Here is a 56,363-nt window from a genome sequence, read left to right on the forward strand (position 1 = left end):
CGACGACTGGGGCGGCAGCAATCAGCAGTGGCAGCTCGTCAAGGCCGGCGTCGGCAACCCCGGCCCGTGCGCTCTTCCGTCGGCATACCGCTGGACCTCGACGGGCGCGCTGGCGCAGCCCAAGGCCGGGTGGGCCTCGCTCAAGGACTTCACCGTCGCCCCGTACGGCGGGAAGCAGCTCGTCTACGCGACGACTCACGGCGCGGGAACGGGAACGGGCTGGGGTTCGATGAACTTCGGTCTGTTCACCAACTGGCCGGAGATGGCCTCGGCAGACCAGAACACGATGTCGGACTCCGCTGTCGCGCCCACCCTCTTCTACTTCGCGCCGAAGAGCATCTGGGTGCTCACCTACCAGTGGGGAGGGAGCGCCTTCTCCTACCGGACGTCGAGCGACCCGGCCAATCCCAACGGCTGGTCGCCACAGCAGACGCTCTTCTCCGGAAGCATCGAAGGTTCCGGAACGGGACCCATCGACCAGACGATCATCGGTGACGGCACGAACATGTACCTGTTCTTCGCCGGCGACAACGGCAAGATCTACCGGGCCACGATGCCGATCGGGAACTTCCCGGGCAGTTTCGGCTCGGCGTACACCACGGTCATGAGCGATACGACGAACAACCTGTTCGAAGCCCCGCAGGTCTACAAGCTCCAGGGCCAGGACCGCTATCTCATGATCGTCGAGGCGATCGGTTCGCAGGGCCGGTACTTCCGCTCGTTCACGGCCACCCGCCTGGACGGCTCGTGGACACCCCAGGCCGCGAGCGAGAGCAATCCCTTCGCCGGCAAGGCCAACAGCGGCGCCACCTGGACCAACGACATCAGCCACGGTGAACTGATCCGCACCAACGCCGATCAGACCTTTACGGTCGATCCCTGCAACCTGCAGTTCCTCTATCAGGGACGCGACCCCAATTCCGGCGGCGACTACGGCCAATGGCCCTACCGGCCGGGTCTCCTGACGCTGCAGCACTGACGACAGGGGCCCGGCTCCGGCACGGAGCCGCCCCGGGTCGGGCTCGGCGACGGGCCGAGCCCGCCCCGGGTGCATCCCGGACGGCCCTTGCCGCGGGTCAGGACCTGGAACGGGCAGGGTGGGCGCCTTCTGGCGTGGCCAGGGCTCTCTCCCGTTTCATGAGCCGCGATCACCGCTCGCCGTGCTCGGCGGGCAACGCCTCGTCTGGACGGGGCGGGGCCAGGCGTCGGCCCCAGCAGGTCCTGCCGCCGGCGCCTCCTCGGGAGCTCTGCGCTTCTCGCGTACAGGGAGTGACGGATACGGCGTTCTCGTCGTCATCGTGGGGGTGTCGTTCTGGGTTCCGGGTCGAGAAGGAGGGGCCCGCTTCGGATCCCGTGCTGGTTTGGTGCTGGTCCAGGCGCCCTGTGTGACCAGAATCCGCAGGTGACAGCCCTGATCGGATGAGTTGTCGTACCACTCGATGGTCGTGCCGATGAGACTGGCGGCGACGATCCGTCTGAGGCCGGATGGAGCCTTCGAGGCGGTTCCAGGGGGAGACCACGGGTCGTGAAGCCCAGCCGCAATCGCAGAGGCAGGCCTGCTTTGGGGAGTTCACCTCGCCCCGCAGGTCTGTCTCGTGCTCGGCGACGCCGCCACCATGGGCCAGTTGCGCGCCACGGCCCGCGCCCTGGGCCGCCTGGGCCTGGACCCGGCCACCGTCCCCGCCGCGCTTGCGTGGTGAGGGGCACATAGCCCTCCGGCCCGTCGGCTGTCACTCGGTGTCCTGCGGCCAGGTGGTGCGGTCGCGGCGGTGGTCGAACTCCGGCAGCGCGGAGGCGAGGACGTCGAAGTGGGGGAGCGGGGCCCACAAGCTGCGTTCGCCGATCACGTAGAGGCGGCGTTTGGCTCGGCTCGCGGCGACGTTGAGGAGATGCGGGGTGCGGGCCGCCCACTCGCGGGCGCCGGGTCGGCCGCCGCCGAGTACGAGGACGACGACGTCGGCTTCCTTGCCCTGGGCTCGGTGGACGGTGGCGCAGCGCTCCTCGATCAGTTCGGACGTCCAGCCTTCCCGGCCGCGGCAGACCTTCTGGCATTCGGCGACCAGGGCCCGGAAGGGGGCGACGATACGCACGCGCTCGACGTCGACACCGTGCCGGTGCAAGTGTCCGAGGACGAACTCGAAGGCTCGGCGGTCGCGTTCGCCCCACGGGGCGTCGGATGGGCGCGTCGGGTCATCGGTGTTGAGCCAGCGGCTGGGCAGCAGGCCGTCCCGTTCCGCGTCGGGGAACGCCTTGGGCTCGGTGCCGTGGACCATCAGGCCGCCGTAGGCGACCTCGTTGCTGACCGTGAACATCGGCTCCTCGCAGCGACGGTGCACGCGTAGCGGCGAGCCCACCCAGACGTGTGCGTCGTCGGTGTCCGGGGCCGGGAGGTAGGTGCCGTAGCAGTTGGTCCGGTCGGCGACGGCCTGGGCGGAGGTGGCCGAGGGCAGCCAGTGCTCGTCGACTCCGTAGGCGCGCAGCAGCCGGAGTTGCAGGGCCGTGGGCATGGTGACGACGGGTTCGAGCTGGAGTGGATCGCCGACCAGGACGGCACGGCGGGCGCGCCACAGCGCGCCGACGGCGGCCTGCGGGGTGGCCTGTCCGGCCTCGTCGACGAGCACCCAGCCGATCGACTCCCGGCCGAGGCGGGCGAACATGCTGCCCACGGAGGAGAAGGTGGTCGAGACGACGGGCACCAGGAGGAAGAGGGTCTGCCAGGCACGCTCGACCTCCTCGTCGGGGACGGGCCCGTTGGTGCCGGCCATCAGCTCCATGAGGAGCTGGAGGTTGCCGCGGACCTTCTTCGCGGCCCCGGCGACGAAGGCGCGGTGCAGGTCGAGGGCGCGCAGGAACAGATCGCTGCGCGCCGTGGACCACGCCTCGTCAGACCAGGGCGAGCCGAGTTCCTGATCGGCTTCGTCGATGTGCGACCAGCCGAGCGGCAGGGAGGGGAGGGTGCGCGCCGCCTCCCGTAGTTCGAGGGCGCGGGCGTCGAGTTCCGCCACGGCGGACCGCAGGTCGCGGCGGGCGGTGACGGCAGCCTGCTGGGCGCGCCGGACGGTGTCGGCCGCCGCGCGCTCCCGGATACTCGCGACCCGCTCGCGTTCGAGCGCGTCGGCGAGCCCGGCGGCGGCCTCGCCGACGGCCGTGTCGGACCGGACGTACAGGTCAGCGGCCAGGAACTCTGCCTGAACGGCTTCGGCGAGCCGCTCCATGGCGTCGTCGAGGGCAGCACGTTGACGTACGAGCAGATGGGCGATCTCCGCCTGGGTGCGCTCGCGCTGCCGCTCGGCGGCCTGCCGTTCCGCCGAGCTCTGCAGCAACCGGCGGAGCCCGCCGCGCACGCCCCCTTCGACGGGCAGGGGCGTGTTGTGGCGGGCGGTGAGTTCGGTCGCGTACTCGCGCTGGCGCGCGACCAGTTCACGGGCGGCCGACAGCTCCGCGCGGGCGCCGGCCAGCTCCTCGCGGGTCTGCGGTAGGCGCTGGGAAGCCGTCCGGTGTCCGGCCTCGGCCGCCGCCGTGGCGGTCCGGGCGGCGGCGGTGGCGGCGGCGTCCCGGTCCAGGACCGCGGTAGCCGAAGTGACGAGACGGTCGGCCAGCGACACGGCGGCCTCCAGGCCCGCGATCCGCTGCCCGGCAGACGGGGACTCGACGGCCGCCAGGGCGCCGGCCAGCCGGGCGCGCCCGGCGCGCAGCCGCTCGACCTCGGCTTGGGCGGTACGGAACGCCGCGACGGCGCAGGTCCACGACGGTACGGGTTGGGCGGGGCCGGCCGCTGCGGTCTGGTTCGCGGGGGTCACGGGGCGCCGGCCGCCGGGCGTGGGCTTGGGTGGAATCCAGTCCCTCAGGACCTCCTGCATGCCACGCAGCGGCGGCAGGCCGGCGGCGGCGCGGGCGTCGGTCTCCTTCTCGGGCAGTTGGCCCCACCAGAAGCGGTTCCCGAACTCCTTGCGGTTGGTCTTGTTGCCGAGCACCGCGGCGACCAGCCCCCAGGCCGGCCCGCCGAGGAGTGCGGAGGCGAGGTCGGAGAAGTGGTCGGGTCCGTCTTGCCAGTGCTCGCCGAGCGCGCTGATGCCGGGCAGCTCGGCGGTGACGTTCTCCACGGCGCCGTTGTTGGAGGAGGTGACCACGATCTCGAACCCGGTCAGCCGCGGGTCGAGCCGCGATACGAAGCGGGGGCGCTGACCCTGGCGGTCCCGGCCCCGCCACGTCGGACCGGTGAACGCCTGGACGGGCCGGTCGAACGTGGCCAGCACTGCTGCCCGCTCGACGACCAGCGCGGCGACCAGGTCACGCAGCATCGTGGTCTTGCCCGTCCCAGGCGGGCCGTTCACGGAGAACATCCCACCCTCTGTTCCCCTTCGGTCGTCGAGCATGCGGTCGACCGCGAACTGCTGACTCAGAGCGAGCGGGAACCGCGCCGGCGCGGGCCAGCGGCCAGCCGGAACCAGGTCCGGACTCACCCCGGCAAGCACGGCCCCGCGCTCTTGGCGCACATCCGTCCGCGCCCCTACGTCGACGGAGTCGAGTTCGGTCAGGTACGCCTCCAGCGCCGGGCCGATGCCCTCGCCGACGGCCGCGGACACCCGGGCCAGATCGGGCGGGAGCAGGCTGTTCAGGAACGGCGCTGCGGCGGCGACCTTCGTCTGAGGGTCCCGGGGACGGCGGACCAGCCTGCTGCGGACCCGGACCACCTCGGGCCGCAGGTGTTCGCGTACCCCGCACAGGTCGGCGATCTGCGCGGTCAGGGCCACCAGATCGGCGAAGGCAAGCGGACGGGGGCCGGCGTCGGCGGCTGCCGACTCCGCCGACGTGCCAGGACCATCGGCCGACGCACCCTGAGGATCGCCCTCGGTGTCCTGCGGCCGGGTGGACGCAACCTGCTCATCGGCGGGGCGGCGCGCCGCGACCCAGTCAGCGGCGCGGCGAACCAGGGGCTCAGCTGCACCCTGCAGCACGGTGGCGGCGACCTCGCCGAACAGGGCCCCGACCGCGCCGACAGCAGCGCCGCCCAGGATCTCGGCGAGCAGGCGCTGCCAGCCCCCGCTGGCCGGCGTGCCCGTCCCACCGCCTGCGCCAGGCCACGCTCCGTATGCCGTGTCGGCAGCCTGGATGGTGGGGCCGTACGGGACGGCGGCGGCCGTGAGATCGTCGATCGCCGAGCCGAACGCGTCGTTGAGCTCCTCGAAGCCGTCCAGCCACCCCACGGCGGACGGCCCCGGATCGAACAGACGGCCCGTCGCCCAGCCGCATGCTGAGATCACGGAGGTGTCCTCGATCGGCCGGCCCTCGTCGTCCAGGACCAGCGCGAACATCGCGCTCTGACCCGACAACACCAGTTCGCTCTGCGGCACGCCGGCGTCGGGATCGGTCCCCGGCGGCAGTACCGCGATCATCGCCTGGCGGAGTAACTCCAGGTCGAAGACCCCGCAGTAGACATCATGGCGCCACATCCAACGGTGCGGTGCCCGCCGCGCCCCCGTCTGCGGGTGGTCCGCAGCCCACGGCATGACCGGCGGTACCCGGCCCGGCTCCGGCGTGAGGTCGACGACATACTCGTCCCTCGCCCCAGAGCGTGCGGTGGGGCGCCGACGGGGCAGCGCCGGGATCGTCGGAGGACTGAACAACTCGATCGCGCGCCAGCACTCCAGCAGGGCCTCCCGCCGACGGTCCCGCGCGTGTCCGCTCCGCACCCACTGCCCCCGTGTCGAACGCGCGGCATCGTGCCGCTCCCCTGAAGATCAGCTGCGCCGCCGAATCTACCGGACCGTCAGTAGGCACGAGTCCCGGTCGGCGGAGCCTTGTCGAGCCTCATCTGCGGTCGGCCGGGAGGAGGAGGCTCACCCCCAGGCCCGCAACGGCCCAGATCAGCAGCCCACCGAGCACCGGTACCAGGACCCCGAGGTCCGTGCGGGCAAGCAGTAGTGAGCCCGTCGTCACTCCTGCGGCCATGCCCGATCCGTTGGCCACGAACGCGGCTTCCTTCGCCCGTGCCACCGCCGTGAACACCCGCGCCAAGCACATGGATACCCAAACGAACACGGGCGTCGTCAGCATGAGGGCGACGATCCCCACCCACCACGGGACACCAGGAGCCCAGAGCAGCACGATCGTCGCCGCTACGGCCACGAGCACGGCAAGCAGGAACCCCACCAGCGACAGGCCGTCCTGGTCACGCTCATCCGAGATTGAGCGATCCAACCAGAAGACGCTGCCGACGACGACGCCCAGGATCACCGACCACGTCCCGGACAGGATCTGGAACGCGAACAGCTGGCCCCCGACCGTCACCGCGGGCGCCGAGAAGGCGATCCAGGCGGCCCCCGTAGACCGTGTGGGTTTCTGCGGCTTCCTGGGATCCTGCGCGGCGGAGGCCCGTTGGGGCACGCGCGCCGACGCCGGTTCGGCGGGTGCCGCCACGGGCTGCGCGGCGGGCGGCCGAGCGGTTGCGGTCTGCGTCGGGCGTGCGGCGAGGTCCCGCGCCGCCATGGGCCCTCCCGACGGCTCCCACAACTCGGTCGTCCGGTAACCCTGCTGTTTTCCGGCCAGCTTCAGCAGTTCTGCGGTGGTGGCAGCGCTCGGCGGCCGATCTGCCGGGTCTTTGCTCAGCAGCCGAAGGACCAGCCGGTCGAGCGCGCCCGCAACTTCGGGCCGATGCGTCCGTACCGGTACCGGCAGCTGGTTCGCGTGCTGGGCGAGCACATCCCACCCTGTGCCCGTGAACGGCGTTTCCCCGGTGAGCAGTTCGTAGAGAACACATCCCAGGGCGTAGAGGTCGGTACGCGGGTCGTGCCTTCCTTGGGCCTGTTCGGGCGCCATGTACGCGGGCGTCCCGATCACGGACCCAGCCGTCGTCAGTCCCCGTACTCCGCTCTGCCGGGCGATCCCGAAGTCGCAGATCTTGATCTGGCCCCGCGCGGTCAGCAGGATGTTGCCCGGCTTGATGTCCCGGTGGACGATCCCCGCCGCGTGCGCCGCCTGGAGCCCCGCGCAGATCTGCATACCCCACCGCACCACGTCTTCGACGGCCGACGGACCGCTCTGTGCCCCCAGCGGGCGCCCGTCGACGAACTCCATCACCAGAAAGACGACCGACTGTCCGTCGACCGGACCTTCTCCGACATCGTGCACGGCCACCAAGTGCGGGTCGGACAGCCTCGCGGCCGCGCGTGCCTCCGCCCGCAACCGCAGCGCGAGCTTGTCCTCCCCCGGCCGGGGGAGGATCTTGACCGCCACATCCCGGTCCAACGAGAGGTCCCGGCCCCGCCACACCTCCCCCATGCCACCCACGCCTACCAGCTCGGCCAGCTCGTACCGGCCTGCCAACACCATGCCTTCCATCGGCACCCCCATGAAGTGCACTGTAGATCGTTGGCCCCGTGCACGGCTGCGGCCTCCTGGGCGCTGCCGTACATGCCCCGGCCGTGGTCTGGTCGCCGGTCCAGGATGCTGCGGACGGTCAACGCCGAGCTCCCCGGCCCGCTGGCTTCGAGCAGGTGTCGCAACACACAGGATCGTGAGCGTTGCGCACCCGTCAGCTGAGCTTCTTCAGCTGAGCTGCCACGATCGCCGTGGGCTTGTCCGTCGCTTCCGACGGGCTGATCGCCGTGAAGCCGGCGGTCGTGGTGTTTTTGCGTACAAGGACGACTTCGATCGTGGACTTCTCGCCGTCCAGTTCCTGTTCGGCGGTGTAGGCCACGCTTTCGTCGCCGCTGGCGGACGGAGTGTTGACGACCTTCGTGATCTTCACTTTCTCCGTGCCCCTGACGGCGTTGAAGCCGCCGCCACAGGCCTGGCCGCCGGCGAGGACATCGGTGATGACGGTGTGGGCCTTCGTGGCGGGCCAGGAGTGGAGGGAAACCTTCGTTTCGGTCGTTCCCTTGGTCGCCTTGGTGTGGACCTGACCAAGCGTGTTGGTCATCACGCCGCCCAGGAGCAGGGTGGCGAGGTCTCGGCATTCGGGCCTGTCCGCGGAGATGACCGCTCCTTGCAGTGCTTCCTCGACCTTGTGGTCAGGAAGATCCTGGGGCGTCAGCGAGCGGGATGCGAGTTCCGCCTCGCTGAGCGGCGCGGCCTGCGGTGCCTGGGATCCGGCCGCCCGCGCGGTCGCGGGCCCGTCTTGGGCAGCTCTTTCATCACCGCCACCACACGAGGTGGTGAGCATGAGCACGGACAGGGCGAGAACAATGCGGCGGACGTAGGGGAGGTGCATGAGGTGCCTTTCTGGCGGCGACGAACGGACTGGCCGTGAAGGGTTCACGGCCAGGCGCTCGCTGTTCGGTGCGGTGGAGCGGTCACCTGACATTGAACCGGCATGTCCCCCGACGACTCGACCCCGCTCAAGGGCAGTCGCGCCATGGAGACCTGGACCGACTCCCTCAACCGCACGACCGAAGTACGCAGCTTCACGGCTACCGACCTCACCGCGTGCTCGCGGGGCGGGGCGGCCGCGAGTCGGCGGGGTAATCCAACAGATTCCGACAGGTTGGTGTGGCGGTGCGGAGTCCTTGCGTTCTGGCCGCGGACGCCGGGCAGTAGGGGCGACGGAGCCGGAGGTGGCGAAGTGCGTCGATCGGAAACCTTGGGTTCACCCTGTTGACTAATGGCGGAAACAGCGCTTTTCTCTGTTGCATCAAGTTTGAAACGGGTCGACTGTGGGGGGTGCCAGTCGTCGAGTGGCCGGCGGCCCCCTCCACCCCCTCGCACGTGCCCCACTGGTCGCTCCTGCGCGACCCGTCCAAGCAAAGGGAACGACATGCCCACTCATCACCACCGCCGTCCCGTCGGCGTCGCGGCTCTGAGCCTGGCCACGATGGTCGTCCTGGCGTCCTGTTCCAGCGGCCAGGAGACGACCGGCGGGAACGCGGACGTGGCGAAGGTCGACGGGAAGATCTCCCTGACCTACCTGCAGAAGCAGGGAGACCAGGAGTACTTCACCGGGGAGGCCGCCGGGGCCAAGGCCAAGGCGGCCGAGCTCGGCATCGACCTGAAGGTGGTCAACCTGGGCAACGACGCCAACAAGACGGTGAGCGAGGCCCAGGCGGCCATCTCGCAGAAGAGCAACGGGCTGATCGTCGTCGTTCCCGACCCCGCCGTCGGGCCGCAGGTCGTGCAACTGGCCAGAACCGGCAAGGTGGCGCTCCTGACCTCGGACGACCAGATCTGCGCCACCGGCCCCGCACCGTCCGCCTGCGGCGCCGACGCCCTGGTGCCCCGTATCGGCTTCAGCGGTCAGCAGATGGGCGGCGAGGTCGGCAAGCGGGCCGCCGAAGAGTTCAAGAAGGCGGGCTGGAATCCCGCCGAGACACGGACGATATCCGCCTGGAAGCAGGACGTCACCGTGTGCACCGACCGCGTCAACGCCTCGAAGAAGACCTTCGCGGACTCCGCGGGCGGCCCCGTCCAGAACATCGACGTGCCGACGGACAACACCCCGACGGGCGCGCAGGACAAGATCGCCGCGACGATCACCTCCAACCCCTCCGTGAAGCACTGGGTGGTCTGGGGCTGCAACGACGAGAACGTCCAGGGCGGAGTCACCGCGCTGGAGAACGCGGGCTTCAAGGCCGACAACGTTATCGGGGTCGGCCTCGGCGCCTACCTCGCGTGCAAGAACTGGAGCTCCGGCAAGCCGTCCGGCATGAAGGCCGCGCTCTTCATAAACGGCAGGGACGTCGGCGCACTCGCGGTGCAGACGATGTACGACAAGCTCAAGAACGGCAAGGACTTCCCCAAGGAAGCCTTCGCGCCGACCAAGATGGTCGACGCCTCCACCTGGAAGGACGCGGGCGTCACCTGCGGCTGAGCGGACGGGTGCGGCCCCGCGCACTGGCGGCGCCGTGCCCGCGCCCCGCGCCCCGTACCCGCGCCCGCGCCCCGTACCCACCCCGCGCCCGTAACCGCGCCCCGCACCCGTCCCCGTTCCGATCACCGCCGGCCGGCGGCGTCGCCGGCCGGCCCGCGTCACCCCGCTTGTGAGGCCCCATGACGACCGCCGGCACAGAGCCACCCGCCCCCGCCCGGGACACCGGCGAAGAGATCTCCGTCGAGAACATCACCAAACGCTTCGGCGCGGTGCAGGCGCTCAGCGGCGTCACGCTCTCCTTCCCCCGGGGCCGGGTGACCGCCCTCATGGGGGAGAACGGCGCGGGCAAGTCGACCCTCCTGAAGATCCTGACGGGTGACCACCAGCCCACCGAGGGGAGCATCCTCCGGGACGGGCGCCCGCGGGTCCTGTCCTCACCGCACGACGCCCACCGGGCCGGGATCCGCGTCATCCCGCAGGAACCCGAGATCATCCCGCACGTGTCGGTCGCCGAGAACGTCTACGCGGGCGCCCTGCCGCGCGGCGCCGGGCGCCGCCTCGACCGGGCCGGTCTGCGCCGCCGCATCACCGCGGACCTGGCCCGCCTCGGCTTCGAGAAGGTCATTCACCCCGATCAGCTGGGCTCCGAACTCAGCCCTGCCCAGCGCCAGTTGGTGGAGATCCTGCGGGCGCTGACCGGCGAGGCCAAGACCATCGCCTTCGACGAGCCCACCTCCTCCCTCTCCGAGAACGAGGCCGAGGCGCTCTTCGCCCTGATCGACCGGCTCCGGGACCAGGGCATCGCCGTCATCTACGTCTCGCACCGGATGAAGGAGATCTTCCGCCTCGCCGACCGCATCGCCGTCCTGCGCGACGGCGCCGTCGCCGGTGTGCTGGACGCCCGCACCACCAACGAGGGGGAAGTCGTCCGCCTGATGGTGGGCCGCGACCTGTCCTCCCTGTTCGTACGGCAGGACGTGGCCCGCGAGGAGGTGGTCCTGCGGCTGGAGGACGTCACCACGGACGACGTCAGCGGCATCGACCTCCACATCCGTGCCGGGGAAGTGGTCGCCCTGGCCGGGCTCATGGGAGCCGGCCGCTCCGAGCTGGCCCTCGCCCTCGCCGGTGACCGGCCGATCCGGTCGGGTCGCGTCACCGTGAACGGCCGGGCCCTGCGCCTGCGCAGCCCCCGGGACGCGATCCGCGCGAGCATCGGGCTCGCGCCCGAGGAACGCAAGGCCCAGGCGCTGTTCCTCCATCGCTCGATCCGGGACAACACCTCCCTGGTGAGCCTGGACCGGCTGCGCCGCTGGCGCTTCGTCCGCAGGCGTCAGGAGAAGGCGGTGGCGCAGGACTTCTCGGACAGGCTGCGGGTCCGCGCCCCCTCGATCGAGCACGAAGTGCGCAAGCTGTCGGGCGGCAACCAGCAGAAGGTCGTGCTCGCCCGCTGGCTGTTGCGCAAGCCCAAGGTGCTGATCCTGGACGAGCCGACGCGCGGCATCGACATCGGTGCCAAGGCGGAGATCTACCGGATCATCGCCGACCTCGCCCGGGAGGGGGTCGCCCTGCTGGTGATCTCCTCCGAACTCCCCGAGGTACTCGGCCTCGCCGACCGGGTCGTCGTGATGCAGAACGGCCGCATCACCGGCGAACTCGACCGGGCACGGGCCACCGAGGAAGCCATCCTCAACCTCGCCATGGCCGACGACCTCGCCCCCGTCGTATCCGACCGACCGCACACGCACTCCGCCGATGGAGACGCTCGATGACCACCACCCAGACGCCGGCCGCCACCGAGAACGTTCCCGCCGCGCCACGCCGGAGCGGCAGGGCGCTGCTCTCCTCGCTCGGCGGCCAGAACCTCAGCCTGATCGGCGCCCTCGTCGCCGTCCTGGCCCTGTTCGGATTCCTGAACGACAACTACCTCAGCCTCTCCAACATCCAGGTCATCGGCGAGGCGGTGACGATCACCGGCCTGCTCGCCGTCGTCCAGACGGTCGTGATCATCTGCGGCGGCCTCGACATATCCGTCGGCTCGCAGGCCGGCCTGGCCTCCGTGGTGAGCGCCATGGTCTTCACCTCCGCCGGATCCAACCCGTACCTCGGCATGGCCGCCGCGCTCGGCACCGGCATCCTCGTCGGCGTGGTCAACGGCGCGGCCATCGTCTACGGGCGGGTCAACCCCACCATCGCGACGCTGGCGGGCCTGGCCGCCTACAAGGGCGTGGCCCAGCTCGTCTCCGACGGCCGTGCCCAGGGCTACGTCCTGGGCGACCCCGTCTTCGTGTTCCTCGGCCGCGGGAAGATCGCCGGGGTGCCGGTGATGATCTGGATCCTGGTGATCGTGGCGCTGGCGGTGCACGTGATGCTGAAGTACACCGACATCGGCCGCAACGTTTACGCGATCGGCGGCAACGACACCGCGGCGCGCCTGGCGGGCATCAACATCAACAAGTACCTGGTCGCCGTCTATGCGCTCATCGGCGTGGTCGCGGCGGTCGCGGGCATCCTGCTGACCGCGCGGACCGGCTCGGGGCAGCCCGTCTCGGGCAGCGAGGGCCTCGAACTCAAGGCCATCACGGCGGCGGCCCTGGGCGGGTGCGCGCTCAAGGGCGGCAAGGGCGGGATAGGCGGCACGCTCCTGGCCGTGGCCCTGCTGGGCGCGCTGGAGAACGGCCTGACCGTGCAGGGCATCAACACCTTCTGGCAGAACGTGGCCCAGGGAGCCCTCCTGGTCGCCGCCGTCGTCATCCAGCAGCGCCGGAGCGGGGAACGCGCCGTCGGACTGCCCCACTGACGGCCGCCGGCACGTCACGTGTCGGGCACTTTCGTTGCTTTCTGTTTATTCTTGTCGATGTACGGCTTCTAGAGACGGGCATGCTCCGTGAAGAGAACCACGACGAAGCTCGCGGACGGCCGCGAGCTCATCTACTACGACCTCGACGAGGGAGCCGAGCGCGATGCGGCCGACCGGCGTCCGCTGGAGCCCGTCGACAGCCGCCCGGAGCTGCGCCTGGACCCCGCCACCGGCGACTGGGTCACGATCGCCGCGCACCGGCAGGGACGCGTCCACCTCCCGCCGACCGACGCCTGCCCGCTGTGCCCCTCCCGGGACGGCCACCTCGGCGAGATCCCGGCGGCCGACTACGAGGTGGCGGTGTTCGAGAACCGGTTCCCCTCCCTGGCGGGCCGCGACGGACGCTGCGAGGTCGTCTGCTTCACGCCCGAACACGGGGCGAGCTTCGCCGATCTGAGCGAGGAGCGGGCCCGCCTCGTCCTCGACGCCTGGACGGACCGCACCCGGCAGCTGTCGGCGCTGCCCGGGGTCGAGCAGGTGTACTGCTTCGAGAACCGGGGCGCCGAGATCGGCGTCACCCTCGCCCATCCGCACGGGCAGGTCTACGCCTTCCCCTTCGTGCCGCCGCGCACCGCCAAGATGGCCGCCGCGGCGGCCACGCACCGCGCCGTCACCGGCGGGAACCTCTTCGAGGACCTGCTGGCCCAGGCCCGCGCCGCCACGGCGCGGGTGGTCCTGGCGGGGGAGCACTGGACGGCGTTCGTGCCCTACGCCGCCCGCTGGCCCTACGAGGTGCACCTCTACCCCCACCGCCGGGTGCCCGACCTCACCCGCCTGACGGAGACCGAACGGGCCGAGCTGCCCGGCATGTACCTGGAGCTGCTGCGCCGGTTCGACCGGCTGTTCCGGCGGGAGGGGGAGGCCGCGCCGCCGGCCCCCACCCCGTACATCGCCGCCTGGCATCAGGCACCGAAGACCGGCGGCCGGGAGCTGGCGCTCCACCTGGAGCTGTTCACGGTGCGGCGCTCGGCGGAGAAGCTCAAGTACCTCGCCGGCGTCGAGTCCGGCATGGAGTCCTTCGTCAACGACATCGCTCCGGAAGCGGCGGCCCGCCGGCTGCGGGAGGTCGCGTGAACGAGGCGTTCCACCGGATCTACGGAGCCCACCCCGAGGGGGTCTGGGCGGCGCCCGGCCGGGTCAACCTGATCGGGGAGCACACCGACTACAACGACGGCTTCGCCCTGCCCATCGCCATCCCCCAGACCACCCTGGTCGCGGCGCGGCGGCGGCAGGACGGACGGCTGCGGCTGCACAGTGCCCAGGACGACGGCCCGGTCATCGACCTCCGGCCGGCCGACCTGGTCCCCGGGGTCACCACCACCTGGGGCGCCTACCCGGCAGGGGTCCTTTGGGCGCTGCGCGAAGCCGGACACCGCGTCGGGGGCGCCGACCTGCACATCGACAGCACCGTCCCCACCGGGGCGGGCCTGTCGTCGTCCGCCGCGCTCGAATGCGCCGTCGCCTTCGCCCTCGCGGACCTGTACGGGCTGGAGCTGAGCGCGCCCGCCCTCGCGCTGCTCGCCCAGCGGGCGGAGAACGGCTTCGCCGGCGTGCCGTGCGGGGTGATGGACCAGATGGCCTCCGCCTGCTGCACCGCAGGCGCGGCCCTTCACCTGGACGTCCGCGCCGGGGTCCACGAGCAGGTCCCGTTCGCCCCCGAGAGGAGCGGATTGAGCCTGCTGGTCGTGGACACCCGCGTGAAGCACGACCTCGGGGACGGCGCGTACGCGGCCCTGCGGGCCGGGTGCGAACGCGCCGCCGGCCTGCTCGGCCTGACCGCGCTGCGCGATCTGACGCCCGGGGAACTGCCCCGCGCCGTAAGGGCGCTGCCCGCACGACTGGTCCCCCTCGTACGGCACGTGGTGACGGAGAACGCACGGGTCACCGAGGCCGTCTCCCACCTCCGGGCCGGGCGTCTGGCGGCGCTCGGGCCGGTCCTCTCACAGGGCCACGCCTCCCTGCGCGACGACTTCCTCGTCTCCTGCGCGGAGAGCGACCTCGTGGTGGACACGGCCCTGGCGCACGGAGCGCTCGGAGCGCGGATGACGGGCGGCGGTTTCGGCGGCTCCGTCATCGTGCTCGTGGAGGAGGCGGCGACGCAGTCGCTCGGCGCGGCCGTCACCGCCGCCTTCCGCGGCGCCGGGTACCAGGCTCCGCACCTGTTCCCCGTCTCCCCGGCCGCCGGCGCCCGGCGCATCGCCTGAGGCGCCGACGGGGCCGGTGAGCCCGCACGCGGGAGGGCCGTGGCAGGCTCACCGCCGCCCGGAAGCCCGGCCGGTGGCCCCAGCCGGTGGCCCCGCCCGGCGGTCCCGCCCGGCGGTCCCCGTCAGTGGGCGGTCGCGGCCCTGGCCGGGGTCCGGGCGAGGAATGCCAGCTGGGTGGCCACCGGCAGGAAGTCCCGGCAGAAGTCCGCCATCTGCACGACCCCCTTCGAGAGCACCGAGGGCGTGGCCGCCAGCGCGGACAGCCCGACCCGGCCCGCGGCGGCCAGCCCCGCGATCACCCCCGCCTCGACGGCCACCCAGACGAAGATGGCCAGCAGGGCCGCCGCGCCGATGCCGAAGACGAACAGCTCGCCGTCCTCCGTGAAGAGCCGCCGGTCGGCCTGCATCACCGTGACCAGTTCCGGCACGAGCGTCGGGCCCGGCGCGCGCTGCTTGCGCTCCCACTCCCGTACCGCCCGGTTGATCCGCTCCTTCACGCTCTTCGGGATCAGCGAGCTGTCGAACTCCGCCCGGTGCACGTGGTAGAGGACCAGCCCGTCATAGCCCGGGCGGCCGGTCTCCGGCCGCGGATGCTCCTGGAACCTGGCCCGGTTGGTGGGCCAGAAGCAGATCCAGTCGGACACCACTCCCTTGCCGGTCGCGCTGTCGATGTGCAGGGGGAGCGGCAGCAGCATCAGCGCGGGATGCAGCCGCCACGTGCTGGCCCGGGCGCTGACCTGCAAGGAGCGCTGCATGCGCGCCAGTTCCAGGCGCATCCGGACGGCGCAGGGGTCCTCCAGGATGGACACCTTGCTCTGGAGCTCCTTGTACGTTTCGAGGCCGCCCTGCCGGGTGCCGACCTCCACCTCCTCCATCGTGAGCTCCCCGCTGTAGGACTGGAGCCCGAGCATGTCCGGTTTGAGCAGACCGCCGGGGGTGAGCCTGCGCACGGCCTCGATCAGTACGCCCGCCGGAGTCTTCGCGGCGGGATCCAGCAGCTTCTTGAGCTCCAGGACCTTGGACGGCGAGATGGGGTTGCGGAAGTCCTCGCCCAGCACCCGCAGGGCCATCTGGAGCACCGGATCGCTGGGCTGGAAGCTGAGCCTCTTGTACGACGCGGCTTCCCCGCCGGACATCGGGGGCCGGCCGCCCTGGCCCTTCTCCTGACCGGCGATGAGGTCGAAGACCTCCTGGAGCCGGTCCAGCTGGTGCGTCACATGGGTGGAGCCCGGCAGCTCCGCCACGTACCGCTCGAAGTGGTAGCGGACCCAGACCTCGGCGGCGATCCACTCCCACCCGGTGAGCAGTTTGGGATCCCGCTCGCCCAGCAGCTCGCAGCGGGTCTCCTCGCTCAGTTCGTCGACGGGCACGGCCCCCCCCTACGCGATCGAGCCGAGGTTGGAGGTGACGGCGATGTCCGTCCCGGACGACGGGGTGTACTCGTTCCACTCCGCGATGAGCGCCCCCTTGGTTCCCGGCTGGAGGACCGGGATCGCGCTGGGCGACGGCGAATGGGGTTGGCTCAGCATGCCCACGACGATCTGGCCGCGGTCCGCGTTGACCGCCACGATGCTCTGGGACTCCTGGAGCCCCCGCTCGTCGGCCACGTCGATGACCACCGTCGCACCGACGAGGAACCCGGCGGCCGACTCGACCTTGATGGTCACGGGACCGCGCGGGTCGCTGGGGTTCGGTACCAGCGGTGTCGCGCAGGTGGTGTAGACGGCGTCCTCCAGCCGCACGGCGGAGCGCCCCGGGTTGGCGGGCGGGATGCCCGGATAGTTGCGGTCGTCGTACGCCGCCACTTCCCTGGCGATGCTCAGGTAGTACGGCGGGGGCTGGCTCGGCGGCGGATCCTGGTGGTGGAAGCCGCCCTCCACGAACTTCACCCACTCCTGCTCCCAGCCCTTGCGCACCGTCAGGACCACCCGCGCGCAGCCGGACCGCAGGAAGGCCTGCCGGTTGGCGTCGGCATGCTGGATCTGCCGGACGAAGTCCCAGCTCGGGGGCACGTCCCAGAAGTACGAGTACAGGAACGTGACGACGTTCTCCCACTCGATCGCCTGGTTGAGGAACCGGACGTCGGACTCGTGCCGGCGGAAGACGGCCCAGTCGGCCGCGCTCCAGCCGAGGGAGTTCCCGTCGAACCCGATGCCGTGCTCCAGATCGACGCCCGCGGAGACGAAGAGGTCGATGACCTCCTGGGGCATGAAGTCGAAACCCGGGCCGAGCAGGGCCCGCAGGACGCCCTTCATGACCTCGTCGCTCTCCTCACGGCGCAGCGTGAGGGTGTCGACGTTGTTGATCCGTTCCTCCAGGGCGGAGATCCGCGCGGCCACGTCCTGCTGCTGCGAGTAGTACTGGTTCTGCGCGGCGTCCCGCAGGGCGTTCCAGACGGCCGCCTGCCACCTCTCCCTGACGCGGGTGTTCGCCGGCGCCGTGCCCGGGGCCGGCTCCCCGCCGACGGGGATCTCCTCGACCTGCGCGACCACCTTGAGGGAGGTGTGGCGGTTGTACCCCAGGCGGAAGGAGATGGGCACCTTGCCGGTCGCGTGCAGCTGGAAGCCGCCCCACTGCGGCAGGGTCAGGTCGATGGGCCCGTGGTCGCCGTACGCCTCGGTCATCGAATACGAGCTGCCCAGCACCTCCAGGCGGTACTTGTACTCGTTCCCGGACCGGCTCGCCGAGCTGAACCAGAGGTACAGGGACTTGATCCGGTAACCGTCGGGAATCTCCAGCGGTTCGGGGGTGAAGATGCGGGCCTCGTCGGAGTCCGGGGCGTCCACGCTGAACTGGGGCGGCGACGGCGGCTGGGGCGGATCGGGCACCACCGCCCCGTACCGCTCGGCCAGGACCAGGTGGTGGGGCTGCGTCTCGTGCTGCGCGGTGAGGATCGCGTCGGTGATCTCCGCGTGCGGGACGTCGAACTGGAAGGGGCCGATCTGCCTCCTGAGGGCTTCGAGCTCCTTGTAGGACTTGCGCAGCGCGGCCCCCGGCTCCGCCACCACGAGGTCATAGGTCAGCCGCAAGCCGTAGCGGTACAGCCGGACGCGCCATTTCCGCATCAGACTGAAGTAGTCGATCCGGACCGCATCGGTCTGGCTGGCGTTGCGCAGCGTGCGCGTGGAGGCCTCGGAGCTGCCGGTGACGGTGGTGGTGGAGATCGTGACCTTGTGTTCCTGCTTCGCGCGCGACGAGGCCTTCTTGGTGAGTTCGGTGGCGTGCTTGGTGCTCTCCGTCGCCGACTGGGACGTGGAGTCCTGAGCGGTGAAACTGGAGCTGGCCGAACCGGAGATGACGGGGATGCCGCCGCGCACGGTGCCGGTGACGTTGAACTGGTTGGAGTGCTGCGCCTGGGAGGAGGTGGACTGGGCGAGCTCCGTGTTGTCCGTGACACCGGTCTCACTGGTGTTCTCCAGCGAGTCGGTCACGATGGAGCTGAACTCCTTGGTCTGCACCGACCATTCTTTGTGCGTGACGGCGGTCTCCTCCAGCGGCGCGAGGGGGATGGTCGCGATGAGCTCGCCCCGCTCCAGGCCGGCGGGAGCCATCTCCATGCGCTCCAGGTTGATCCAGCCGATGTTCGGCGCGACCGCGTTGGCCTCCAGGGACCTGGTCGCCACCACCGCCGTGCGCAGGGCCAGTTCGGACTCCGCCCGGTCCGCGCCGGGCGTCGCGGCGGCGGCCCGGCGGACCTCGATCAGGGCGTTTCCGACCGCCGTGAGGGCTGCCATCGGCACCGCCGTGAAGGCGCTCGCCGGGGGAGGGGGGAGGGGAGCGGCAGCCGGACCGCCGAGGGCCGCGGGGGCCGGGGTAGCGGCGCCGAGCAGGTCGAAGACCTCATCGGGCACCGGCTCCGCCTGACCGTCGCCCGTACGGGCACCGGCCCGCTCCGCACCGCTCAACCGGGCCCGGACCGCCTCCAGCTCCGCTCCGGAAAGGGCGAGCCGACGGGCGAACGCGGACTTCAGCAGGGCCTGTCCGGTGGACGGCGGCGGGGCTTCCAGCTGGACCAGGGTCGCCTTGAGCATTTCCCTCGTCGCGCTGGTCAGCACGGGGGGCGGCGCGGTCGGCGGAAAGGGAGGGAAAGCCGCTGCGGCGGACCGTTCGGTGATGCCGGACGTTCCGCTCGTCGCGGACATGTCCATTGGCGCAGTGCCGTCCATCGATCCCCACCCTTTTAGGAACGTCTACGGCTCCTCAAGCTACTGCAAAGGAAAGGGGGATAACCAGGGTGTTTTTTGCCGCCGGAAAAGAAGTGATTGTCTTATGGTCGAATTTCCCGACGGAATTCGAGGAGGCCCATGGCGATTTTCACTCCGGTGGAAATCGTCAGGGCTTCGAGGAATGGCATACCCATCAGCCACAGGGCCACCATCATGGCCGTGAGCACCAGGAAGGCCGGCAGCAGATTGGTCCGTCTGATCACGGTCCGCAGCCGGCCGGCACGGCTGCGGCGCTCATCCACCGTATCGATGGGGCGCGCGGCGACGCCCTCCTCGTTGGCATGCGGCATGGGCTGCGGCCCCTTCCTCGTGCACGACGTCCCGGGGAAGGAGCCTCGGACGGGCCCCGGCGCACTGCCACCGCTGTCGCCCGCCCCGCCGCCATCCGGCGGACAGGTTCACCTCACCGGCTCAGGCGCGACGCCGCGAGGGCGTCCTTGACCTCCCGTACGACCCGGGCGGCGTCCTCGGGGTCGTGCACCACGTCGGTCCGGTTCATGTCGATGACGAGGACCTCGCTCGCCGAGTAGTGCTCGTGGACCCATGCGTCATAGCCGGACCACAGCGTCCGGTAGTACGCGATGAGGCTCTCGTCCTGTTCGAAATCGCGGCCCCGGAGTCCGATGCGGTGCAGCACCGTCTCGAAGTCCGCCTTGAGGTAGACCATGAGATCGGGTGCCTTGCGGTACGGCAGGCCGTCGATCTCGCGCATCATCTCGCTCAGCAGTCCCTCGTACACCCGCATTTCGAGGGAGCTGATCCGGCCCAGGTCGTGGTTGACCTTGGCGAAGTACCAGTCCTCGTAGATGGACCGGTCGAGGACGTTGTCGCCCTGCTTGTACGCCTCCTTGATCGCGGCGAACCGCGTCTGGAGGAAGTAGAGCTGGAGCAGGAAGGGGTAGCGCTTCGCCTGGATCTCTTCGGGGCTCGCCGTGTAGAAGAGCGGAAGGATCGGGTTGTCGTCCACGCTCTCGTAGAAGACCTCGCTGCCGAGCTCCTTGGCGAGCAGTTCGGCGACGCTCGTCTTGCCGATCCCGATCATGCCTCCGACGCAGATCACTGGCATTCCTCACTTCTCCCTGGGGGTCTTCTGTGCGTGGGTGGGTGGCCTGGGCGTCCCACACCACTGAGACACGCGCCGGTGGTGGCGCGATTCCCGGGGATCTTCATGCTCGACGTCATGTGCCCCCGTCCGGACCGAGGTCCTGACGCGGGCCGCTCGCGCCGGCCGGCGGGCCTGACCGCTCCGCGGCCGTCGCACACGTCGACGGCCCACGGCCCCACGGCCGCCTTGAATCTTAAATGACGATCCGCCCCCCGTCGGCCGGCGCGCCCCGGCCCCGACGGGCGGCGGCGGGCGGCGCCGGGCGGCGGCGGGCGGCGGCGGGGTGCGTCACGTGCGCCAGTACGTGCCCGCGCGGGTGTCGACGTGCACGACGTGCCGGCCCACCCGGACCACGCGGTAGCCCGGACCGGCCCAGCAGCCGGTGTCGCCGTCCGCGTCCGGCAGCGGGGTCCAGACCTCCAGGAACGTGCTGCCGTCGGTGTTGGTGCCCCGTTCGACGAGGTGCGCGCCTTCCCACCGCAGGGCGCCGGTGTCCTCACCGGGCTCGCCCTCCAGGTGGTGGAAGCGTACGAGAGAGCCGTCGAAGGACGTGATGCCCGCGAAGCCCCGGCTGTCGGCGTAGTACGGGCCCGCCTGCAGCCACACCACCTCGCGGTCCTCCACCAGGGGCCCGCCGTCGCGGCTGATGCCGCGCCGCAGCCAGGCGCCGCGTCCGGGCGCCGGGATCCCCGGCCCGTCGGCGGCGGGACCGGGCATCGGTGGCAGGTTCATGTGGTCAGCCCATCCGTGCGACGAGGGGAGCCGCCCGCGCCGGGCCGCCGCACAACCTAACACCGCCGTCAGCCGCGGCCCGTCAGGTAGCCGAACCGCTCCGGCAGCTCCGCCAGCCAGTGGGCGCGCTCGACGGCGATCTCCTTGAGGCGGGCGTCGCCACTGCGGGCGACGAGGTGGCCCATGTACCGCTCGTTGAACCCCGAGTACTCCCGGTGCAGGGTCCGCAGTGCGTGCGCGACCCGTCGCTCGTCGGCGCGGGCGAGGTCCGCGAGCGGTGCGACGTACGCCTTCCAGCGGCCCTCGACCGCCTGCTGGAGGAGGTCGGAGAACTCACCGGCCCGGTCGATCACCTCCAGCAGTTCCTCCGGGCGCAGGCCGAGCGCGTCGGCCAGCAGCAGGGTCTGGTGGTCGGTGCCGGACCAGTCGTGCCCCGTCTCGGCCCGGGCGTACGTGTACGGGTCCACGCCGGCGCGCTCGGCGAGCCGCTCGGCGGTGAACTGCCTCGCCAGCCGGTGCTCGTACAGGGTGCCCGGCGGCCGGCCCATCAGCACCGGCACCGGGCACCACAACGCGTCGGCCAGGGCGAAGAGTTCGGTCTCGGTCGGAGCCACGCCCCCGGACTCCCAGGCGTGGACCGCTTCGGGCGGGCGGTGCATGCCCAACTGGGCCATGGAGGCCACGACCTGGGAGGGTGTCATACCGGCGCGGAGGCGGGCGGCCTTCGCCTCGGAGGGGGAGAAGGGGAGTCTGGACACGGCGCATCACCTCAGGGGGGTGGCCGCGCGGGGACCGTGGCCTCCGCGCGGCGAGGGGGCGGATCAGCGGGCGGGCTCGGCCGTCCAGCTGGTGCCTCCTTCCGGCCCCTCCCAGCCCGCCCAGTCGTCCTGGCCGCCGGCCCGGTCCGGCCTGCTCCGGCCGCCGCCCGTCCCGGCCTCCGGCCCGGTCGCCGCCCCGGCCTCCGGCCCGGTCGCCCACGGGTTCCAGCCCTCCGAGCCGTCCGGGCCGCTCCGGGGACCCGCCGCCGCGGCGTCCGCGTCGGCGAGGCCGTCCCAGTCGATGTCCTCCCGGTCCCGGCGGTCGGCGAAGGCGTGGAAGAACAGGTTCAGCAGGACCGCCGTGAGGCTGCCGAGCGTGATGCCGCTGCCCAGCACCGCCCGCACCTCGGTCGGCATCCGCTCGAACAGCGGCTGCACCGTGGTCGGCAGCATGGCCGCGCCCAGACTCAGCGCCAGGATCAGCGCGTTGCGCTCCTCCTTCAGGTCGACCTTGGCGAGGATCTGCACGCCGACCGTGGCGACCATGCCGAACATCGCGACGGCCGCGCCGCCCAGCACCGGGTGCGGGACCGAAGCCACCACCGCCCCGGCCTTGGGGACCAGCCCCAGCAGGACCATGAAGACGCCCGCCGCGACGACCACGAACCGGCTGGTCACCCGGGAGATCCGGACGAGGCCGATGTTCTCCGCGAAGGCGACGTAGGGGAAGGAGTTGAACACCCCGCCGAGCACGGTCGCGACGCCGTCGGCGCGCAGGGCCCGGCCGACCGTCTCGCCGTCCACGTCGCGCCCGGTGATCTCGCCCATGGCGTACACGTCCCCGGTGGTCTCCACCATCGTGATCATCATGACGACGACCATCGCCAGCATGGGGAAGACGGAGAACTCCGGCACCCCGTAGTGGAACGGGGTGCTGACGCCGATCCAGTCCGCCTGCGCGACCCCGTCGAGACCGGCGTCGCCCAGCAGCCAGGCGGCCACCGTACCGCCGACCAGCCCGAGCAGTACCGCGATGCTGCGCAGGAAGGGACCGCCGAACCGGGTCACCAGCAGGATCACCGCCAGGGTCCCGGCGGCGTAGCCGAGGTGGGCGGGGTCCCCGTAGCCGGGCCGGCCCACGAGGTCGGAGCCGCCGCCGACGTCCTGGAGGGCCACCGGGATGAGCGTGATGCCGATGACGGTCAGGAGCGTGCCGGTGACGATCGGCGGGAAGTACGCGGAGAGCCGTCCGACGAAGGGGGCGAACAGGAAGGTGGCCACGCCGCCGGTGATGACCGCTCCGTAGACCACCAGCAGCCCGGCGGTGCCGCCGCCCGCGCCCTGGCCTATGGCGATCATGGGGGAGACGGCGGTGAACGTCGCGCCCTGGACGAGCGGGAGCCGGGCGCCGATCCGCCAGAAGCCCCAGGCCTGGATGATCGTGGCGATGCCGGCCGTGAACAGGTCGGCGTTGATCAGGTAGACGAGCTCCCGGGGCGAGAGGCCGAGGCTGTTGCCCAGGATGATCGGTACGAGGACCGCGCCGGCGTAGAACGCCAGGACGTGCTGGAAGCCGTAGAGCGAGAGCTGGGAGAGGGGGAGGACCTCGTCCACGGGGTGCTTGGCGAGGGGACTTCTTCGGCGCGGGGACTGCGGTGCCATCTCTGCCTTGCCTTCGAGGTAGGTGAATGAGAAGAGCGCGCGCCCCACCACAGGGGGGCGGCGCGGGGGAAAGGCCTCGGGAAGGCGCAAACGGTCGGCCGCGAGGATCAGGCGGCACACACCGGGGTGAGACGGCACGGGATTACCGGTACGCGTCCGGGCGACGAGGCGGAACGCGGCCGATACTGTCGAAGGAACCCTGGGTTCCGCAAGTGGTGACCGCTATTTATATTGGCGCAACCCGCAAGTAACTTAAGAATCGATGGCCGAACGGGCCGTCAGGTGCGGATTTCGTTGCCCATAGGGTGGGCGGCTACGCACAGTTCCAGCCAGTCCGCTCGGGTGCGTTCTCGCCGCCCCCGCCATGGCGCGTGTCGCGGGGGCGGGGGGTATCCGGGTGCGGCATGTTCTCCTCAGCGAAAGATGTCCGATGAGCCTGCTGTGTATGGAGGTGTCCCGGTGGGTGCGCCCGAGGGTGGGAACACGCCGCGTCCGGTCGAGCGGGTACGCGGTCTGCTGCGTTCCGCCGCGGCGACCGGCCCGCCGCCGGGGCCGGCGCGCCCGGAATTCTGGCGCAGCCCGCTGCGCGGGCCGTGGCTGACGGCCGTACTGGGGCTCGTCCTGCTGGCCGGCGTCACGCTGCTGTTCCTCACGGGCCTGCTCTCGTACGCGGCGTACAACCCGGATCTGGCGCCGGTCAACGACCAGACGCCCGGCAAGGGATGGCTCGGCTTCTACCTCTTCTCCTGGCCCACCTCGCCGCACTGGCTCTACCGGCTGACGCAGGGCGTGCACGTGATCCTTGGCGTCGTCCTCGTCCCCGTGCTGCTGGCCAAGCTCTGGTCGGTCATCCCCAAGCTCTTCGAGTGGCCGCCCGTGCGGTCCGACAGCCACGGCATCGAGCGCCTGTCGCTGCTCCTGCTGGTGGGCGGCGCCGGCTTCGAGTTCGCCACCGGCATCCTCAACGTCCAGCTGCACTACGTCTTCCCGGGCTCGTTCTACGTCCTGCACTTCTACGGGGCCTGGGTGTTCATCGGCGCCTTCGTCGTGCACGTGGCCTCGCGGCTGCCCCGGGCGCTGCGGGCTGTCCGGGCCGGAGCCGCGCAGCCGGCGGCGGGTACGGCGGAGGCGGCCGGACTGGTCTCGCCGCGGCCGGCCGCCCCGACCATCTCCCGCCGGGGCGCCCTCGGCATGGTCGGGCTCGGTTCCCTGGCGCTGTTCGTGGTGACGGCGGGGCAGAGCGTGGGCGGCTGGTGGCGCCGGACCGCGCTGCTCGCCCCGCACGGCCGGGACCCCGGTTCCGGGCCCAACGGCTTCCAGATCAACAAGACCGCGGCGTCCGTCGGGATCCGGCCGAGCGACATCGGGGCGGACTGGCGGCTGACCGTACGCGCGGCGGGCCGTCAGGTCGTCCTGACCCGCGCGGAACTGCTGGCCATGGAGCAGCACGAAGCCGCCCTGCCCATCGCCTGCGTGGAGGGCTGGTCGACGCCGGACCAGCTGTGGAGCGGCGTACGGCTCACCGCCCTGGCGGCCCTGGTCGGACAGGGCACGGACACCCCGCGGGCCCTGGTGGAATCGGTGCAGCGGGGCGGATCGTTCAGTTCCGTCGTCCTGAGGGACAACCAGGTGCGTGACCACCGCTCACTGCTGGCCGTGCGCGTCAACGGGGCCGTCCTCTCGCCCGACCACGGCTACCCGGCCCGCGTCATCGTCCCCGGCGCCCCCGGCGTGCACAACACCAAATGGGTCACCCGCCTCACCTTCGGGGAACCGGCATGAGCGGCACGGGCGGCACGGGCGGCACGGGCGGCACCGGCGGCACCGGCGGCACGGGCGCCTTCCGGCGCCGCTACGGAGCCTCCCCGCTCCACCTGCTCCTCGTCCTCGCCTCCTTCGCCCTCGCCGCCTACGCGGGCGTGCGCCTGCTCGAAGGGGACACCCTGGGCGTGGCCCTGTGGTTCGTCGGTGCCGCGCTCCTCCACGACCTCGTGCTCCTGCCCTCGTACTCGCTGACCGACCGGGCGGTGCAGCGCCTGTTCCGGGGGAGCTCCGGGGCCGACTCGGACGCGGACGCGGGACCGCCGAGGCCCGGCGTCAACTACGTACGGGTTCCGGCGTTCGTCTCGGGGCTCCTGCTGCTGGTCTGGTGGCCGCTCGTGCTGCGCCAGGTCGGCGGCTACACCGCCGCCACGGCGCTCCCGGCCGACGGGTTCCTGCCGCGCTGGCTGCTGATCACGGCTGCGCTCTTCGCGGCCTCCGCGGCGGCCTTCCTCGTCCGCACGTGGCACGCGTCGGGCCCCCGGCGGCGAGCGGCCCGCCGTGAGCGGAGGCGGGCCCGCGCCGCCGCGAAATGACAGCCGGGCGCGCGGGGGCGGGGCCGCGCGCGGGGCCGGGCTCAGAGGGGCCGGCGGCCCTGGCCCACGGCGAACGCGGCGAGGACCGCGGCGAGCACCGCCCATACGACGCCCTCGCCGCCCGCCTGCCACCACCCCAGCGGACCGAGTACGAGGGCGGTGACCGCCCCGGCCGAGACGGCGCGGGGGTCGGTGGGGAACAGCCACTGGCGCCGGCCGGAGCCGGGCTCCCGGAATTCGTCGAGGGCCGTCTTGACGACCAGGGCCGCGACCACGATCGCCGCGGCGAGGAGGGTCGCTCCCATCGCGCGCTCCCCCCTCTCCCCGATGCCAGCCCTGTTGCCGTCCGTCCATTACGCCGGACGTCCGCGATTTCCGCACCCCCCGCACGTTTCCGTCGCTCCGTACGGACATGACCGGCGCGAGGCTGGAAAGCCGCAGGGTATGACACTCCCACCGAAGCAAAACCGTGGAAGCGACCGTGACCGAGCCGACGACGGGCCGGCGGCCGGGGTGGGGCCGGACGCGCAGGTCGAGGACCGGGCCCCCGACCAGCTCAAGGAGTTGCCCGCGCGCTCCTGGCGGGCCGTGCTGCGGGGGACGGTCAAGGAGTTCAGCGCCGACGAGCTCGGCGACCGCGCCGCCGCCCTGACGTACTACGGCGTGCTCGCGGTCTTTCCCGCCCTGCTGGTGCTCGTCTCCCTGCTGGGCATCGCCGGCGAGTCGGCGACCGCACAGGTGCTGGACACCGTACGGAAGCTGGCCCCGGGCTCCGCCAGGGACGTGATCAGCGACGCCGTGCAGCAGGTCCAGGGCCGCAGCGGCGTCGGATCGCTGCTGGCGGTCGTCGGCCTCGTCGTGGCCCTGTGGTCCGCCTCCGGCTACATCGCCGCGTTCATCCGCGCCGCGAACGCCGTCTACGACGTCCCCGAGGGCCGGCCCGTGTGGAAGGTGCTGCCGCTGCGCCTGGCGCTCACCGTGACCCTGATGGTCCTCGCGTGTGCCAGCGCGCTGATCGTCGTGTTCACCGGAGGCCTGGCCCGGGAGGCGGGCCAGGCCCTGGGGATCGGGGACAGCGCCCTCACCGTGTGGTCGTTCGCGAAGTGGCCGGTCCTGGTGCTCCTCGTCACGGTCATGATCGCGCTGCTGTACTGGGCGGCGCCGAACGCCAAGGGCCGCGGGTTCGCGTGGGTGACGCCGGGCTGTTTCCTGGCCGTGGTGATCTGGCTGGTCGCCTCCGCCGGATTCGCCTTCTACGTGGCCAACTTCGCCTCCTACAACAAGACGTACGGCACGGTCGCCGGTGTGATCGTCTTCCTGGTCTGGCTGTGGATCACCAACCTGGCGATCCTCCTCGGGCTGGAGTTCGACGCCGAGATGGCCCGGCAGCGCGCGATCGCCGGCGGGATGCCCGAGTACGAGGAGCCGTACGTCCGGCCCCGCGACACCCGCGCGTGGAGTGACGAGGACCGCCACCGCATGGAGCGGTGACGGCCGCCGCAGGCAGCGGCGAAGCGCCGGGGCGCCCGGCGGGTGTCCGCCCGAATGCTGGGTAGCCGCGGTACAGGTGACCGCAGCGGGCAGGACACGTAGAAGCGGACGAGGACGAGGTCGAGGACGAAGGAAGGGTGACACGTCATGAGCACGGCAGGACAAGAGACCCGCGGCACCGATGAGTCTGTGAGCGTGCTGGTCTCGCGCGCTTCCCAGCAGATCTCGGAACTGGTGCGCGAGGAGATGCAGCTGGCCCGGGCCGAGATGACCGAGAAGGGGAAGCGCTTCGGGAAGGGGGGCGGACTGGTCGGCACGGCGGGCCTGATCGCGATCCTGGCGGCGCAGGCCCTGGTCGCGACCTGCATCGCCGCTCTCGCACTGGTGCTGCCGGTGTGGGCTTCGGCCCTCATCGTCACGGCGGTGCTGGCCGTCGCCGCCGCGGTCGCGGGGGCGGCGGGAAAGAAACAGTTCGCGGAGGCGGGCAGTCCCGCCCCCGAGCAGACCATCGACAGCGTGAAGGCCGATCTGGCCGAGATCAAGGAGAAGGCACACCGATGACGGACGACGCGCACACCCATATCGGCACCCCCACCCCCGAAGAGCTGCGCGAGCAGGTCGAGCGCACCCGTGACGAGCTCGGCGAGACCGTCGAGGCGCTGGCGGGCAAGGCCGACGTGAAGGCACGGGCGAAGGAGAAGACGGCCGCGGTGAAGGAACAGGCCGCGCAGAAGACCGCTCTGGTCGCCGATCAGATCCGTACGAAGGCCCAGCAGGCCGCGCAGCTGGTCAAGGACAAGACCCCGGACCCGGTGCTGGACCCCGTACTCGACACGGCGGGCCGGGGCGCGGCGGTGGCCCGCTCCCAGCGGGGGCCGCTGCTCGCCGCCGGCGCGGCTCTCGTCGTGATCCTGCTGATCCGGCGCAGCCGCAGGCGCCGATGAACGCCGCGAAGATCGCCTACAAGCCGGTCGGGCTGGCCCTGGGCGCGGTCAGCGGCATGATCGCGGGTGCCGCCTTCAAGCAGGTCTGGAAGATCGTGGAGGGCGAGGGCGACGCCCCCAACGCGACGGACGAGGAACGCTCGTGGCAGGAGGTGCTGATCGCCGCCGCTCTCCAGGGCGCGATCTTCGCCGTGGTCAAGGCGGCGGTCGACCGCTCGGGCGCCGTCGCCACCCGCCGCGTGACGGGCACCTGGCCCGGCTGAGCCGCCGAGCCGCCGATTAGCCGAGCCGCCGTGGTCCGGAGCAGCGCCAGAACCTGCTCCGGACCACGGCGTCGGCATGGGCGGGCGGGGCGGAGCGCCGCGTCCCGCCCGGGACGGTATCCGGCCCTCGCGTAGGGGGCCGGATCGCCGCGCCCGCGCCGCCATCCGGCTGACCGGGCCCGCCCCCCCAGGGCGGCGGACCGGGCCCGGCGGCTCGCGGTGGGTACGGTGGCCCGGCCACCGCCGTCCGCGAACCGCCCCCAGGAGACCCCGCGTGCCCGTACCCCTCGGCGAGGACGTGCTGGCGTTGCTGCGCCGCCCCAGCACCTGCTACCTCGCGACCACGATGCCGGACGGCTCGCCCCAGCTCACGCAGACGTGGGTCGACACCGACGGCGTGCACGTCCTGATCAACAGCGTCGAATCGCATCAGAAGACCCGGAACGTCGCGCGCGATCCACGCGTGGCCGTCGCGGTCGCGGACCCCGCCGAACCGGCCTCGTACGTCCAGATCCGCGGCCGTGTGGTGCGCGTGACCACGCAGGGGGCGGTCGCCCACATCGAGGCGCTCGCGCAGAAGTACCTCGGCGGCCCCTACCCCTGGTACGGCGGACGCGACCAGGTCCGCGTGCTGTTCGTGATCGAGCCCGATCGCGTCAGCTCCCCGCAGGCCTGACGCAACCTCAGCGGGGGGCCCGGGCCGCCCCGGTGCCGGCCGGCACGTGCGGGCAGAGGGCGCCGGGTGTGCCCGGGGCGGACGTCGGGATGCGCATCCGGCGCAGGAGGTCGCGGGTCGTGCGCCGGGTCAGGGTGCTGTGCCAGGAAACCCCGGGGTGGCGGGCGCGCAGGTGCGACAGGGCGCGGGTGTCGAGGCCGGTCGAGCGGAAGGACGCGTCGATCTCGACGCCGGTGATCACACCCTCCGCGCACGCGGCGCACAGGTGGTACCGGACCCGGCCGACGACGCTGCCGTCGTGCACCAGCAGCAGGCGCTCCTCGCCGGTGCCGGTGCCGGTGCCGGTGTTGGCACCCTCCGAGGAGTCGGGGGTCAGGAACTCGATGCCGCTGTAGGCGAGGATCCGGCGCCGCAGCCGCCTCCTGAGGGTGTGGCGGCGTTTCGCAGCATGGGCCGCCGTGGCGGTCTCGTGCTCCGGGGCGGAGTGGAACAGCGTGCTGGTCGGGCGTGCGTGTTCTCCGGACATGGGACCCGTCTGCCCGGGTCCGGCAAGAGGATGCTCACTCGTCCGGGTGGCGGCGGCCGGGACAACCTCCGGTCCGCTCGCGGTGCGTACGGACGCGCCGCGCGGGAAGGCGCGTCGTGGTCCCGTACGGCCGCCTCGTCCACGACGCGGCCCAAACGGTCCGCCGCCTACACCGTCGGCCGCCGCGCGGGTCTGCGCCGCCGCGGGCCGCTCTCCCGGCTCACCGGCGGCCGCATCCGACCCCTCCGGGGAAGGGCGTGGGGCCCTCCCGCCCGACGGGTGTCCTGGCATGATGACGGCATGGAACGTGTGCTGGGAATCGGCGGGTACTTCCTGCGGGCGGCCGACCCCGCCGCCCTGGGCGCGTGGTACCGCGACTGCCTGGGCCTGGACGCCGATGACAACGGGCTGTGGCGGCAGGAGGCGGGGCCGACGGTGTTCGCGGCCTTCGAGTCCGGCACCGACTACTTCGGGTCCCGCGCCCAGCAGTCCATGCTCAACTTCCGCGTACGCGACCTGGACGCGATGCTCGCCCAACTGCGCGCCAGGGGCGCGGACGTGGCGGGAGAGCCGCAGGAGATGGAAGGCGTCGGCCGCTTCGGCTGGGTCACGGATCCCGAGGGGAACCGGATCGAGCTGTGGCAGCCCGCCTGACCCCCGCCCCGCACGGGCCGGGCGCCTTCGGCGAGGCGAAGGCGCCCGGAGCCCGGGACCGGACCCGGACCGGGTCGGCCGGCAGGTGCGCGCGCCGGGTGCCGGGCGTCAGTGATCAGGCGTCAGTGGTCGGGCGTCAGTGATCAGGTATCGCGTTCCGCGGCGGCGATGGACGAGAGGGGCGAGCCCGGATCGCGCTCGACCTCCAGGTCGCCCAGGCTGACGATGCCGACGAGCTCGCCGTCCTCGCTCTCCACGGGCAGCCGCCGCAGTGCGTGCCGCCGCATGAGGTCCACCGCCTGATCGACGTCGTCGTCGCGGCGGACCGTGACCGGTTCGGTGGTGCACACCGAGAGCACCGTCGTATCCGAGGGGTCCCGGTCCTGCGCCAGCGCGCGCACGACGATGTCCCGGTCGGTGAGGATCCCGCGGAGTTTCCCCTGGTCGACGACCAGAACGTCCCCGATGTCGGCGTCCCGCATCACCCGCGCGGCCTCCGCCAGCGTGGTCAGCTGCTCCACGCTCACCGGATTCCCGGTCATCACCTCGTGGACGCGTCGGGTCATGGATCCTCCCGCTGCCGGTACGGCCCCACACCGGGGCGCTTACCCGTCCTCGTGCGGGGTAAGCGCACGAGGACGTACGTACGGGCACTCCGGGAGGCGGTTCCATGATCAAGGTCACCATTCCGCTGATCCCGGCGGGCCAGGACGGCCCGCTGATCCCTGCCGCCCAGGTCACCGCCCTGCTGCGCACCATCGCCGTGGACTGGGTGCGGGCGGCGGAGGACGCCCCCGATCCGGGGGTCGACCGTCAGACGGTGGACAATCTCGCCGGAGTCCTCGACGAGCTCGCCGACAGCATCGAGGTGGAGTGCATCGCCCTCGCCTCCGCTGCGGGGGGCGGGGATCCGGACGCCGCCCCCTGATGCAGGACCAGCGCAGGACTAGTGCAGGATGCTCACCGCGCGGGCGATGACCAGGAGCGAGGTCGTCAGGGCCGCGATGCTCTGCACGCTCATCATCGCCTTGGCGCGGGTGGACAGGGGCATCGTGTCGGTCGGACTGAAGGCCGTCGAGTTGGTGACGGACACGTACAGGTAGTCCACCAGGGTCGGCACCCAGTCGGAGGTGACGCTGGAGCCGTCCGCGACCTCCTGGACCGCGTCGTGGTTCTCGTCCTGGGAGAAGCGGAAGTCCGCCAGTGGAAGGGCGTCGCGGGGCGTCTGGGTCCGGCTGACCGGACCGCCCCGGTCGAGCTCCCAGTACGCCAGGCCGAAGACGATGATGTTGGTCAGCCACACCTGGAACGCGGCCGTGAGCAGGGATCCCCCGTCCTTCACCCCGACGGAGAGCATGTCGTGGATGAGGATGCCCAGGGCGACCAGGTTGCTCGCCGCGATGATCAGGACGAGCGCCAGCGAAAGGGTGCGGGAGAGCCTGGTCTGGCGCGTGAGCCGTTTCGGGTTCATCGCGATCAACGGGACGAGGAGCAGCAGCTCCAGCCCGAGCAGGACGTAGTGCGGGCCGACCAGGAGCTGGTGCGGCAGCACCTGGTAGAGCCCGATCGCCACCAGTGTCGCGATCACCGCGGGCATCCGGGCTTCGCCCCGGCGCTCGTGCCGGGGGTGCCTCGTGCGGGCATCGGCGCGACTGCGCGACATGGCCTGGATCCTCCTCCGCGTCCGCCGGACGACGGGTGCCGCCCCGCACGCAAGCTGTACCCGCCGCTTCGCGGCCCCCGCGCGCGGCCGGTCGTGGCGCGGAGGGTGTTTCAGCCGTTCGGCCGCCGTACGCGTACCGCCCCGGCCGCCCCTGCCGGGGCTCAGCCGCCGGCGGCTTCGGTGATGGTGCGGGCGAAGGCCTGGACGCGGGCCGTGTGGGCGTTGCGGGGCCAGATGAGCCCGTAGTCGATGTGCGGGAAGTGCGGGAAGGGCAGCCAGGCGGTGTCCTGGCGGGCGTAGTACGCCTCGGCGCGTGCGCAGGCGAAGGTGACGCCCCGCCCCGCGCCGACCATGGCGAGCGCCTCCTGCCAGAACGAGGCCTCCCTGCGCGGGATCGGCAGGCCGGCCGGAGTGGAGCGGGGGTAGTGGTAGTCCTGCATGTAGGAGGGCATGCCCGCGAAGGAGATGAGGGTGGTGGAGGCGAGGTCCTCCAGGGTCAGCTCTCCGCGCCGGGCGAGCGGATCGTCCCGGTTGACCAGGATCCGGCGCTCCTCGGAGAACAGGATCCGGTCGACGACGAGGTCGCTCTCCTCGACGGGCAGTTCGGTGACCTGGACGTTGACCTGCTCGCTGCGGATCGGGCCGAACGGGTCCGCGAGCTGGACCTCCTGGATCTGCACCTCCAGGCCGGGGTGGCGGGCGCCGAGGCGGTCGGCGGCGTCGAGGATCAGCGCGGCCGCCATGGGGCTGGAGTAGCCCACCCGCAGGACGCCGTTCACCTCGCTCGCCGATGCCGAGGCCTCGGCCAGCGCCCGCTGCATCTGCTGGAACGCGGGCAGCAGCTCGTCACGGAGCCGCGCCCCCACCGCCGTCAGCGTGACCTTGCGGCTCGTCCGCTCGAACAGCGGTACACCGATGCGGCGTTCCAGTTTCCGGATCGTCTGGCTCACCCGGCCCTGCGCCAGCCCCAGCCGCTCGGAGGTGCGCCGGAAGTGCAGTTCCTCGGCCAGCGTCAGGAACGCCTCCATCTCGTGCCGCTCCACCACGGTCCCCCTCGGCTCTGCGATCGGTGAGTTTCGCGCACCGCATCGTAGGTCAGTTCGGTCTTGTTCGAGGCTTCGGGTCCGGCGAGAGTGGTTCTTGCCGCAAGGCCCGGACCTCGGCAAACGTCCCTGCAGTTCCCCGCAGGGCGCTGCCGTGTCCGGTGAGTCCAACGGGGGAGATGGGCCGGCACCACGTGCCGGCCCATCCGGCATGCCGCGACGGACGGAGCCCGCGCGGGCGCCTCAGCCGCGCATGGTCCGCGTCAGCCGGCCGCGCAGCCGGGCGAACTCGGGGGAGGCCCGCAGCGCGGAGACGTCCGTGTCCGGGGACCGGTCCAGGCCGACCGGCAGCTCCGCCACCACCCTGCCGGGGCCGGCTGCCATGACCAGCACCCGGGAGCCCAGCAGTACGGCCTCCTCCGCCGAGTGGGTCACGAACAGCACCGTCGTGCCGAGCCGCCCGGCCAGGGCCCGTACCTCCTCCTGGAGCCGTTCCCGCGTGAGCGCGTCGAGCGCGGCGAACGGCTCGTCCATCAGCAGCAGTCCGGGCTCCGCCGCCAGCGCCCTCGCCAGTGCCACCCGCTGCTGCTGACCGCCCGACAGCTCCCACGTCCGCCGGCCCTCCGTGCCGGGCAGCCCCACCCGGTCCAGGAGCTCCGCGATCCGGCCCGCCCGCTCCGCGCGCGGCACCCCGAGCCGGGCCAGCGCGAACCCGAGGTTCCCGCCGACCGTGCGCCAGGGGAACAGCCGGGGCTGCTGGAACACCACGCCGGCTCCCGCGCCCGGCCGCGGGGCCTCGCCCCGGACCAGGGCGAGGCCCTCGGCGGGCCGCTCGAAGCCCGCCACCACGCGCAGCAGGCTCGTCTTGCCGCAGCCGGACGGCCCGACCAGGACGACGAACTCGCCCGCGCGGATCCGCAGGTCCACGCCTTCGAGGGCCGTCACCGGCTGCTTGGCCGAGCCGTAGCGGACCGACACCCCCGCCAGGTCGACGAGGGCGACGTCCATACCGGGCAGGTCAGTTCGCGGCACGGCCGAGCTCCTCCACCGCGAGCGCCCGCCCGAACACGGCCTCGTCCGGGACCGCGTCGACCGCCTTCTGCCCCTTCAGGAAGACGGCCGCGTCGTGCAGGTTCGCCGCCAGGGCGCCGGGCGCGCCCGGCGTCCCCAGGTACTGGGGGGCGGTCTGTTCCTTCGCGCTCAGCAGCACCAGCTGCGACAGCTGCCGCTTCGCCTCCTCGGGCGGCAGCCCGAGCTCCGCGCCGATGGACCGCGCGGCCTGGTCCGGCGCGGTGCGCGCCTGCGCGACGGCCCGGTCCTGGGCCTTGATCCAAGCGGTGACCACCTCCGGGTGCTTGGCCGCGAACGCGTTGGTGACCACCCCGAGATCGGCCGTCGGCTTGCCCTGACCGGCCAGTTCGCGGCTGCTGACGAGCACCTTGCCGTCCTTCGCCAGTTCGCCCAGCGTCGGTGTCCACACGTACGCGGCGTCGATGTCCCCGCGCTTCCAGGCGGCGAGCGCGTCCTGCGGCTGGAGGTCGATGATCCGTACGGCGGACGGGTCCACCCCGGCGGCGCTCAGCGCGGCGAGCAGCGAGTAGTGGGCGGTCGAACCGAAGGGCGTGGCCACCTTCCTGCCCGCCAGGTCCTTCACCGAGCCGATCCCGGACTTGGCGACGAGCGCCTCGTTGTCCCCGATCAGGTCATGGATCCACACCACCTTGTACGGGATGTCCAGCGGCGCGGACAGCCCCTTGGTGACCGGGCTCGACCCGGCCAGGCCGAAGTCCACGGCCCCCGCGATGACGGCGGTGTTGACGTCGCCCCCGGACTCGAACTTCACCCACTTCACGTCGGCGTCGGGCAGGGACTCCTCCAGCAGCCGCTGGTTCTTCACCACCAGGTCGGCATTGGGTATCGCCTGGTAGGCGATCCGTACGGTGGTCCGTCCGGCGGAGCCGCCGGACGTGTCCCCGCCACCTCCGCAGGCGGCCGTCGCGGCGGCCGTCAGGGTGAGGGCCGCGCTGAGGAGCAGGGTGCGGCGGGACAGGGGTGCGGGCATGGCTGTTCTCCGGTCTGAAGGGGGACGACGAACGCGGGGGAAGGAAGGGGGAAGGAAGGGGGAAGGGGCTCAGGCCCGGCCGCGCCACGGCACGGCGACCCGCTCGACCAGGCGCAGCAGTGCGTCCAGCACGATGCCGGACAGTCCGATGGCGAGGATGCCCGCGATCACCAGGGCGGTCTGGTTGTAGCGCTGGGCGTCGCGGATCATGCCGCCGATGCCGGGCACCCCGTTGACGGTCTCGGCCGCGACGACCGAGGTGTACGCGACCCCGACGGCGATGCGGACGCCCGTGAGGATCTCCGGCAGGGCCGAGGGCAGCCGCACGGCCAGCAGCAGCGCGAGCGGCCCCGAGCCCAGCGCCCTTGCGGCTTCGACGAGTTGGCCGGGGACCGTGCGGACGGCTGCCGCGGTCGCCGCCGCGATGGGCGGCAGCGCGGCGATCACCAGCAGCCAGATCTTCGGGGCCTCGTCGATGCCGAACCAGATGACGAGCAGCGAGAGGTACGCGAGCGGCGGCAGGGTCCGCAGGAAGGTCACCGCGGGCTCCAGTACGACGGCCAACGGCCGGACCGTACCGATCAGCAGGCCCAGCGGCACCCCGGCGAGCACGGCGTACGCGGACCCGGTGCCGATCCGGCCCAGGCTCACGCCCAGGTGCTCGACCAGCAGGTGGCCGCCGTAGCCGCGGACCCCGTCGTGCACGGTGGAGGCGAGGACGAACTGGTGCCACACGTCGCTGGGGGAGGGCACCAGGACCCGCGGCCACCACTGTGCCGACACCACCGCCTGCCAGCAGCCGAGCAGGACCGCGAGGGCCACGGCCCGCAGGGCGCCCCAGCGGAGCGCCTCGCGCAGCCGCCTCCGCCTGCGCCGGGGAGACGCGGGGCCGGCCGGATCCCGGGGGCCGGGCGGCGGACGGTGGTCCGGCCCGGCCGCCGCCGCGGTCACGGCGCTCACGCGGCGGCCGCCCCGGTCAGGGCGCGCAGCCGGGGAGCCACTTCCTCGCCGACCCGGTACGCCTCCTCCAGGTGCGGATAGCCGGAGAGGACGAACTCGTCGATGCCCAGGGCCCGGTACTCGGCGAGCCGGGCGGCCACGTCGTCGTGCGAGCCGACCAGAGCGGTGCCGGCGCCCTCGCGGACCAGGCCGATGCCCGCCCACAGGTTCGGCGCCACCGTGAGGCGGGCGGCGTCCGCGACCCCGCCGTGCAGGGCCGTCATCCGGGCCTGCCCGGTGGAGTCCATGGCGGCGAACCGCTCCTGGCTCGCCCGTACGGCCTCCGGGTCGATCCCGGCGAGGATCCGGTCCGCCTCGGACCAGGCCTCGGCGGCGGTGTCCCGGCTGATGACGTGCAGCCGCAGCCCGAACCGCACGCCGCGGCCGGCCGCCCGGGCCCGCTCGCGCAGCCGGGCCACGCGCACGGCGACGGCGGCCGGCGGCTCGCCCCACAGGAGCTGTACGTCGGCCTGCCGTGCGGCGACCTCCTCGGCGGCCGGCGAGGCCCCGCCGAAGTACAGCGGTACGGGGTGGCGCAGTTCGGGCGCGGTGAGGCGGGCGCCCTCGATGCGCAGGTGGGTCCCCTCGTGGTCCACGGACTTCCCGGCCAGCAGGTCCCGCAGGACCGCCATCACCTCCTCGGTGCGGGCGTAGCGGTCGTCGTGCTCCAACCGGTCCCCGTAGGCGCGCTGTTCGGCGGGATCGCCGCCCGTCACCACATTGAGCGCGATCCGTCCGCCCGCAAACCGCCGGAAGGCGTCGGCCTGTTGGGCGATCAGGGTCGGACTGGCGAAACCGGCCCGGAACGCGACGAGGAAGCCGATGCGGGTGGTGTGCTGCGCCAGCGCGGCCGTGAGGATCCAGGGGTCGACGCAACCGAGCCCCACGGGCGTCAGCAGCGAGTGGAAACCGGCCTGCTCGGCGGCGCGGGCCACCTGGGTCAGGTAGGGGATGTCGGCGGGCCGCCGGGTGGCGGCGACGGTGCGGCCCTGCACGGCGGTGACGCCGCCGGGATCGCGGCCGTCCCCGCCGGTGGGCAGGAACCAGTGGAGGCGGAGGGGGTTTTCGGGCATGGGCGGACCTCGTCGGAGCAGCGGCATGACACGTGCCACCGCGAAGGAGCGGAGCACGCGTGCACGGGCAGGGGGGTGAAGGGGCGAACGGCGCGGCGCGGGAGCGGGCCACCGTGCGCGCACGCGGCGCGGCGCGGTGTCTCGCGAGACGGCGGGACACGGCGCGGCACGGCGCGACGCGGTGATGAGGGGTGCGGGTGCCCCGGGGGGTGTCCGTGCGGTGTCGGAACCGGCGGATCAGCGGGTCAGCGGATCAACAGCCGTGCGCACGGGAGGATTCGGCCCGACACAGCATGGTCGAGACACGCAGCAGATCCACGTGACGACGCGATACGAGTACGGGGGCCATGGCCGTATCCTGGCCGCGCGGCTCGGGCGCGCGCAACCACGGTCCGGATCTTGGACCGTTCTGTTCCACATTCCGGGACGCTGCGCGCGGCGGGAACCGGGTGCCGGGACGACGCGGTCCCGGCACCCGATGGCACCGGCGTCAGCGAAGGTCGAACCGGTCGAGGTTCATCACCTTGTCCCACGCCGCCACGAAGTCGCGCACGAACTTCTCCCCGGCGTCCCGGGCCCCGTAGACCTCCGCGAGGGCGCGGAGCTGGGCGTGCGCACCGAAGACGAGATCGACGGCCGTGGCCGTCCACTTGACCTCTCCCGTCGTCCGGTCCCGGCCCTCGAACACGTTCTCCGTGGCGGCCGACGGCTTCCACTCCGTGTTCATGTCCAGCAGATGGACGAAGAAGTCGTTGGTCAAGGTCCCCGGGCGGTCGGTGAAGACCCCGTGCGGGGCCTGCTTGAAGTTGGCGTTCAGGGCCCGCATGCCGCCGGTCAGGACCGTCATCTCGGGGGCGGTCAGGTCCAGCAGGTTCGCCCGGTCCAGCAGCAGCGTCTCCGGCGAGAGCTTCTCGCCCGCCCGCAGGTAGTTGCGGAACCCGTCCGCCCGCGGTTCGAGCACCGCGAACGACTCCACGTCGGTCTGCTCCTGCGAGGCGTCCGTACGGCCCGGCGCGAACGGCACCGTGACGGCGTGCCCCGCGTCCTTCGCGGCCCGCTCGACGGCCGCGCACCCGCCCAGCACGATCAGGTCGGCCAGCGAGACCGGCCCGCCGCCGGCCCGCCCGCTGTTGAAGTCCTGCCGGATCCCGTCAAGGGTGCGCACCACCTCCGCCACCTCGGGCAGGTCGTTGGCCTCCCAGTCCTTCTGCGGCGCGAGCCGGATCCGGGCCCCGTTGGCCCCGCCGCGCTTGTCGGTGCCGCGGAAGCTCGCCGCCGACGCCCAGGCGGTGGTGACCAGTTGGGACACCGACAGGCCCGACGCGAGGATCTTCTCCTTGAGGGCGGCGACGTCCGCGTCCGAGAGCGGCGCCCCCTCGGCCGCGGGTACCGGGTCCTGCCACAGCTGCGGCTCGGGGATCCACGGCCCGAGATAGCGCGACAGGGGTCCCATGTCGCGGTGCAGCAGCTTGTACCAGGCCTTGGCGAAGGCGTCCGCGAGCTGGTCCGGGTTCTCGTGGAAGCGCTTCGCGATCGGCCCGTAGACCGGATCCACCTTCAGCGCGAGGTCCGTCGTCAGCATCATGGGGGCGTGCCGCTTCGACGGGTCATGGGCATCGGGCACCGTGTCCCGCGCCGCCGGATCCGTCGGCGTCCACTGCTGCGCCCCGGCCGGGCTCCGCGTCAGCTCCCAGTCGTACCGGAACAGGTTGTCGAGGTAGCCGTTGTCCCACTTGGTGGGCTCGGTGGTCCAGGCACCCTCCAGCCCACTGGTGAGGGCGTCCGCGCCCTTGCCGCTGCCGCAGGTGTTCCGCCACCCCAGGCCCTGCTGCTCGATGGGCGCGGCCTCCGGCTCCGGGCCGATGCAGTCGGGGTCGACGGCCCCGTGGCACTTGCCGAAGGTGTGGCCGCCGATGATGAGCGCGGCCGTCTCCTCGTCGTTCATCGCCATGCGGCGGAACGTCTCGCGGATGTCCCGCGCGGCGGCCATCGGGTCCGGGTTGCCGTTCGGCCCCTCCGGATTGACGTAGATCAGCCCCATCTGCACGGCGCCGAACGGCCCGGTGAGCTCCCGGTCGCCGCTGTAGCGCTCGTCCCCGAGCCAGGTGTCCTCGGGCCCCCAGAAGATCTCCTCGGGCTCCCAGATGTCCTCGCGGCCGAAGCCGAAGCCGAAGGTCTTGAGGCCCATGGATTCGATGGCGCAGTTCCCGGCGAACACCAGCAGGTCGGCCCACGAGATCTTCCGGCCGTACTTCTGCTTGACGGGCCACAGCAGGCGGCGCGCCTTGTCGAGGCTCGCGTTGTCCGGCCAGCTGTTGAGGGGCGCGAACCGCTGGGCACCCGCCCCGCCACCGCCCCTGCCGTCCTCGATGCGGTACGTTCCGGCGGAATGCCAGCTCATCCGGATGAAGAGCGGGCCGTAGTGGCCGTAGTCGGCGGGCCACCAGTCCTGCGAGGCGGTCATCACCTCGAAGACGTCCCGCTTCAGCGCCTCGACGTCCAGGCCCGCGAATTCCCTCGCGTAGTCGAAGTCCGCGCCCATCGGATCGGACAGGGGCGAATGCTGATGGAGGACCTGGAGGTCGAGCTGGTTCGGCCACCAGTCCCGGTTCGTGCGTGGGCGGGCCGGCGCGGGGGCCGGGGCGGGGATTGCTGGGTTCTCGCTCTCGCTGCCGGACACGTCCGTCCTTCTTTCCTGTCGGTGATCCCCCCGCTGGCTGCGTCCGTATGGTCGCGCACCGCGGACCCCACCGCACGGGAACACGCAGGGCGCCGCCGCACAACCGGCACGCGGAGCCGAAAGACGGCGGAGCCGGGCAGAGCCGGGCAGAGCCGGGCGGCTGAGCCCGGCGCCCGCCCGGCTCAGAGCCCGGAGACCTGGGCGCTCGCCGACACCTCGTAGACCAGGGTGACCGTGCGGCGGCCGCCCGGCGGCAGGGGGACGTCCCAGCGGGCGATCCCCTCGGCGTCGACCGCCCCGGGCGGCGGGGAGCAGGCGGCCTCGCGCAGGCTCACCCGCACCGCCGAGACCTCGGAGACCGGGATCCGCTCCCGCAGGACCACCACCCGTTCGCCGGACTCCCCGGGGGCGGAGAACCGCGACAGGTGCAGCCGGACCGTACGGGTGACCACGGTCCGCTGGGTCAGGCCGGTGGTGTCGCGGGACTCCTCGCTCTCCCGCACCACACGCAGGTCGTCGCGACTGCCGAAGCCGAGCTCGACGACGGCCCCCGGGGCGGTGAAGTCCAGCATGCCGCGGCCGGCGAAACCGCTGCCGCGCACCAGGTCCACCGGACCGGCCAGCAGCGCGTGCCCCGAGCGGTTCTCGCCCCGCACCACCTGGCCGACCAGCGGCGAGAGCTCCGGTGAACAGGCGTACTCGCTGGTCACCGGCGTGCTGAAGGAGGACAGCGGCACCCGGTGGGCGCGGCCGTCCCCGGGCACGGAGACCGGCGCGGGCGAGCTCAGCACGCGCGCCTCGCCGCCGTCGTCCACGCCCGGCAGTCCGACCACCGGGGCCGGCCCCAGAGCGGAGATCTCCTCCTCGCGCAGCTCGACGTCCACCGTGTGGCGCTCCGCCGCGGACCGTTCCCGCAGGGTCAGCCGGTCCTCGGCCAGCCGGGGCGGATCGCTCGCCAGCGCGGAACGGGCGGTCGACAGCGTCAGCCGTACGTCCGGCCAGTCCTCGCCGGTGCGCTGCCAGACCATGGCGTCGGTCTCCAGGGTCAGGGCGTCCCCGTCGAGCACGGCCCGGTAGGCGGGCCGCCACAGCGCACACGGGACGAGGTGGCTCAGCCGCAGGCCGGCAGGGCCTGCGGCCCCGCTCTCCACCGTCAACTCGACGTGTCCGACGAGCTCGGCGGGCTCCGCCTCCGAGAGCCGCACGGCCGTCTGGATCGCCGCGAGTTCGCCCGCGAGGGCGGTCAGCCGCACCTCCACGGTGCGCAGTTGCTCCCCGTACGTGTCCCGCTCGCCGTCCACCCGGTCCAGTTCGCGGGCCCAGCGCTCCCGTTCGGCCTCCCCGCGGCCCGCGCCCTCGCCGATCTCCCGCAGCAGATCGGCCGCCAGCCGGGCCAGCAGGGCGAGGCGGGCGTGCAGCCGGTCGCGCCGCCGCTCCAGCGCGAGCCGCTCCTCCTCGACGGCGCGGGCGCGCCGGCGCAGGGCGGAATCGTCCTCGGCCGACGGCAGCGGAGCGCGCGGCGTCCACGTACGGACGATCCGTACGTCGAGCACGCGCGCGGGGTGCGCGGCGGTGAGCTCGGCGTGCAGGGTCCGGTCGACGGCGAGGGCGCTGACCGGCCCGAGCCGCAGCCGCTGGACCCCCGCCGCCAGATCGAGGACGAGGGCCCGCTCCACGTGGGCGCGGTCCTCCAGGCAGGTGACGGAGGTGACGGGGAAGGGGATCGGCGGGGATGCCGTGGACATGGGTGTCAGCTCCTGCGGTTGCCGCCGGCCAGGGCCTTGCCGGTCGGGATGCGGATCTCGTAGCCGCCGTCGAGGGCGGCCGTGGCGCCGGCGGGCAGGTCCAGCCGCCAGACGCGGGTGCCCGGGGCGAGGTGTTCGGGCCCCGTGCCCTGCTCGGGCGCCGTCCAGTCCGCCCGTTCCTCGATCCGGACCTCGGGCTCGGAGGTGACGGGGACCCGCTCGCGGACCTCGACGGTGACGGGACGCGCGAGCCGGTTGGCGAGCTCCACGTGGACGCGGTGGTCGAGCACGGTGGTGTTGCCGCGCAGACCGGCGGTCGACTCGTGCAGGTTCGTCCGACGGGTGACCCGGACGCCCTCGGCGGGTCCCAGGCCCACCCGGCGGACCCCGCCGGGGGCGAGCGTGGGCAGGTCGGCGGTGAGCAGGAACTCGTCGTCGACGACGACCTCCACCGGCCCGGCCAGCAGCGCCTGGCCGGTGGCGTTGGAGAGCACCAGCGTCCCGTACACCGTCTGCTCCACGGACGGCACGCACAGGTACTCGGTGCGCAGGCCGACCGGGACCTCGGCCACGGTGACGGTGTGCCAGGTGCCGTCCGAGGGGACGTCGGCGCGGGCGGCGGCATCGAAACGGTGGTCGAAGGAACCCGCCGACTCGCGCGGCCGTATGGCCCGTCCGGGCAGCGGCAGCGCGGCGACCGCCTCGGCGCCGCGACGGTGCTCGGCCGCCGCCGGGTCGAAGGGGGCGCCGGGGAACAGCCGGCCCCTGCGGGCGTCGGCCTCGTCGGGGCCGGAGAGGACGAGACCGGCGTAGTCGAGTTCGGCGCCGCTCGGCCGCGGGGGACCGGACACCGGGGCGGGAGCGGCCGGGGCGGGCGGCGCGGACGACGCGGGTGCCGCAGCGCGGCCGGGCGCCGCCGGAGCCGCGCCGGCCGGGGCGCCCGCGAAGGGTGCGGAGCGGTCGCGGCGCGCGGCACGCGGCGGCGAGGGGGCGGCGGCGGGCACCGCCCCGCCGTACCCCTCGGACGACGGGCCGCCCGGGGGCGCGCCGTAGCCCTGCGGAGCCCCGTAGCCCTGCGGGGCGGGCGGCGCCGAGACGGCGGCCGGGGCCGGCGGGGGAGGCGGCGGCACGGGAGCGGACACGGCGAAGGCTCCGGCGTCCGGGGGCGCGGGGGTCCCGCCGGGGCGGCGGCCGGCCGCCTCGTACCCGGCGAACAGGCCGGCCAGCCCCGCCGGGGGCTCGCGCCAGCCGGACGGCGGCGGGGCGGGCTGGCGGCGCCCGATCCGGACCGAGCGCAGCGCCGGCACGTCGGTGCGGCGGCGCAGATCGGCGGTGGCCAGCGCGATGCGCACGCCGGTCCAGTCCTCGCCGGTCCGCTGCGCCACCGAGGCGCGCAGCACCAGACGCCCGCCGTCCTCGCCCTGACGGTGCGTGAGCCGGTACGTGGGCACCCAGACGGCGCCCGGCACTCCGTACTCCAGCTCCAGTTCCACCTCCGCGTCCCCGGCGCCGTCCCGGGTTTCGGGGGTTGCGACGGTTTCGAGGGTCAGGACCGCGCAGACCGTGGTCCGCACGTGCTCCGACGGCGCGTCGGTGGAGGAGCGGGCGAGCCGGTCGGCGGCGACGGCGCGTTCGTGCTCGATGTCGCGGAGCGCCTCCTCCAGCTCGACGAGCCGGGCGTGGAGGGCGGTCAGCCGCTCGTCGACGAAGTCCGCGAGCTCCAGCCAGGCGTCGGCCGGGGTACGGCGGTGCGCCTCGTCGCGTTTGCGGACGGGCGGCACCGGGTGGAGGGAGCCGACCTCCTCGATCAGGTTCAGCTGACGGGCGCGCCGGGCCTGCGCGGCCGCGTACGCGTCGTCCAGCCGCTCGACCTCGCGCCGCAGCCCCTCGGGCGTGGCCGTACCGGCCGGTCCGGCCTCGACCTCCACCCGCGCCTCGGTCACGCGTACGCCCGGTGCGCCCAGGACCCGCGCCCGTAGCGAGCCCGGGTCCAGGGAGCGGGGCAGACCCGTCACCCGCACCCGGCCGTCGGGCGGCACGCTGCCCCGCGCCAGGCGCCGGCAGACCGCGCCCTGCGCGTACACGACGACCGAATCGAGGGTCGCCTCCCACCGCCGTGCCGTCCCTGCTGTCATGTGCTCCGCCCCCGCCGTATCCGTGCTGGGCGAAGCCTACGCCGGGAAGGTGCGAGCGGTCCGGCCGGCTGCGCGGGCGGTCACCCTGCGTCAGCTCCTCGACCGTCAGCAGAGCCCATCTCCAGGGCGGTTGGGCCCGCTCCCGAGCAGGGCTACGCCGCGGGGGACTGCTGGGCCGTCGCCTCGTGGAAGCTGCGCACCAGCTCTTCCTCGGAGAGGTCCTCCAGGTGCGTCAGGAAGACCCACAGGTGTCCGAACGGGTCGCGCAGGATGGCGTTGCGGTCGCCGTGGAACTGGTCCGCGGGCTCCCGCACCACCTGGGCGCCGGCCGCGACGGCCCGCTCGACGAGCGCGTCCACGTCCGGCACGAAGAGGTGCAGGGCCACCGAGGTCCCGTTCAGCTCCGCGGGCGCGATGAAGGGGCCCTCCGAGGTGTCGCCGAGCATCAGGACGGATCCGGCGATCCGTATCTCGGCGTGCGGGACCCGGCCGTCCGGGAGGGCCAGCCGGAACTCCTCGACCGCGCCGAAGGCCTGCCGGTAGAAAGCGATCGCGGCGGCGGCGTCGGACACCATGATGTGCGCCACCACCGCGCTGCGGTAGCGCTCGGGGACGACGGTCGGGTCTGCTTCGTAGGTGGTCATGGGTGAAACCGTAGGATCTCAAGCGGACTTGAGGTCAAGGGCCGTCCGCGGGGCCCTCACGCTCCGTCGCGGGCCGCGCGGAGGTATGCGACGAGGTGGTCGCAGCGAGGCACACCGGGGCGCACCGGGGCGGCCGCCGATCTTGGAGGTGAGCAGGTCCCCTGCTGCGTCACGACGACCGTCCCGGCTGTCCTGCGGGTACCCCCGATATCCGGTTTCACCCGTTACGCGGAAACCAGTGGTGATCCGGGCGTACGGCGGGGGCATGAACGCGCGGCTTTGAAGCATGCGCGACCCATGGAATGCGTGCTGTATGAAGAGGGTTCGGGCAGGTCGGACGCGGTCGAGTGCGGCCTGGAGGACGAGGCGTGCCGGCTCGTGCTGAAGCGGCTGCGCGAGCTGGGCGACGGCGAATTCGGCTGGGTGCGGCTGGTCGACCCGTCCGAGGGCGAGCTCGTTTCGCTGGCCGAGGAGCTCGGCCTGCACCCGCTGGCCGTCGAGGACGCCGTCCAGGCGCGTCAGCGCCCCAAGCGGGAGCGGTTCGGCGAGGTCCTGGCCATCGCGCTCAAAACGCTCTGGTACGTCGAGGAGGCGGCGGCGGTGGAGACCGGCGAGATGATGCTCTTCGTCGGCCCCCGCTACGTCCTCACCGTCCGCCACGGCGCCGTGGACCCGGCCGCCGAAGCGGCCCGTCGGCTCGACGCCGATCCATCGATGCTGCGCTTCGGGCCGCTGTCCGTCCTGCATGCCGTCCTCGACGTCGTCGTCGACGCCTACGGCGAGGCCGCCGAGACCGTGCGCACCGCGCTCGACCGGCTGGAGGACCGGGTCTTCTCCTCCTCCCGCGTCGACCACACCCAGGAGATCTACTCCCTGAAGCGGGAGGTGCGCGAGTTCCGGGACGCCGTCCAGCCGCTGGTCCCCGTCCTGCCCGGGCTGCTCGACGGGGTGGCCGAGGAGCAGCAGCCCGCGAAGGTGCTCCCGTACTTCCGTGACGTCGCCGATCACCTGCACCGCACCGACACCGAGGTGCGCACGCTCGACGAGCTGCTGAACTCGGTCCTCGACGCCCAGCAGGCCCGGGTGGGCACCTGGCAGAACGACGACATGCGGCGCATCTCGGCCTGGGCCGCGATCTTCGCGATCCCCACCATGGTCGCCGGCGTCTACGGAATGAACTTCGAGCACATGCCGGAGCTCCACTGGAGCTACGGCTACCCGCTGGCCGTGACCCTGATGGCGGTCGCCTCCGGCCTCCTCTACCGCGCCTTCCGCCGCAACGGCTGGCTGTAGGGCCGGCCGGCCCGTGCGGGCGGGACCGGAGCCCGGCGACAGGCCCTGGGCCGTCCGGGGTTTCAAGCGCGTGCGCCGGGTCAGACGAGGAAAGATCGTCTGTCCGGACGTGTCGTGAGTCGATGGGGGTTCAGAGGTGGCGAACGTGTCGCGCCTGCCGGGTCGTGCCGAGCATCACTGGATGTGGCATGAGGGAGCCGCCTGTCGTGAGCTGGGCTCGCGGCTGTTCTTCCACCCCGCGGGGGAGCGGGGGCCCGACCGGGCGCGGCGGGACGCGGCGGCCAAGGAGGTGTGCGCGCTGTGCCCGGTGCAGCGCGACTGCCTGCGGCACGCGCTGGAGGTGGAGGAGCCGTTCGGGGTCTGGGGCGGTCTCACCGAGCGGGAGCGGCGCCGCCTCATGGCCGACGAGGACGGGCGCCCCGCTCTGCCCTGCACCGCCTGAGTCCCCGCTCCTCGGGGTCCCTCGAACGGCCGGCGGCCGGCTGCCGTCGGGTCCGCTGCCCGGGGGCGGCGGTCCGAGCGTCGTCGCCGGGGGTTCGCCGGGCCGCGCTCCGGTCACCGGCCCCGTCCTGGGGCGCGGTCCGAGCGGCCCGGCTGCCGTGCGGTCCCGGACGGCAGTCAGCTGGTGCCGGTGCTCCGGGCCGCCTCGTACGGGGAAGACATCACGCGGCCCGGGGCCTCGACGGGTTTCCATCCGGCCGTTGGCCGCGGATCCCGTCCCTCCTCGTGTGACCAGCCCGGCGCCGCGTAAACGTTCCGGGGCGACGGCATGTGAGTGACCGTCATGCGCAGGCGGGTCCGTCGGCTACATGGGGTCCATGGTCCCGGTGCCCGGCCCCTCCACCCGTTCGAGCTCCTCGCGGATGCGCAGGGCCTCGTCCGTCAGCCGCTGCCGGTCCGCGGGATCACTGGCGTGCTGGGCCGCCTGCTCCAGCCCCTGGGCCTTGTCCCGCATCTGCCGGACCCGCTCGCTCGGCTGGTTCTCGCCGCTCATGATCAATCGTCCTCGGGGATCGTGGGGGTACGGACGTCACCAGCAAAGCAGCGGCGCCGTGAGGCCACCACCGGAAGCCCGCCGCCCGCGCGTACGGGCGGCGGGCGGCGGGCGGCGGGCGGCGAGCCGGGCGATCAGGCGGGCGCGTCGCCGGAGGCCGGGGCGGCGGAGAGCGGGGTGGCGATGTCCTCCAGGGACCTGCCCTCCGCGGCGATGGCGAAGAACACGGCGACCAGCCCGGCCGCGACCATGAGCCCGGCTCCGACGCAGAAGGCGATCACGGCGTCGGAGACGACCCCGCTGGAGGTCAGCCCGGCGAAGAGCAAGGGGCCGGAGATGCCGCCGGCCGCTGTGCCGATGGCGTAGAAGAAGGCGATGGCCATCGCCCGGGTCTCCATCGGGAAGATCTCGCTGACCGTCAGGTACGCCGAACTGGCCCCGGCGGAAGCGAAGAAGAGCACCACGCACCAGCAGGCGGTCATCGTCGTGGCGCTGAGCACACCGGCGCCGAACAGCCAGGCGGTGCCGAAGAGCAGCACGCCGGACAGGATGTACGTGCCCGCGATCATCGGGCGGCGGCCGAGCGTGTCGAAGAAGCGGCCGAGCAGCAGCGGGCCGAGCAGGTTCCCGAAGGCGATGACGGCGAAGTAGTAGCCGGTCACGCCGCTGGGCACGTCGAAGAAGGTGACGAGGATGGAACCGAAGCCGAAGGTGATCGCGTTGTAGAGGAAGGCCTGGCCGACGAAGAGGGAGAGGCCGAGGACGGCCCGGCGCGGGTAGGAGCGGAAGACGGTCCTCGCGATCTCGCCGAAGCCGATGCTGTCGCGCTGGGTCACCGTCATGGACCGCTCGGCTTCGGGCAACGGCGTGCCCTTCTCCGCCTCCACCCGCCGCTCGACGTCCGCGACCAGTTCCTCGGCCTCCTCGGACCGCCCGTGGATCAGCATCCACCGCGGGCTCTCCGGTACGTGGCGCCGTACGACGAGGATGACCAGGCCGAGGACGACACCGAGGGCGAAGGTCAGGCGCCAGCCCACCGACGGCGGGAAGAGGTCGGTGTTCAGGGCGGCGACGGAGAGCAGGGCCCCGGCGACGGCGCCCAGCCAGAAGCTGCCGTTGATGATGAGGTCGACACGGCCGCGGTACTTGCTCGGGATCAGTTCGTCGATGGCCGAGTTGATGGCGGCGTACTCACCGCCGATGCCGAAGCCGGTGAGGAAGCGGAACAGGAAGAACCACCAGGCGGAGAAGGAGACCGCGGTCAGCGCCGTCGCCGCCAGGTAGACGCTGAGGGTCACCAGGAAGAGCCTCTTGCGTCCGTAAAGGTCGGTGAGCCGCCCGAAGAACAGGGCCCCCGAGCAGGCACCCGCCACGTACAGGGCGGCGGCGAGGCCCGTGACCTGGGCGTCGGAGATGGCCAGGCCGCTGTCGTCCTCGGAGAGGCGGCTGGCGATGCTGCCGACGATGGTGACCTCAAGGCCGTCCAGGATCCATACGGTCCCCAGCCCGATCACGATCATCCAGTGCCAGCGGGACCACGGCAGGCGGTCCAGGCGGGCGGGCACCCGGGTGGTGACGGTCCCTGAATTTGTTGCGGCGGGTTCGACCATGCACCGCTGTCTGCCCGCTTCGCCCGGCGGCAAACGGTCCGGTCGAGTGGGCGCCGGCCGACGGCCGTCGGCCAAGAGCCGACGCATTCAAGCCCATTCGCACGGTCGCCGGCGCCCCTCGGGGACGGCGGCGGGATCCGGGGCAGACGCGCCCGGGGCAATCAGCCCGAACGCGAATCCGGCTTCCGAAGGAGAACGGTCATGCTGATCAGCGTCACTCGCTCGGGCGGCTTCACCGGCGTGGAGAAGACGCGCGAGGTCGACACCACCGCCCGGCCCGACGCCGCGCAGTGGGAGGGGCTCGCCCGGCGGGTTGTGGAGCCGCCGACGGCGGACGGCTTCCACTACCGCATCACGGTCGACGACCACGTGATCGACCTCGACGAGAGCGCCCTGACCCGTCACCAGCGCGAGCTGATCTCGGCGGTCCTCGCCGAAGGGGCCTGACCGGCGGGGGCGGCCCGCCGCCCGCCGCAGCGAAGGGACCCGGCCGGGTGAGCACCACCCCGGCCGGGTCCCTTCGTGCGCGGGCACCACCCGCGCCCGCCGGACGGCGGCACCTCAGCCGGTGGCGCGCAACCCCCGCGTATGCTCCCGTACCTGCTCCGGCGTCAGGTACGCGTCGGTCTGTTCGAACTCCCGCAGCGCGGGCGGCTTCCCCGACTGGAAACCGGTGCGTACGAAATCGTCCCCGGCCACCGCGTTCAGCAGCCAGTTGGTCATGACCCGGGTCTTGGCCACGTTCGTGCGCAGCGCCGACCAGTGGTAGCCGCGCGCCACGGCCTGGGCGGGCAGGCCGCGCAGCGGGATGCCCAGCGGCTTCGACACGGCGTCGGTGCCCCCGAGGTCGACCACGAGACCGAGGTCCTTGTGCACGTACGGCTTCAGCGGCGCGCCGCGCAGTGAGGCGATCACGTTGTCGGCCAGGGTCCGCCCCTGCCGCTGGGCGTGCTGCGCGGTCGGCGGGCAGATCGCGCCGCTCCCGCCCTTGGCCAGGTCGGGTACGGCCGCCGCGTCCCCGAGGGCGAAGACCCCGGGCGCGTCCGGCACCGTCATCTCGGGGGTGACCACCAGGCGGCCCCGCTCGGTCTCCGCGTCCATCGTGCCGATGAGCGGGCTCGCGGCCACCCCGGCCGTCCAGATCAGGGTGTGGCTGGGCAGCACCCGCCCGTCGGTCAGCGTCACCTCCCGCGGACCGGCCTTGGCGACGCTCACCCCCAGCGAGACCTGGATGCCGCGGCGCCGCAGGATGTCCAGCGCCGCGCGGCCCAGCGAGTCGCCCAGCTCGGGCATCAGCTTGGGTGCCATGTCCAGCAGGTGCCAGCTGATCTGGCGGCGGTCCAGCCGGGGGTAGCGCTTGACCGCGTGATCGGTGAGCCGCTGGAGGCACGCCGCCGTCTCGGTGCCCGCGTAGCCGCCGCCCACCACGATGAAGCACAGCCGGGCGGCGCGTTCCCGCTCGTCCTGGCTGGCGTCGGCGAGGTCGAGCTGGGCGATGACGTGGTCGCGCAGGTACGCGGCCTCGGCCAGGGTCTTCATGCCCCGCGCGTGTTCCAGCAGGCCGGGGATGTCAAAGGTACGGGTGATGCTGCCGGGGGCCAGGACCAGGTGGTCGTACGCCTGGTCGATCACCTCGCCGGTGATCTTGCGGATGATGCAGACCTTCGCCCGGGTGTCGATGCCGATGGCCGTCCCGGGGACGATCCGGGTGCGGTGGCGGCTGCTGCGGCGCAGGGACACGGCGATGGACTGGGGCGTCAGCACCCCGGAGGCCACCTGGGGGAGCAGGGGCAGGTACAGCTGGTAGGCGTTCGGTGTGACCACGGAGATGTCGGCCTCGCCGGGGGACAGCCTGCGCTCCAGACGGCGCACGCATTCCACTCCGGCGAAGCCCGCGCCCACCACGAGGATCCTCGGTCGTGCCACGGTGTCCGTCCTTTCCCAGGGCTGCCAGGTCATCTGACCGCCTGCCCAGTCCAGCGGAGCGTGCACCTCCGGTGCGGCGGCGGTGCCGGAATCGGCGCGAACCTGCCCCGGATGGCCGAGGGGCCGCCCGCTCCCGGGGCGGACCCGCCCCGCCGCTCCCACCCGCGCCGACCTCCGCTCCCGGCCGACCGGCGCGCAACGTGCAACCGCCGCACATCCGAACATCTCGGGCGGGTGCCCCCATCCTGGGAGGACCGGGCACGGCCGCGGCGGACCTGAGGCCGCGGCACGGGCCCGCGCCATCGCGACGCCGAGGACGGACGATGCCCTTCACCCCGCGCGACCCCGACACGCTCAAACTGCTGATCGCCCGTGAGGTGGAGGGCCTGCGCAGTGCCGCGCGCCGGAACGCCGGAGTGCGGACCGCCGAGCCGGCCGAAGCCCCCGGGACGGCCGCCGGGGCCTGCGTGTGCGGCGGCGGCGGGGACCGCGCGCACTCCTGCGGCGCGGCGGCGGGCGAGGAGCACGATCCGTGGGCCTGTCTGTGCGCGACGCTGCCCGCCATCCCGGTCTCCGCGGCCCTGCTCGTCCCCGTACGGGAGGACGGCACGGGCCGCACCGTCGACTTCACCGTCCGGGCCGGGAACCACGTCCGGGCCGCCGACTGGCTCGAAGCCCCCGACCGGCACGCCGGGCGCCGCCTCCTGGAGGTCCAGCCCGGCGCCGCGGCCGGCGGACTGATCGACGCGCTGTCGGGGGTGCTCGACAGCGGCCGCGCGCTGAAGGCCTACGCGGTGGACTACACCGAGCACCGGATGGACGGACTCCACCGCACCCAGCTCCTCTACGACGCGGCGTCCTGCGGGGGCAACGTCCTCGCCACCTGGCGGCCCGCCCGCAACCGCACGGAACTGCTCTCGCTCGACGCCCAGTACATCGCCTCGATGGGCTGGGGCACCTGGGACCTGCTGTCCGGCGCCGTCACCTGGTCGGAGGGGCTGGCCGCGATCTTCCGGACGGAGGCCGGGCTGGCCCTGTCGCTGTCCGAGCTGTGCGACGCGGTCCTGCTGGAGGACGTGTGGCGCTTCGGCAGGCTGCTGACCGGCCTGCTCGACGGGGAGGAGCCGCCCGGCACCGAGATCCGCTTCGACGTGCTCGGCGAGGTCCGCACCCTGCACCTCGTGGGACATCCCGTCATGGCCTCGGACGGGCTCCCCTGGGCCCTGCACCTGATCGCCCGCGATCTGACGGCCCAGGTACGCAGCCGCCAGCGGCTGGCCTCCAGCCGCCGCCAGGGGGAGCGGCTCGCGGAGGAGGCCGCCGCCGAGCGCCGGGTGGCCTCGGTCCTGCGCGAGGCCCTGCTGCCCACGCTCTCCGCGGAACTCGCCGAGTCCGGGCTCTCCGTCGCGACGGCCTACCTGCCCGCCGAGTCCGAAGCCGTCGGCGGCGACTGGTACAAGTGCCGGCGGCTGCCCGACGGCCGGATCCTGCTCGCCGTCGGGGACGCCTGCGGACACGGACTGGACGCCGTGGCCCGCATGGCCCAGCAACGGCACGCCCTCGCGGGACTCGCCCACGCCCCCGGAACCGACGCCGGACAGCTGACCACCTGGCTCAACGAACTGCTCTGCGCCGACCCGGCGGCGCAGACCGCGACCGCGATCATCGGACACATCGACGCGGAACGCACCCTGCGCTGGGCGTGCGCCGGCCACCCCGCGCCCCTGCTGCTGCGCGACGGCCGGGCCCGCCCGCTCGGCACCGCCCACCGGGGCCCCCTCTTCGGTCTGGTCCCGGGCCACGCCTACGCCACCGCGACCGAACCGCTGCGGCCCGGGGACCTCCTCCTGCTCTACACCGACGGCCTGGTCGAGCGGCGGGGCGAGGACATCACCGAAGGGATCGACGCCCTGACCGTCGCCCTCGCGTCCTGCGAGGGGTTGACCGCGCAGGAGACCCTGGACCGCGTCATGGACGGCTTCGCCGTCGCGGACGCCGAGGACGACACCTGCCTGGTGGCGCTCCGGCTCGGCTGACCTCCGGCTCCCGCCGTCTGCGAGGATGAGCCGCATGGATGTCCGGAGCAGGAACCACGTAAGGGTGACCGGCCGCGCCGGCGGGCCGGTGCTGGTGCTGGCCCACGGCTTCGGCTGCGACCAGAACATGTGGCACGCGGTCCTCCCGGCCCTGGAACGCGACCACACGGTGGTGCTCTTCGACCACGTGGGAGCCGGCCGGTCCGACCTGTCGGCATGGAGCCCCGAGCGCTACTCGACGCTGGAGGGGTACGTCGAGGACGTGCTGGAGGTCTGCCGCGAGGCGTCCCCCGGCCCGGTGGTCTTCGTCGGGCATTCGGTGAGCGCGACGATGGGCGTACTGGCCGCGGCGCGGGAGCCGGGGCTCTTCGCGGGGCTGCTGCTGCTGGCGCCCTCGCCCTGCTTCATCGACGACCCCGACACCGGCTACCGGGGCGGCTTCAGCGCCCCGGACATCGAGGAACTGCTGGACTCGCTGGACGCCAACTACCTCGGCTGGTCGGGCGCGATGGCCCCGGTCATCATGGGCAACCCGGACCGCCCCGAGCTCGGGGAGGAGCTGGTCAACAGCTTCTGCCGCACCGACCCCGAGATCGCCCGCGTCTTCGCCCGGGTGACCTTCCTCTCCGACAACCGCGCCGACCTCGCGAAGGTGAGCGTCCCCACGCTCGTCGCCCAGTGCTCCCACGACGCCATCGCCCCGCCGGAGGTGGGCGCCTACGTCCGCGACCAGATCCCCGGCAGCCGCCTCGTCACGCTGACCGCGACGGGACACTGCCCCCAGCTGAGCGCCCCCGACGAGACCGCCGACGTCATCAGAGCGTTCGCGCGGTCGGCCGGCTGATGCACCGGGAGGGCGCACTGGAACCCGAGCGGGACGGGACCCCCGCCTCCGCCCGCTTCTCCGCACTGCTGGAGGACAGCGCCGAGGACCTGTACGAGAACGCCCCGTGCGGCTACCTCTCCACCCTCCTCGACGGACAGATCGCCAAGATCAACTCCCGGCTCCTGGGCTGGCTGGGCTACCGCCGCGAGGACCTCGTCGGCCGGCGGAGCTTCTCCGACCTGCTCACGGTCGGCGGCCGGATCTACCACGAGACGCACTTCGCGCCGCTCCTCGCCATGCAGGGCGAGATCAGCGGGATCGCCCTCGAACTCAAGGCCGCCGACGGCAGCCGGCTGCCGGTCCTGGTCACCTCCACCGTCAAGACGGGCAGCGACGGAGCGCCGCTGCTGATCCGCACCACCGTCTTCGACGCCCGCGACCGCCGCGCCTACGAGACCGAGCTGCTCAGGGCCCGCCAGGAGGCCGAGAGCGAACGCGAACGCCTCAAGCGCCTCAACGCCATCCTCCAGCAGACCCTGCTGCCCCCGGCCCTGTCGGACGTGCCCGGGCTGGAGGTCGCCGCCCACTACCACGTGGCCTCCGCCGACGAGGTCGGCGGCGACTTCTACGACCTCTTCCCGCTCGCCTGCGACCGCTGGGGCCTGTTCCTCGGCGACGTCTGCGGAAAGGGCGCCGGAGCCGCCGCCGTCACCTCCCTCACGCGCTACACCCTGCGCGCGGCGGCCGTCTACGACCCCGACCCGGCGGCCGTGCTCGGCAACCTCAACACCGTGCTGACGCACGAGTACAACCAGCGCGACCCCCGCTTCTGCACCGTCGTCTTCGGCCTGCTCACCCCCGACGGCGACCGGGGCGGCTTCCGCGTCACCCTCGCCGGCGGCGGACACCCTCCGGCCCTGCTGATGCGGGCCGACGGCACGGCCGCGTACCTGCCCACGCCCGGCGGCCAGCTCATCGGCGTCCTGCCGGACGCGCAGATCTCCACCACCACGGTCCGCCTGGCACCCGGCGACACCCTCCTGCTCTACACCGACGGCCTGACCGAGGCCCACACCGCGCTGGCCGGCGGCCGCTACGGCGACGAGGCCCTCCTGGACTTCGCCGCGGAACTGTCCCCGACCACCGCCGACGCAGCGGTCACGGCGATCCGCCGCCTCCTCGACACCTTCGGCACGGGCGTGGACGACGACACGGCCGTCCTGGCCATCCACGCACCCCGACCCACCAGTGAAGAGCCGCCGTGCACCCCCTGAGCGTCCAGACGCACGCCACCCCCGCCGGGCCGGTCGTCGAACTCGCCGGAGACCTGGACCACCACAGCGCGCCCCAGGTCCGCGCCCTGCTGCCCGGCCTGCTGCTCCGCGCCGGGCAACAGCTCGTCGTCGACCTGTCCGGCCTGACCTTCTGCGACTCCAGTGGCATCACCGTGATGATCGCGGCCCGCAACCACGCCGTCGAGGCCCGCGCCCACATCGTGCTGGCCGCCGTCCCCGACCGGGTCCACCGGATCTTCCGCATCGTCGGCCTCGACCGGGTCTTCACCACCTACCCCACCGCCACGGCCGCCGCGGCCGCCTGGCGGCCGCCGGACCCGGTGTAGCCGGGGAGGTTTCGGGCAGCCGGTGGCGGTTAGGCGCGGCACATGGTGAAAATCGGGTACACGATGATGACCGAGCAGGCCGGCCCGCGCGAACTGGTGTCCCACGTGGTGGGGGCCGAGCGGGCGGGATTCGACTTCTCCGTGATCTCCGACCACTCCTTCCCATGGCTGGAGTCACAAGGGCACGCTCCGTACGCGTGGAGCGTGCTCGGCGCGGCCGCGCAGGCCACCTCCCGCATCCCCCTCATGACGTACGTGACCTGTCCGACCTTCCGCTACCACCCGGCGGTCGTCGCGCAGAAGGCCGCGACGCTGCAGATCCTCTCCGAAGGCCGGTTCCGGCTGGGGCTGGGCTCGGGGGAGAACCTCAACGAGCACATCGTCGGCGCCGGCTGGCCCGCCGCCCACGTCCGCCTGGAGATGCTGGAGGAGGCCGTCGACATCATCCGGCGCATGTTCGCCGGCGGATACGTCAGCCATCACGGCGCGCACTTCGACGTCGAGAACGCCCGGCTCTGGGACCTCCCCGACCAGCCACCGCCCATCGGGATCGCCGTCTCCGGGCCCCGCTCCTGCGCACTCGCCGGACGCCACGCCGACCTCGTGATCGCCACCGAACCCGAGCCGGAGCTCCTGGAGCGCTTCGACGCGCACGGCGGATCGGGCAAACCGCGCGTCGGCCAGCTCCCCGTCAGCTACGACCCCGACCGCGCGGCCGCCGTGGCACGGGCCCACGACCAGTTCCGCTGGGCCCTGGGAGGCTGGAAGGTCAACGCCGAGCTCCCCGGCCCGGAGGGCTTCGCGCAGGCCGCCGCCCACACCCGGCCCCGGGACGTCGCCGACGCCATCCCCTGCGGCGACGACGTGGGCACCTTCGTCGACGCGGTGCGCCCCTACGTAGAGGCGGGATTCACCGAGGTCGCCCTCGTCCAGATCGGCGGCGACCACCAGGAACCCTTCCTGAAGTGGGCCGCGGCCGAACTGCTGCCCGCCCTGCGCGCCCTGTGAGGACCACCCCCGGGGACAGGGGTGATCTTGGCGTATCCGGGTAGCCCCAGACCGTGATCACGGTAGGCGTCGAAGAGGAATACCTGTTGGTGGAGGCCGCCCACGGGCTGCCCGTCCCCCTGGTGGAGGAGGTGCGGCGCACCGCGGGCATCGGACCCCTCGCCGAGCGGGGCGAGATCCAGGACGAGCTGCTCCAGGCCCAGGTCGAGGTGGCCACACCGGTGTGCGAGAGCCTGGAGGAGGTCGGCGGCCACCTGCTGCGGCTGCGCCACGCGGTGGGCTCGGCGGCGGAGGAGAACGGCTGCCGGATCGCCGCCACGGGGGCCGCGCCGCTCCGAGGGGCCGGTCCGGTCCCCGTGACACCGACCCCCCGCTACCTCAAAATGGCGGGCGAGGCCCGCCAGCTCGTGGACGACCAGCTGATCTGCGGGATGCACGTGCACGTGGCGGTCCCCGACCCGGAGACCGGCGTGGAAGTGCTGAACCGCATCCGGGTCTGGCTGCCCACGCTGCTGGCCATGTCGGCGAACTCCCCGCTGTGGGACGGCCGGGACACCGGCTTCGCCAGCTGGCGCACCCTCGTGTTCGGACGCTGGCCCGTGAGCGGTCCGCCGCCCTTCTTCGGCGGCATCGGCGACTACGAACAGCGCCTGGAGGCGCTGGTGGCGTCCGGGGCGATCGCCGACCGGGGACAGGTCTACTGGCAGGCCCGGCTCTCCGACCGCTACCCCACCGTCGAGGTGCG

The 56,363-nt window shown here is 72.8% G+C and carries 50 protein-coding genes (2 of these 50 only partly in view); 24 read left to right on the forward strand and 26 right to left on the reverse strand.

Annotated elements, in window-relative coordinates:
• Positions 1-979: the 3' portion of a non-reducing end alpha-L-arabinofuranosidase family hydrolase gene (locus ACFYYT_RS03225; RefSeq protein ID WP_351817246.1), read on the forward strand. 500 nt of this gene lie to the left of the window's left edge; the window shows 979 of its 1,479 coding nt (coding positions 501-1,479); its start codon lies beyond the left edge, outside the window; it ends in the stop codon at positions 977-979.
• Positions 980-1,730: 751 nt separating this feature from the next.
• Here the strand turns inward: ACFYYT_RS03225 and ACFYYT_RS03230 are convergent.
• The 3 genes from ACFYYT_RS03230 to ACFYYT_RS03240 form a co-directional block, all read right to left on the reverse strand.
• Positions 1,731-5,453 carry an AAA domain-containing protein gene (locus ACFYYT_RS03230; RefSeq protein WP_351817249.1) on the reverse strand — a complete coding sequence of 1,241 codons (3,723 nt, stop codon included), beginning with the start codon at positions 5,451-5,453 and terminating at the stop codon, positions 1,731-1,733.
• Positions 5,454-5,811: 358 nt separating this feature from the next.
• A complete protein-coding gene (locus ACFYYT_RS03235) occupies positions 5,812-7,353 on the reverse strand; it encodes a serine/threonine-protein kinase (protein ID WP_351817252.1) in 1,542 nt (513 codons plus the stop codon).
• A gap of 181 nt (positions 7,354-7,534) precedes the next feature.
• Entirely contained in the window at positions 7,535-8,212 is a 678-nt protein-coding gene (locus tag ACFYYT_RS03240) for a hypothetical protein (protein WP_351817255.1), read from the reverse strand.
• A gap of 543 nt (positions 8,213-8,755) precedes the next feature.
• Between ACFYYT_RS03240 and ACFYYT_RS03245 the strand changes: the two genes are divergently transcribed.
• From ACFYYT_RS03245 to galK, 5 genes are all read left to right on the forward strand, one after another.
• Positions 8,756-9,805 carry a substrate-binding domain-containing protein gene (locus ACFYYT_RS03245; RefSeq protein WP_351817258.1) on the forward strand — a complete coding sequence of 350 codons (1,050 nt, stop codon included), beginning with the start codon at positions 8,756-8,758 and terminating at the stop codon, positions 9,803-9,805.
• A gap of 179 nt (positions 9,806-9,984) precedes the next feature.
• Positions 9,985-11,574, forward strand: coding sequence for a sugar ABC transporter ATP-binding protein (locus ACFYYT_RS03250; protein ID WP_351817261.1), 1,590 nt, complete (start codon positions 9,985-9,987; stop codon positions 11,572-11,574).
• Positions 11,571-12,602, forward strand: coding sequence for an ABC transporter permease (locus ACFYYT_RS03255; protein WP_351817264.1), 1,032 nt, complete (start codon positions 11,571-11,573; stop codon positions 12,600-12,602). Before ACFYYT_RS03250 ends, ACFYYT_RS03255 begins: the two co-directional genes overlap by 4 nt.
• Positions 12,603-12,689: 87 nt before the next feature.
• Entirely contained in the window at positions 12,690-13,736 is a 1,047-nt protein-coding gene (galT, locus tag ACFYYT_RS03260) for a galactose-1-phosphate uridylyltransferase (protein ID WP_351817267.1), read from the forward strand.
• Entirely contained in the window at positions 13,733-14,866 is a 1,134-nt protein-coding gene (gene galK, locus ACFYYT_RS03265) for a galactokinase (RefSeq protein WP_351817270.1), read from the forward strand. Before galT ends, galK begins: the two co-directional genes overlap by 4 nt.
• Positions 14,867-14,988: 122 nt before the next feature.
• Here galK and ACFYYT_RS03270 read toward each other — a convergent pair whose 3' ends face one another.
• From ACFYYT_RS03270 to ACFYYT_RS03300, 7 genes are all read right to left on the reverse strand, one after another.
• Positions 14,989-16,236, reverse strand: a complete 1,248-nt coding sequence (locus tag ACFYYT_RS03270) for a hypothetical protein (protein WP_351817273.1) — start codon at positions 16,234-16,236, stop codon at positions 14,989-14,991.
• Between the two features lie 9 nt (positions 16,237-16,245).
• Entirely contained in the window at positions 16,246-18,897 is a 2,652-nt protein-coding gene (locus ACFYYT_RS03275) for a hypothetical protein (RefSeq protein WP_351817276.1), read from the reverse strand.
• A 236-nt stretch (positions 18,898-19,133) separates the two neighbouring features.
• Positions 19,134-19,382 (reverse strand): hypothetical protein, encoded by a 249-nt coding sequence (locus ACFYYT_RS03280; RefSeq protein WP_351817278.1) that lies wholly within the window; start codon positions 19,380-19,382, stop codon positions 19,134-19,136.
• A gap of 113 nt (positions 19,383-19,495) precedes the next feature.
• Entirely contained in the window at positions 19,496-20,158 is a 663-nt protein-coding gene (locus ACFYYT_RS03285) for a deoxynucleoside kinase (RefSeq protein ID WP_351817281.1), read from the reverse strand.
• Positions 20,159-20,485: 327 nt separating this feature from the next.
• Positions 20,486-20,929, reverse strand: coding sequence for a hypothetical protein (locus ACFYYT_RS03290; protein WP_351829189.1), 444 nt, complete (start codon positions 20,927-20,929; stop codon positions 20,486-20,488).
• Positions 20,930-20,997: 68 nt separating this feature from the next.
• Positions 20,998-21,687, reverse strand: coding sequence for a helix-turn-helix transcriptional regulator (locus ACFYYT_RS03295; RefSeq protein ID WP_351829191.1), 690 nt, complete (start codon positions 21,685-21,687; stop codon positions 20,998-21,000).
• Between the two features lie 63 nt (positions 21,688-21,750).
• Positions 21,751-23,349: a nucleobase:cation symporter-2 family protein gene (locus ACFYYT_RS03300; protein WP_351829194.1), complete on the reverse strand. Its 1,599-nt coding sequence runs from the start codon at positions 23,347-23,349 to the stop codon at positions 21,751-21,753.
• Positions 23,350-23,808: 459 nt separating this feature from the next.
• Here ACFYYT_RS03300 and ACFYYT_RS03305 point away from each other — a divergent pair, with 459 nt between their 5' ends.
• Entirely contained in the window at positions 23,809-25,131 is a 1,323-nt protein-coding gene (locus tag ACFYYT_RS03305) for a molybdopterin-dependent oxidoreductase (RefSeq protein WP_388606837.1), read from the forward strand.
• Positions 25,128-25,706, forward strand: coding sequence for a hypothetical protein (locus tag ACFYYT_RS03310; RefSeq protein ID WP_351829197.1), 579 nt, complete (start codon positions 25,128-25,130; stop codon positions 25,704-25,706). The genes ACFYYT_RS03305 and ACFYYT_RS03310 overlap by 4 nt, the downstream gene beginning before the upstream one ends.
• Positions 25,707-25,747: 41 nt before the next feature.
• On the opposite strand, the gene ACFYYT_RS03315 is transcribed toward ACFYYT_RS03310, so the two are convergent.
• On the reverse strand, positions 25,748-26,011 hold the full coding sequence (locus tag ACFYYT_RS03315; RefSeq protein WP_351829199.1) for a hypothetical protein: 264 nt from the start codon (positions 26,009-26,011) through the stop codon (positions 25,748-25,750).
• Positions 26,012-26,150: 139 nt separating this feature from the next.
• Here ACFYYT_RS03315 and ACFYYT_RS03320 point away from each other — a divergent pair, with 139 nt between their 5' ends.
• The 5 genes from ACFYYT_RS03320 (at position 26,151) to ACFYYT_RS03340 (ending at position 29,080) form a co-directional block, all read left to right on the forward strand.
• Positions 26,151-27,197 carry a YihY/virulence factor BrkB family protein gene (locus ACFYYT_RS03320; protein ID WP_351829200.1) on the forward strand — a complete coding sequence of 349 codons (1,047 nt, stop codon included), beginning with the start codon at positions 26,151-26,153 and terminating at the stop codon, positions 27,195-27,197.
• Between the two features lie 147 nt (positions 27,198-27,344).
• Complete coding sequence (locus ACFYYT_RS03325) at positions 27,345-27,758, forward strand: phage holin family protein (RefSeq protein ID WP_351829203.1); 414 nt, start codon at positions 27,345-27,347, stop codon at positions 27,756-27,758.
• The gene (locus ACFYYT_RS03330; RefSeq protein ID WP_351829205.1) at positions 27,755-28,141 is read left to right on the forward strand and encodes a DUF3618 domain-containing protein; all 387 of its coding nucleotides are present in this window, start codon (positions 27,755-27,757) and stop codon (positions 28,139-28,141) included. The genes ACFYYT_RS03325 and ACFYYT_RS03330 overlap by 4 nt, the downstream gene beginning before the upstream one ends.
• The gene (locus ACFYYT_RS03335) at positions 28,138-28,404 is read left to right on the forward strand and encodes a DUF4235 domain-containing protein (RefSeq protein ID WP_351829208.1); all 267 of its coding nucleotides are present in this window, start codon (positions 28,138-28,140) and stop codon (positions 28,402-28,404) included. Before ACFYYT_RS03330 ends, ACFYYT_RS03335 begins: the two co-directional genes overlap by 4 nt.
• A 274-nt stretch (positions 28,405-28,678) precedes the next feature.
• Entirely contained in the window at positions 28,679-29,080 is a 402-nt protein-coding gene (locus tag ACFYYT_RS03340; protein ID WP_351829211.1) for a PPOX class F420-dependent oxidoreductase, read from the forward strand.
• A 7-nt stretch (positions 29,081-29,087) separates the two neighbouring features.
• Here ACFYYT_RS03340 and ACFYYT_RS03345 read toward each other — a convergent pair whose 3' ends face one another.
• Positions 29,088-29,606: a hypothetical protein gene (locus tag ACFYYT_RS03345; protein ID WP_351829214.1), complete on the reverse strand. Its 519-nt coding sequence runs from the start codon at positions 29,604-29,606 to the stop codon at positions 29,088-29,090.
• Between the two features lie 300 nt (positions 29,607-29,906).
• Here ACFYYT_RS03345 and ACFYYT_RS03350 point away from each other — a divergent pair, with 300 nt between their 5' ends.
• Positions 29,907-30,260, forward strand: coding sequence for a VOC family protein (locus tag ACFYYT_RS03350; RefSeq protein WP_351829217.1), 354 nt, complete (start codon positions 29,907-29,909; stop codon positions 30,258-30,260).
• Between the two features lie 143 nt (positions 30,261-30,403).
• Here ACFYYT_RS03350 and ACFYYT_RS03355 read toward each other — a convergent pair whose 3' ends face one another.
• On the reverse strand, positions 30,404-30,826 hold the full coding sequence (locus ACFYYT_RS03355; RefSeq protein ID WP_351829219.1) for a CBS domain-containing protein: 423 nt from the start codon (positions 30,824-30,826) through the stop codon (positions 30,404-30,406).
• Between the two features lie 104 nt (positions 30,827-30,930).
• Here ACFYYT_RS03355 and ACFYYT_RS03360 point away from each other — a divergent pair, with 104 nt between their 5' ends.
• Positions 30,931-31,188: a DUF6213 family protein gene (locus tag ACFYYT_RS03360; RefSeq protein ID WP_351829222.1), complete on the forward strand. Its 258-nt coding sequence runs from the start codon at positions 30,931-30,933 to the stop codon at positions 31,186-31,188.
• A gap of 18 nt (positions 31,189-31,206) precedes the next feature.
• Here the strand turns inward: ACFYYT_RS03360 and ACFYYT_RS03365 are convergent, their stop codons facing one another.
• The 10 genes from ACFYYT_RS03365 to ACFYYT_RS03410 form a co-directional block, all read right to left on the reverse strand.
• On the reverse strand, positions 31,207-31,923 hold the full coding sequence (locus ACFYYT_RS03365; RefSeq protein WP_351829225.1) for a hypothetical protein: 717 nt from the start codon (positions 31,921-31,923) through the stop codon (positions 31,207-31,209).
• A 161-nt stretch (positions 31,924-32,084) separates the two neighbouring features.
• Positions 32,085-32,966 (reverse strand): LysR family transcriptional regulator, encoded by an 882-nt coding sequence (locus tag ACFYYT_RS03370; protein WP_351829227.1) that lies wholly within the window; start codon positions 32,964-32,966, stop codon positions 32,085-32,087.
• A 243-nt stretch (positions 32,967-33,209) separates the two neighbouring features.
• Positions 33,210-33,974 carry an ABC transporter ATP-binding protein gene (locus tag ACFYYT_RS03375; RefSeq protein WP_351829247.1) on the reverse strand — a complete coding sequence of 255 codons (765 nt, stop codon included), beginning with the start codon at positions 33,972-33,974 and terminating at the stop codon, positions 33,210-33,212.
• A 10-nt stretch (positions 33,975-33,984) separates the two neighbouring features.
• On the reverse strand, positions 33,985-35,028 hold the full coding sequence (locus tag ACFYYT_RS03380) for an ABC transporter substrate-binding protein (RefSeq protein WP_351829230.1): 1,044 nt from the start codon (positions 35,026-35,028) through the stop codon (positions 33,985-33,987).
• 69 nt (positions 35,029-35,097) lie between these two features.
• On the reverse strand, positions 35,098-35,979 hold the full coding sequence (locus ACFYYT_RS03385) for an ABC transporter permease (RefSeq protein ID WP_388606901.1): 882 nt from the start codon (positions 35,977-35,979) through the stop codon (positions 35,098-35,100).
• Positions 35,980-35,984: 5 nt separating this feature from the next.
• A complete protein-coding gene (locus tag ACFYYT_RS03390) occupies positions 35,985-37,100 on the reverse strand; it encodes an LLM class flavin-dependent oxidoreductase (RefSeq protein WP_351829233.1) in 1,116 nt (371 codons plus the stop codon).
• A 490-nt stretch (positions 37,101-37,590) separates the two neighbouring features.
• Positions 37,591-39,780: a catalase/peroxidase HPI gene (gene katG, locus ACFYYT_RS03395; protein ID WP_351829236.1), complete on the reverse strand. Its 2,190-nt coding sequence runs from the start codon at positions 39,778-39,780 to the stop codon at positions 37,591-37,593.
• 182 nt (positions 39,781-39,962) lie between these two features.
• On the reverse strand, positions 39,963-41,525 hold the full coding sequence (locus ACFYYT_RS03400) for a mucoidy inhibitor MuiA family protein (RefSeq protein ID WP_351829239.1): 1,563 nt from the start codon (positions 41,523-41,525) through the stop codon (positions 39,963-39,965).
• A gap of 5 nt (positions 41,526-41,530) precedes the next feature.
• Positions 41,531-43,660 (reverse strand): DUF4139 domain-containing protein, encoded by a 2,130-nt coding sequence (locus tag ACFYYT_RS03405; RefSeq protein ID WP_388606843.1) that lies wholly within the window; start codon positions 43,658-43,660, stop codon positions 41,531-41,533.
• Positions 43,661-43,812: 152 nt separating this feature from the next.
• Positions 43,813-44,304 carry a VOC family protein gene (locus ACFYYT_RS03410; protein WP_351827090.1) on the reverse strand — a complete coding sequence of 164 codons (492 nt, stop codon included), beginning with the start codon at positions 44,302-44,304 and terminating at the stop codon, positions 43,813-43,815.
• 297 nt (positions 44,305-44,601) lie between these two features.
• On the opposite strand from ACFYYT_RS03410, the gene ACFYYT_RS03415 reads away from it, so the two are divergent.
• Positions 44,602-45,597 (forward strand): magnesium and cobalt transport protein CorA, encoded by a 996-nt coding sequence (locus ACFYYT_RS03415; RefSeq protein WP_351827087.1) that lies wholly within the window; start codon positions 44,602-44,604, stop codon positions 45,595-45,597.
• Between the two features lie 181 nt (positions 45,598-45,778).
• The gene (locus ACFYYT_RS03420) at positions 45,779-46,039 is read left to right on the forward strand and encodes a WhiB family transcriptional regulator (RefSeq protein ID WP_351827085.1); all 261 of its coding nucleotides are present in this window, start codon (positions 45,779-45,781) and stop codon (positions 46,037-46,039) included.
• Between the two features lie 363 nt (positions 46,040-46,402).
• Here the strand turns inward: ACFYYT_RS03420 and ACFYYT_RS03425 are convergent, their stop codons facing one another.
• Together ACFYYT_RS03425 and ACFYYT_RS03430 are read right to left on the reverse strand one after the other, a co-directional pair.
• Positions 46,403-46,591 (reverse strand): DUF6381 family protein, encoded by a 189-nt coding sequence (locus ACFYYT_RS03425; protein WP_351827082.1) that lies wholly within the window; start codon positions 46,589-46,591, stop codon positions 46,403-46,405.
• 134 nt (positions 46,592-46,725) lie between these two features.
• On the reverse strand, positions 46,726-48,201 hold the full coding sequence (locus tag ACFYYT_RS03430; RefSeq protein ID WP_351827079.1) for an MFS transporter: 1,476 nt from the start codon (positions 48,199-48,201) through the stop codon (positions 46,726-46,728).
• A gap of 201 nt (positions 48,202-48,402) precedes the next feature.
• On the opposite strand from ACFYYT_RS03430, the gene ACFYYT_RS03435 reads away from it, so the two are divergent.
• Positions 48,403-48,648 (forward strand): protealysin inhibitor emfourin, encoded by a 246-nt coding sequence (locus ACFYYT_RS03435; protein WP_351827076.1) that lies wholly within the window; start codon positions 48,403-48,405, stop codon positions 48,646-48,648.
• Positions 48,649-48,762: 114 nt separating this feature from the next.
• On the opposite strand, the gene ACFYYT_RS03440 is transcribed toward ACFYYT_RS03435, so the two are convergent.
• Positions 48,763-50,127: an NAD(P)/FAD-dependent oxidoreductase gene (locus tag ACFYYT_RS03440; protein ID WP_351827074.1), complete on the reverse strand. Its 1,365-nt coding sequence runs from the start codon at positions 50,125-50,127 to the stop codon at positions 48,763-48,765.
• 323 nt (positions 50,128-50,450) lie between these two features.
• On the opposite strand from ACFYYT_RS03440, the gene ACFYYT_RS03445 reads away from it, so the two are divergent.
• The 6 genes in view from ACFYYT_RS03445 to ACFYYT_RS03470 are tightly spaced (at most 53 nt apart) and all read left to right on the forward strand, a layout consistent with a single transcriptional unit that may run on beyond the window.
• Positions 50,451-52,163, forward strand: a complete 1,713-nt coding sequence (locus ACFYYT_RS03445) for a PP2C family protein-serine/threonine phosphatase (RefSeq protein ID WP_351827071.1) — start codon at positions 50,451-50,453, stop codon at positions 52,161-52,163.
• A 34-nt stretch (positions 52,164-52,197) separates the two neighbouring features.
• On the forward strand, positions 52,198-53,007 hold the full coding sequence (locus tag ACFYYT_RS03450; RefSeq protein ID WP_351827068.1) for an alpha/beta hydrolase: 810 nt from the start codon (positions 52,198-52,200) through the stop codon (positions 53,005-53,007).
• Positions 53,007-54,263 carry a SpoIIE family protein phosphatase gene (locus ACFYYT_RS03455; RefSeq protein ID WP_351827065.1) on the forward strand — a complete coding sequence of 419 codons (1,257 nt, stop codon included), beginning with the start codon at positions 53,007-53,009 and terminating at the stop codon, positions 54,261-54,263. Before ACFYYT_RS03450 ends, ACFYYT_RS03455 begins: the two co-directional genes overlap by 1 nt.
• Positions 54,251-54,610: an STAS domain-containing protein gene (locus ACFYYT_RS03460; RefSeq protein ID WP_351827062.1), complete on the forward strand. Its 360-nt coding sequence runs from the start codon at positions 54,251-54,253 to the stop codon at positions 54,608-54,610. Before ACFYYT_RS03455 ends, ACFYYT_RS03460 begins: the two co-directional genes overlap by 13 nt.
• 42 nt (positions 54,611-54,652) lie before the next feature.
• Positions 54,653-55,618 carry an LLM class F420-dependent oxidoreductase gene (locus tag ACFYYT_RS03465; protein ID WP_351827059.1) on the forward strand — a complete coding sequence of 322 codons (966 nt, stop codon included), beginning with the start codon at positions 54,653-54,655 and terminating at the stop codon, positions 55,616-55,618.
• A gap of 53 nt (positions 55,619-55,671) precedes the next feature.
• A protein-coding gene (locus ACFYYT_RS03470; protein WP_351827058.1) for a glutamate--cysteine ligase crosses the window boundary here: on the forward strand, positions 55,672-56,363 show its 5' portion. The gene runs 403 nt beyond the window's last position; 692 of the gene's 1,095 nt are visible here — the first part of the coding sequence; it begins with the start codon at positions 55,672-55,674; its stop codon lies off the right edge, out of view.

The organism is Streptomyces sp. NPDC002032 (genome assembly GCF_042890765.1).
GTDB lineage: Bacteria > Actinomycetota > Actinomycetes > Streptomycetales > Streptomycetaceae > Streptomyces.

Excerpts from the sequence above, each read along its gene's own strand:
- ACFYYT_RS03230 (WP_351817249.1), bottom strand. The coding sequence starts at position 5,453 with ATGTGGCGCCATGATGTCTACTGCGGGGTCTTCGACCTGGAGTTACTC.
- ACFYYT_RS03235 (WP_351817252.1), bottom strand. The coding sequence starts at position 7,353 with ATGGGGGTGCCGATGGAAGGCATGGTGTTGGCAGGCCGGTACGAGCTG.
- ACFYYT_RS03240 (WP_351817255.1), bottom strand. The coding sequence starts at position 8,212 with ATGCACCTCCCCTACGTCCGCCGCATTGTTCTCGCCCTGTCCGTGCTC.
- ACFYYT_RS03245 (WP_351817258.1), top strand. The coding sequence starts at position 8,756 with ATGCCCACTCATCACCACCGCCGTCCCGTCGGCGTCGCGGCTCTGAGC.
- ACFYYT_RS03250 (WP_351817261.1), top strand. The coding sequence starts at position 9,985 with ATGACGACCGCCGGCACAGAGCCACCCGCCCCCGCCCGGGACACCGGC.
- ACFYYT_RS03255 (WP_351817264.1), top strand. The coding sequence starts at position 11,571 with ATGACCACCACCCAGACGCCGGCCGCCACCGAGAACGTTCCCGCCGCG.
- ACFYYT_RS03275 (WP_351817276.1), bottom strand. The coding sequence starts at position 18,897 with ATGCTCAAGGCGACCCTGGTCCAGCTGGAAGCCCCGCCGCCGTCCACC.
- ACFYYT_RS03280 (WP_351817278.1), bottom strand. The coding sequence starts at position 19,382 with ATGCCGCATGCCAACGAGGAGGGCGTCGCCGCGCGCCCCATCGATACG.
- ACFYYT_RS03285 (WP_351817281.1), bottom strand. The coding sequence starts at position 20,158 with ATGCCAGTGATCTGCGTCGGAGGCATGATCGGGATCGGCAAGACGAGC.
- ACFYYT_RS03290 (WP_351829189.1), bottom strand. The coding sequence starts at position 20,929 with ATGAACCTGCCACCGATGCCCGGTCCCGCCGCCGACGGGCCGGGGATC.
- ACFYYT_RS03300 (WP_351829194.1), bottom strand. The coding sequence starts at position 23,349 with ATGGCACCGCAGTCCCCGCGCCGAAGAAGTCCCCTCGCCAAGCACCCC.
- ACFYYT_RS03310 (WP_351829197.1), top strand. The coding sequence starts at position 25,128 with ATGAGCGGCACGGGCGGCACGGGCGGCACGGGCGGCACCGGCGGCACC.
- ACFYYT_RS03315 (WP_351829199.1), bottom strand. The coding sequence starts at position 26,011 with ATGGGAGCGACCCTCCTCGCCGCGGCGATCGTGGTCGCGGCCCTGGTC.
- ACFYYT_RS03320 (WP_351829200.1), top strand. The coding sequence starts at position 26,151 with ATGACACTCCCACCGAAGCAAAACCGTGGAAGCGACCGTGACCGAGCC.
- ACFYYT_RS03325 (WP_351829203.1), top strand. The coding sequence starts at position 27,345 with ATGAGCACGGCAGGACAAGAGACCCGCGGCACCGATGAGTCTGTGAGC.
- ACFYYT_RS03330 (WP_351829205.1), top strand. The coding sequence starts at position 27,755 with ATGACGGACGACGCGCACACCCATATCGGCACCCCCACCCCCGAAGAG.
- ACFYYT_RS03335 (WP_351829208.1), top strand. The coding sequence starts at position 28,138 with ATGAACGCCGCGAAGATCGCCTACAAGCCGGTCGGGCTGGCCCTGGGC.
- ACFYYT_RS03345 (WP_351829214.1), bottom strand. The coding sequence starts at position 29,606 with ATGTCCGGAGAACACGCACGCCCGACCAGCACGCTGTTCCACTCCGCC.
- ACFYYT_RS03350 (WP_351829217.1), top strand. The coding sequence starts at position 29,907 with ATGGAACGTGTGCTGGGAATCGGCGGGTACTTCCTGCGGGCGGCCGAC.
- ACFYYT_RS03355 (WP_351829219.1), bottom strand. The coding sequence starts at position 30,826 with ATGACCCGACGCGTCCACGAGGTGATGACCGGGAATCCGGTGAGCGTG.
- ACFYYT_RS03360 (WP_351829222.1), top strand. The coding sequence starts at position 30,931 with ATGATCAAGGTCACCATTCCGCTGATCCCGGCGGGCCAGGACGGCCCG.
- ACFYYT_RS03365 (WP_351829225.1), bottom strand. The coding sequence starts at position 31,923 with ATGTCGCGCAGTCGCGCCGATGCCCGCACGAGGCACCCCCGGCACGAG.
- ACFYYT_RS03375 (WP_351829247.1), bottom strand. The coding sequence starts at position 33,974 with ATGGACGTCGCCCTCGTCGACCTGGCGGGGGTGTCGGTCCGCTACGGC.
- ACFYYT_RS03380 (WP_351829230.1), bottom strand. The coding sequence starts at position 35,028 with ATGCCCGCACCCCTGTCCCGCCGCACCCTGCTCCTCAGCGCGGCCCTC.
- ACFYYT_RS03390 (WP_351829233.1), bottom strand. The coding sequence starts at position 37,100 with ATGCCCGAAAACCCCCTCCGCCTCCACTGGTTCCTGCCCACCGGCGGG.
- ACFYYT_RS03400 (WP_351829239.1), bottom strand. The coding sequence starts at position 41,525 with ATGTCCACGGCATCCCCGCCGATCCCCTTCCCCGTCACCTCCGTCACC.
- ACFYYT_RS03405 (WP_388606843.1), bottom strand. The coding sequence starts at position 43,660 with ATGACAGCAGGGACGGCACGGCGGTGGGAGGCGACCCTCGATTCGGTC.
- ACFYYT_RS03410 (WP_351827090.1), bottom strand. The coding sequence starts at position 44,304 with ATGACCACCTACGAAGCAGACCCGACCGTCGTCCCCGAGCGCTACCGC.
- ACFYYT_RS03415 (WP_351827087.1), top strand. The coding sequence starts at position 44,602 with ATGGAATGCGTGCTGTATGAAGAGGGTTCGGGCAGGTCGGACGCGGTC.
- ACFYYT_RS03420 (WP_351827085.1), top strand. The coding sequence starts at position 45,779 with ATGTGGCATGAGGGAGCCGCCTGTCGTGAGCTGGGCTCGCGGCTGTTC.
- ACFYYT_RS03425 (WP_351827082.1), bottom strand. The coding sequence starts at position 46,591 with ATGAGCGGCGAGAACCAGCCGAGCGAGCGGGTCCGGCAGATGCGGGAC.
- ACFYYT_RS03430 (WP_351827079.1), bottom strand. The coding sequence starts at position 48,201 with ATGGTCGAACCCGCCGCAACAAATTCAGGGACCGTCACCACCCGGGTG.
- ACFYYT_RS03435 (WP_351827076.1), top strand. The coding sequence starts at position 48,403 with ATGCTGATCAGCGTCACTCGCTCGGGCGGCTTCACCGGCGTGGAGAAG.
- ACFYYT_RS03445 (WP_351827071.1), top strand. The coding sequence starts at position 50,451 with ATGCCCTTCACCCCGCGCGACCCCGACACGCTCAAACTGCTGATCGCC.
- ACFYYT_RS03450 (WP_351827068.1), top strand. The coding sequence starts at position 52,198 with ATGGATGTCCGGAGCAGGAACCACGTAAGGGTGACCGGCCGCGCCGGC.
- ACFYYT_RS03455 (WP_351827065.1), top strand. The coding sequence starts at position 53,007 with ATGCACCGGGAGGGCGCACTGGAACCCGAGCGGGACGGGACCCCCGCC.
- ACFYYT_RS03465 (WP_351827059.1), top strand. The coding sequence starts at position 54,653 with ATGGTGAAAATCGGGTACACGATGATGACCGAGCAGGCCGGCCCGCGC.